Origin of the sequence: Enterobacter sp. T1-1, assembly GCF_000710795.1 — a bacterium.
Classification (GTDB): Bacteria; Pseudomonadota; Gammaproteobacteria; order Enterobacterales; family Enterobacteriaceae; genus Enterobacter; species Enterobacter cloacae.
In genome coordinates this window covers 57,672-114,520 of the sequence record NZ_JALW01000013.1, presented here as the reverse complement: position 1 = coordinate 114,520, position 56,849 = coordinate 57,672, and the positions used below count along the sequence as shown (strand labels likewise).

Here is a 56,849-nt window from a genome sequence, read left to right as displayed (position 1 = left end):
TTCCGCGAGCTGATTAAAACCAACGGCGTCGGGCCGAAGCTGGCGCTGGCCATTCTCTCCGGTATGTCCGCCCAGCAATTCGTGAATGCCGTTGAGCGCGAAGATCCTGCCGCGCTGATTAAGCTTCCGGGCATTGGTAAGAAAACGGCAGAGCGCCTGATTGTTGAGATGAAAGACCGCTTTAAAGGTCTGCATGGCGATCTCTTTACCCCTGCTGCCGATCTGGTGCTGACTTCGCCGGGTGCGCCTGTGTCGGATGATGATGCCGAGCAGGAAGCGGTTGCCGCGCTGGTGGCGCTGGGCTATAAACCTCAGGAGGCCAGCCGAATGGTGAGCAAAATTGCCAAACCGGATGCCAGCAGTGAAACTCTGATTCGTGAAGCGCTGCGCGCTGCATTGTGAGGTAAAGGATGATTGAAGCAGATCGCCTGGTATCGGCAGGCACTATTCAGGCAGACGACGTGGTGGATCGTGCGATCCGTCCGAAGTTGCTTGATGAGTATATTGGCCAGCCGCAGGTGCGTTCCCAGATGGAGATCTTCATCCAGGCGGCAAAGCTGCGCGGCGATGCGCTCGATCACCTGCTGATATTCGGTCCTCCGGGTTTGGGGAAAACCACCCTGGCGAATATCGTTGCTAATGAAATGGGCGTGAACCTGCGTACCACGTCTGGCCCGGTGCTGGAAAAAGCAGGCGATCTGGCGGCGATGCTGACCAATCTTGAACCGCACGACGTGCTGTTTATCGATGAGATCCACCGCCTGTCGCCGGTGGTGGAAGAGGTTCTCTATCCGGCAATGGAAGACTACCAGCTGGATATCATGATCGGCGAAGGCCCTGCCGCGCGTTCGATCAAAATCGATCTGCCGCCGTTTACCCTGATTGGCGCCACCACCCGCGCCGGGTCGTTAACCTCTCCACTGCGCGACCGCTTTGGTATTGTGCAGCGCCTCGAGTTCTATCAGGTCGCCGACCTCCAGCATATCGTGGGCCGCAGTGCCCGCTATATGGGGCTGGATATGAGCGAAGAGGGGGCATTTGAAGTGGCGAAGCGTTCGCGCGGAACACCGCGTATCGCTAACCGCCTGTTGCGCCGCGTCCGTGACTTTGCAGAAGTGAAGCACGATGGTTCTATTTCTGCCGAAATTGCTGCTCAGGCGCTGGATATGCTGAATGTCGATGCTGAGGGTTTTGACTACATGGACCGCAAGCTGCTGCTGGCGGTGCTGGACAAATTCTTTGGCGGGCCGGTCGGGCTGGATAACCTGGCGGCGGCAATCGGGGAAGAGCGCGAGACAATTGAAGATGTACTCGAACCGTATCTGATCCAGCAGGGCTTCCTGCAACGTACCCCGCGTGGACGTATGGCCACGGTGCGGGCGTGGAATCATTTTGGTATCACGCCACCGGCAATGCCGTAATGCTTAATTCCCTCTCCCACAGGGAGAGGGGTTAGGGTGAGGGCATCAGCGCCCTCGATATCAACTAGCGGTCTTCTTCATCATACTGAAAATAAACAGCACCGCCGCACACAGCACCACTGACGGCCCCGCAGGCGTGTCATAGAACGCCGAGAAGGTTAACCCGCCCGTGACCGCAATCATCCCGATAATCACCGCCACGCCTGCCATCTGCTCCGGCGTACGGGCAAAACGACGCGCGGTGGCCGCAGGAATAATCAGCAGCGACGTAATAATCAGCGCACCGACGAACTTCATCGCCACGCCGATGGTTAACGCCGTCACCAGCATTAGCAGCAGCTTCACCCGCTGCAATTTCACGCCGTCTACAAACGCCAGATCCGGGCTGACGGTCATCGCCAGCAAATTACGCCACTGCCACAGCAGAATACCCAGCACCACCACCACGCCAATGGCAATAGCAATGAGATCTTCAGGCGTCACGGCGAGCAGATCGCCAAACAGGTAGGCCATCAGGTCAACGCGGATATTGGACATCAGGCTCACTACCACCAGGCCCAGCGACAGCGCGCTGTGCGCCATAATGCCGAGCAGGGTATCAATGGCGAGGTGAGGGCGTTTTTCCAGCCAGACCAGACCGGCGGCGAGGAGCAGCGTAACGACAATCACCGCATAGAACGGGTTGACGTCCAGCAGTAAACCAAAGGCCACGCCCAGCAGTGAAGCATGGGCCAGGGTATCGCCGAAATAGGACATTCTGCGCCAGACCACAAACGAGCCAAGCGGACCCGCGGCGCAGGCGAGCATAATCCCGGCCAGCCAGCCGGGCAGTAACAGTTCAATCATGAGTGTCCATTTCCCCGGCGCAGGACAATTCGTCCCTGTAAATCATGGCGGTGGTTATGATGATGGCGATAAATACCCAGTTGTTCAGCCCCGCGAGGGCCAAACATAGAGATAAATTCGGGGTGCATTGACACCACTTCAGGCGTGCCGGAACAGCAGATATGATGGTTCAGACAGAGCACTTCGTCGGTTTTCGCCATCACCAGATGCAGGTCGTGGGAGACCATCAGCACCGCGCAGTTCAGTTCGTGGCGCAGCTGGTCAATTAAATCGTAAAGCGCGACCTGACCATTGACGTCCACACCCTGCGTTGGCTCATCCAGTACCAGCAGCTGGGGGCTGCTGAGCAGCGCCCGGGCAAGTAACACGCGCTGGGTTTCCCCGCCGGACAGTTTTTGCAGTGGCGCGTCCACCAGGTGCCCCGCCTGGACACGTTTCAGCGCCGGAAGGATATCGGCTTTACGCGTACCAGGGCGCAGGCGCAGGAAGCGGCTGACGGTCAGCGGCAGCGTGGCATCAAGATGTAATTTTTGCGGCACGTAGCCGATACGCAATTTTTCTTCACGCTTGATGACACCTTCATCAGGGGCTACCAGACCCAGCACCACGCGCACAAGGGTGGATTTACCCGCGCCGTTCGGACCGAGCAGCGTCAGAATTTTACCGGGCTTCAGATCCAGCGAGACGTCAGAAAGGACGCGGCGCTGACCGAACGAGACCGAAACATTTTCAAGAGAAACCAAAGTTGTCATGTCAATTTAAGCTTGCAGAAGTCAACGAATGTTATAATATCACATTCCACGCATTCATTACGATGATTAGTCGCATTATGTTACATAAAAATACGCTTCTTTTCGCAGCATTATCCGCTGCCCTTTGGGGCACAACAGCACAAGATGTTAACGCTGCCGTTGTCGCTTCGCTCAAACCGCTGGGATTCATTGCATCGGCCATTGCAGATGGGGTGACGGAAACCCAGGTTCTGCTGCCCGATGGGGCCTCTGAGCATGATTATTCCCTGCGTCCATCTGATGTAAAACGCTTACAAAACGCGGACTTAGTTGTCTGGATTGGGCCGGAGATGGAAGCCTTCATGCAGAAGTCTGCGAACCAGATCGCGGACACGAAAAAGGTCACCATTGCCGAACTTTCTGGCGTGAAACCGTTGCTCATGAAGGGGAGTGATGACGACGGTGACGAACACGAAGGTCATCATGCTCATGATGAAAAAGGTGACGGGGATCACCATCACGGCGAGTACAATATGCATCTTTGGCTCTCCCCAGAGATAGCGCGGCTTTCGGCGGTTGCAATCCATGACAAATTAGTGGAACTTATGCCGCAAAGTCGAGCCAAACTAGACGCCAACCTGAAAGATTTTGAGGCACAATTAGCCGCAACCGATAAGCAGGTGGGTAACGAGCTGGCACCGCTGAAAGGAAAAGGGTATTTCGTTTTTCATGACGCCTATGGCTATTACGAAAAACACTACGGCCTGACCCCGCGTGGGCATTTTACCGTCAACCCTGAAATTCAGCCTGGTGCGCAGCGTTTACATGAGATCAGAACACAGTTGGTTGAGCAAAAAGCGTCCTGCGTTTTTGCTGAGCCACAGTTCAGGCCAGCGGTCGTAGAAGCCGTGGCCAGGGGAACATCCGTGCGCATGGGAACCCTTGACCCGCTAGGAACGAACATCCAGTTGAGTAAAGCGAGCTATTCGCAGTTCCTCACTCAACTGGCGAACCAGTATGCGAGCTGCCTGAAAGGAGATTAACGAGGAAGTGAATACGTGCAACAGATAGCCCGCTCTGTCGCCCTGGCATTTAACAATCTGCCCCGACCCCATCGCGTTATGCTGGGGTCGCTTACAGTTCTCACCTTAGCGGTCGCCGTCTGGCGGCCCTATGTTTACCACCCGAGTTCTGCCCCTATCATCAAAACCATCGAGCTTGAGAAGAACGAAATCCGTTCTCTGCTGCCGGAGGCCAGTGAGCCTATCGACCAGGCGGCTCAGGAAGATGAAGCCATTCCGCAGGATGAGCTGGACGATAAAACCGAGAATGAAGCCGGGATCCATGAATATGTGGTCTCCACTGGCGATACGCTGAGCAGCGTACTGAACCAGTACGGCATTGACATGGGGAATATCAGCCAGCTGGCTGCCGCAGATAAAGACCTGCGTAACCTGAAAATTGGCCAGCAACTCTCGTGGACGTTAACGCCAGAGGGCGATCTGCAGCGCCTGACCTGGGAAATGTCCCGTCGCGAAACGCGCACCTACGACCGCACTGCAAACGGTTTCAAGATGACCAGCGAGTTGCAGAAGGGTGACTGGGTTAACAGCGTGATGAAAGGGACCGTAGGCGCAAGCTTTGTCTCCAGCGCGCGCGATGCGGGCCTGACCAGCGCTGAAATCAGCTCGGTTATCAAAGCCATGCAGTGGCAGATGGATTTCCGTAAGCTGAAAAAAGGTGATGAGTTCTCCGTACTGATGTCCCGCGAAATGCTGGACGGCAAGCGTGAGCAGAGCCAACTGGTGGGTGTACGTTTGCGCTCTGATGGCAAAGATTACTACGCCATTCGCGCTGAAGACGGCAAATTCTATGACCGCAGCGGTACCGGGCTTGCGAAAGGCTTCCTGCGCTTCCCAACGGCGAAACAGTTCCGCATCTCATCCAACTTCAACCCGCGTCGTCTGAACCCGGTCACCGGGCGCGTGGCGCCGCACCGTGGTGTGGACTTCGCCATGCCGCAGGGCACACCGGTGCTGGCGGTGGGAGATGGTGAAGTGGTTGTCGCCAAACGCAGCGGGGCGGCCGGGTACTATGTTGCGGTCCGTCATGGTCGAACTTATACCACCCGCTATATGCACCTGCGTAAGCTGCTGGTGAAACCAGGCCAGAAAGTGAAACGTGGCGACCGTATCGCCCTCTCAGGCAATACCGGACGTTCTACGGGGCCACACCTGCATTATGAAGTGTGGATCAACCAGCAGGCGGTAAACCCGCTGACGGCGAAACTGCCGCGCACCGAAGGGCTGACGGGTAAAGATCGTAAAGATTACCTGGCGCAGGTGAAAGAGGTTGTGCCGCAACTGCGTTTCGACTAAACCCTTCCGTTTTGTCTAAAGCCGGCGTCAGTAAGCGCCGGCTTTTTCTTTTGTGCGTGGGGCGCTGCCTCGCTACACTATCGTCATTATATTTTGCGTCACCAGACCCTGGAACCAGCATGGAAACCAAAAAAAACAATATTGAGTTCATTCCTGAGTTTGAAAAATCCTTTCGCCACCCGCGTAACTGGGGCGCCTGGCTTGGCGTTTACGCGTTTGCTGGCATTGCCATGTTACCTGCCTCTGTGCGCGATCCCGTTCTGGGGAAAATTGGCCGTCTTGCAGGACGAATGGGCAAAAGTGCCCGCCGTCGCGCGCAAATCAATCTCTACTACTGCTTCCCGGAAAAGAGCGATGCCGAGCGCGAAGCGATTATTGATGACATGTATACCACCGCGCCACAGGCCATGGCGATGATGGCAGAGCTGGCGCTAAAAGGGCCAGAAAAGATCCTTAAGCGTGTTGACTGGAAAGGGCTGGAGATCATTGACGAGATGCGCCGCAACGATGAAAAAGTGATTTTTCTCGTTCCGCACGGCTGGGGAGTGGATATCCCGGCCATGCTGATGGCATCTCAGGGCCAGAAGATGGCGGCCATGTTCCATAACCAGGGTAATAAAGTCTTTGATTTCGTCTGGAACACCGTGCGTCGTCGTTTTGGTGGACGCCTGCACGCCCGTAACGATGGTATCAAGCCGTTTATTCAGTCCGTGCGACAGGGGTACTGGGGATACTATCTGCCGGATCAGGATCACGGCCCTGAGCACAGCGAGTTTGTCGATTTCTTTGCCACCTACAAGGCGACGCTTCCGGCGATTGGCCGTCTGATGAAAGTCTGCCGCGCCCGGGTTATTCCGCTGTTCCCGGTCTACGATGGCAACACGCACCGTCTGAGCATTGAGGTTCGCCCGCCGATGGACGACTTACTGACCGCGGACGATAACACCATCGCGCGTCGCATGAACGAAGAGGTGGAGGTGCTGGTGGGGCCGCATCTTGAGCAATACACGTGGATCCTGAAGCTGCTCAAAACGCGTAAGCCTGGCGAGAAAGAGCCGTATCAGCGCAAAGAACTTTACCCAAAGAAATAAAACCCCTCACGCTGACCCTCTCCCCGTGGGGGAGAGGGAAACATCTGTTTATTATTCGACGGTTAATACGCGGGTGGTGTTGGTTGAGCCGATGGTGCTCATGACATCACCCTGGGTCACGATGACAATATCACCGGATACCAGGTAGCCTTTGTCGCGCAGCAGATTAACGGCATCGTGCGCCGCTGCCACACCGTCATTGGTGCTGTCGAAGTAAACCGGGGTTACGCCGCGGTACAGCGCCGTCAGGTTCAGCGTGCGCTCGTGGCGGGACATCGCGAAGATCGGCAGACCGGAGCTGATACGGGACGTCATTAGCGCGGTACGGCCTGATTCGGTCATGGTGATGATCGCCGTGACGCCCTTCAGATGGTTAGCCGCATACATGGCGGACATCGCAATCGCTTCTTCCACGTTGTCGAACTGCACGTCCAGACGGTGTTTAGAGACGTTAATGCTTGGGATCTTCTCCGCGCCCAGACAGACGCGCGCCATCGCGGCAACGGTCTCTGCCGGGTACTGACCGGCTGCGGTTTCAGCGGAAAGCATGACCGCATCGGTACCGTCCAGCACGGCGTTAGCCACGTCCATCACCTCTGCACGGGTCGGCATTGGGTTGGTGATCATGGATTCCATCATCTGGGTTGCGGTGATCACCGCGCGGTTCAACTGACGCGCGCGACGGATCAGCGCTTTCTGGATGCCGACCAGTTCAGGGTCGCCAATTTCCACACCCAGATCGCCACGGGCAACCATCACCACGTCAGACGCCAGAATCACGTCGTCCATGGCATCCTGATCGCAAACGGCTTCCGCACGTTCAACTTTTGCCACAATTTTCGCGTCGCAGCCGGCATCACGCGCCAGACGACGGGCATAGTTCAGGTCTTCGCCGCAGCGCGGGAAGGAGACGGCCAGATAGTCCACGCCGATCAGCGCCGCGGTAACGATATCCGCTTTGTCTTTATCGGTCAGCGCTTCGGCAGACAGGCCACCGCCGAGCTTGTTAATGCCTTTGTTGTTAGAGAGTGGGCCGCCGACGGTGACTTCGGTGAACACCTTCATCCCCTGAACTTCCAGCACTTTCAGCTGAACACGACCGTCGTCGAGCAGCAGGATATCGCCAGGCACAACGTCAGCCGGCAGACCTTTATAGTCGATACCCACTTTCTCTTTATCGCCTTCACCTTTACCCAGGTTGGCATCAAGCAGGAATTTATCGCCGATATTGAGGAAAACTTTGCCTTCTTTGAAGGTCGAGACACGAATTTTTGGACCCTGCAGGTCACCGAGGATAGCAACATGGCGGCCCAGTTTAGCCGCGATCTCACGCACTTTGTCGGCACGTAATTTATGGTCTTCTGGCGTACCGTGAGAGAAGTTCATACGCACCACGTTGGCACCCGCGGCGATAATCTTTTCGAGGTTATTATCGCGATCGGTGGCCGGGCCTAAGGTGGTGACGATCTTGGTTCTGCGAAGCCTTCTGGACATGTAATACTCCGTTGACTGAAACAACTTTGGTGTTGCGTGAAGATTGAATCGGCCTTCATCTGCTGCAAAGCAACCGCGAGGGGACCGAATGCCGTAAATCGTTACATCGTAATTTTTCGTTACGTCTTAGTTATCTACTATCAAGGAACATCGCTCTTTATAAGCAATTCTTTATCAAAACGCGATTCCTTGAGCGCTTCCTTGACACGCTTCAAGTTATCTCTGAATTTAGCGCCGCGGCGTAAGGTAAAACCGGTTGCCAGGACGTCAATCACCGTCAGCTGCGCCAGACGGGAGACCATTGGCATATAGATATCCGTATCTTCCGGAACGTCCAGAGTGATGGCGAGCGTGGCTTCTCTTGCCAGCGGCGTGCCTGCCGTCGTGAGGGCGATAACCATGGCATCGTTTTCACGCGCCAGCTGCGCCAGCTCAACCTGACTTTTAGTGCGCCCGGTATGGGAAATCAGGACCACCACGTCATCCTCGCTACAATTCATACAGCTCATGCGTTGCAACACGATGTCATCGGAATAAATGACCGGGACGTTAAAGCGGAAGAATTTATTCATGGCGTCATGCGCCACGGCCGCCGACGAACCGAGTCCGAAGAATGCAATTCGCTTGGCCTGGGTCAGTAAATCGACCGCCCGGTTAACGGAACTCATATCCAGCGACTGACGCACGTGGTCAAGCGTGGCCATGGCCGATTCAAATATTTTCGCCGTGTATGCATCTACGCTGTCGTCTTCATCCACATTGCGATTAACATAGGGCGTACCATTTGCCAGACTTTGTGCCAGATGCAGTTTAAAATCAGGAAAGCCACGCGTTTCCAGGCTCCGGCAGAACCGATTCACCGTCGGCTCGCTGACGCCTGCATCCTGTGCCAGAGCGGCGATGCTTGAATGAATCGCCTGAGCAGGCGAGGCGAGAATAACTTCAGCCACTTTTCGCTCGGATTTGCTAAGGTGTTCCAGTTGAAACTGGATTTTTTCCAGCATGTTCATGTTAACAGGACGCTCATGGGTGTAAACGATTTCATCCATAGATGAAATTGAGATTCGATTTAGCCGATATTACCCTCGTGGCTTCCATAAAGGGTAACAGTCGACAAGATAATGTTGTTGTTTTTTTTCATTACTTGATCGGTGTCGGGTTTTACTGTGACCGTGTTGCGCAAAGAATCGACGCTTGTTGCGTCATCAGGCCAGCGTAATCCTCTTAAGGGGTGAAAAATCGCCGTATCGCACGCGACGTTAAGCGCTAATGGTTTCGGGAATGACGTAAAAGCAGTACAGTGCATTGTAATAAAATTACAACGATACCTGGCAGAAGCACCAGGTGATCCAACTGAGGAGAATGACATGGCGGTAACGCAAACAGCCCAGGCATGTGACCTGGTCATTTTCGGCGCGAAAGGCGATCTTGCACGCCGAAAATTGCTGCCTTCCCTGTATCAACTGGAGAAAGCGGGCCAACTTCATCCGGATACCCGTATCCTGGGTGTAGGGCGCGCCGACTGGGACAAGGACGCATACACCAAAGTCGTGCGTGAAGCGCTCGAAACTTTCATGAAAGAGAAAATTGATGAAAGTTTGTGGGATACCCTGAGCGGACGTCTCGATTTCTGCAATCTGGATGTGAACGACGTGAGCGCGTTTACCCGTCTGGGTGAGATGCTGGATCAGAAAAACCGGGTCACCATCAACTATTTCGCCATGCCACCAAGCACCTTCGGTGCCATCTGTAAAGGTCTGGGCGAAGCGAATCTGAACGCCAAACCTGCGCGTGTGGTAATGGAAAAACCGCTGGGTACCTCACTGTCTACCTCCCGCGAAATCAACGACCAGGTGGGCGAATACTTCGAAGAGTGCCAGGTCTACCGCATCGACCACTATCTGGGCAAAGAGACGGTACTGAACCTGCTGGCGCTGCGTTTTGCCAACTCCCTGTTTGTGAACAACTGGGACAACCGTACCATCGACCACGTGGAAATCACCGTGGCCGAAGAGGTGGGTATCGAAGGCCGCTGGGGTTACTTTGACCAGGCCGGTCAGATGCGTGACATGATCCAGAACCACCTGCTGCAGGTACTCTGCATGATTGCCATGTCTCCGCCATCAGACCTGACCGCTGACAGCATCCGCGACGCGAAGGTGAAAGTGCTGAAGTCACTGCGTCGCATCGACCGTTCTAACGTGCGCGAGAAGACGGTGCGTGGTCAGTACACATCCGGCTTTGCGCAGGGCAAAAAAGTCCCTGGTTATCTGGAAGAAGAGGGCGCGAACAAGTCCAGCAACACTGAGACGTTCGTGGCGATCCGCGTGGATATCGATGACTGGCGTTGGGCGGGGGTGCCGTTCTACCTGCGTACCGGTAAACGTCTGCCAGCCAAATGCTCTGAAGTTGTTGTTTACTTCAAAAACCCTGAGCTGAACCTGTTCAAAGAGTCGTGGCAGGAGCTGCCGCAGAACAAACTGACTATCCGTCTGCAGCCGGATGAAGGTGTGGATATCCAGATCCTGAACAAAGTGCCGGGGCTGGATCACAAACATAACCTGCAGACCACCAAACTGGATCTGAGCTACTCCGAGACCTTCAATCAAACGCACCTGGCGGATGCTTACGAGCGCCTGCTGCTGGAAACCATGCGCGGTATCCAGGCGCTGTTTGTGCGTCGCGACGAAGTGGAAGAGGCGTGGAAATGGGTCGACTCCATCACCGAAGCCTGGGCTGCCGATCAGGATCCGCCAAAACCGTATCAGGCGGGCACCTGGGGACCTGTCGCCTCCGTGGCGATGATCACCCGTGATGGCCGCTCCTGGAACGAGTTTGAGTAAGATAATCCTCTAGCCCGAAGGTGTTATTTTACCGGTAACATGATCTAACACAGCTAGTGGCACAATTTTTATACTTTTAAGCTCCGCGTGGATTCACCCGCGGGGCTTTTTTTATTACACTGCCGGAAGCGATTTTGCCCCTGAGCTCCGGACAGCAAGCGTTTCAGCGTTGTTAACAACTGCCAGCGACTTTGTAAACTCCCGAGCCCGGACAGATAAATTAGAGGAGCTTTTATGAATCCGACATTGTTACGCGTAACACAACGCATTATCGAGCGCTCGAAAGAGACCCGTTCGGCCTACCTCGCCCGCATTGAACAGGCTAAGACCAATACCGTACATCGCTCGCAGCTGGCCTGCGGTAATCTGGCGCACGGTTTCGCCGCCTGTCAGCCTGAAGACAAAGCCTCATTAAAGAGCATGCTGCGTAACAATATCGCCATCATTACCTCCTATAACGACATGCTCTCCGCGCATCAGCCGTACGAAGTGTACCCGGACATCATCCGTAAAGCGCTGCACAGCGTGAATGCGGTGGGCCAGGTGGCGGGGGGCGTGCCGGCCATGTGTGACGGTGTGACCCAGGGACAGGACGGGATGGAGCTGTCGCTGCTGAGCCGCGAAGTCATTGCCATGTCTGCAGCGGTCGGTCTGTCTCACAATATGTTTGATGGCGCGCTGTACCTCGGTGTGTGCGACAAGATTGTCCCGGGGCTCGCCATGGCGGCGCTGTCGTTTGGTCATCTTCCGGCCATTTTTGTGCCGTCAGGTCCGATGGCCAGCGGTTTGCCAAACAAAGAAAAAGTGCGTATCCGCCAGCTGTATGCCGAAGGTAAAGCAGACCGCCAGGCGCTGCTGGAAGCGGAAGCCGCCTCTTACCATGCGCCGGGTACCTGTACCTTCTACGGTACGGCCAACACCAACCAGATGGTGGTGGAATTTATGGGGATGCAGCTTCCGGGCTCCTCCTTCATTCAACCCGATGCGCCGCTGCGCAAGGCTCTGACCGAAGCCGCCGCCCGTCAGGTGACGCGTCTGACCGGGAACGGCAACGAGTGGATGCCGCTGGGTAAAATGGTCGACGAGAAAGTGATCGTCAACGGCATCGTGGCCCTGCTGGCAACGGGGGGCTCAACCAACCACACCATGCACCTTGTGGCAATGGCACGTGCGGCTGGCATCCTGATCAACTGGGATGATTTCTCCGACATCTCTTCCGTGGTGCCGCTGATGGCGCGCCTGTATCCGAACGGTCCGGCAGACATTAACCACTTCCAGGCCGCCGGTGGCGTACCGGTGTTGATGCGTGAGCTGCTCAAGGGCGGTCTGCTGCACGAAGACGTGAACACGGTGGCGGGTTATGGTCTGCATCGCTATACCCTTGAGCCGTGGCTGAACAACGGTGAGCTGGACTGGCGTGATGGGGCGAGCGCCTCTCTTGATCCGCAGGTCATTGCTACCTTCGAACAGCCGTTCTCACGCCACGGCGGCACGAAAGTGCTGAGCGGCAACCTGGGACGCGCGGTGATGAAAACCTCTGCCGTGCCGGAAGAGAACCAGGTGATTGAAGCCCCGGCAGTGGTCTTTGAGAGCCAGCATGATGTTTTACCTGCCTTTGATGCGGGCCTTCTCGACAAGGATTGCGTGGTGGTGGTGCGTCATCAGGGACCCAAAGCGAACGGGATGCCAGAATTACATAAACTTATGCCACCACTTGGTGTATTATTGGACCGCCGTTTCAAAATTGCACTGGTCACCGATGGACGCCTCTCGGGTGCCTCAGGTAAAGTGCCTTCAGCCATTCACGTAACGCCTGAAGCGTATGATGGTGGTTTGCTGGCTAAGGTGCGTGACGGCGACATCATCCGCGTCAATGGCCAGACAGGTGAGTTAACCCTGCTGGTGGACGAAGCCGAGCTGGCGGCCCGTCAGCCGCATATTCCAGACCTGAGCGCATCGCGCGTGGGAACCGGACGCGAAATGTTTGGCGCGCTGCGTGAGAAACTCTCCGGGGCGGAGCAGGGCGCAACCTGTATTACGTTTTAAGACGACTTGATTTTATCGATCTGGCGAGAGAAAACTCTGATGAAAAACTGGAAAACAAGTGCAGAAGCAATCCTGACCACTGGCCCCGTTGTGCCGGTTATCGTGGTGAACAAACTGGAGCACGCGGTACCGATGGCGAAAGCGCTGGTTGCGGGTGGCGTTCGCGTTCTGGAAGTGACCCTGCGTACCGCCTGCGCGATGGACGCGATTCGCGCAATCGCTAAAGAAGTGCCGGATGCCATCATTGGTGCGGGTACCGTTACGAACGCAAAACAGCTGGCTGAAGTGACCGAAGCGGGCGCGCAGTTTGCCATCAGCCCGGGTCTGACCGAGCCGCTGTTAAAAGCGGCAACCGAGGGCACCATCCCGCTGATCCCCGGGATCAGCACCGTTTCTGAACTGATGCTGGGCATGGACTACGGTCTGAAAGAGTTCAAATTCTTCCCGGCAGAAGCCAACGGCGGCACCAAAGCGCTGCAGGCGATTGCGGGTCCCTTCTCTCAGGTGCGTTTCTGCCCGACGGGCGGCATCTCTCCGGCCAACTACCGTGATTACCTGGCGCTGAAGAGCGTGCTGTGCATCGGCGGCTCCTGGCTGGTACCGGCGGATGCCCTGGAAGCAGGCGACTGGGATCGCATCACCAGACTGGCTCGCGAAGCGGTTGAAGGCGCGAAGCAGTAAGCACCTCGCATCATGAAAAACGGGCCATCAGGCCCGTTTTTTTTATCCGTTAACGCTAACCGCGGCAGCGGCAGCTTTCGCCCTTGCCACGGCATCATCCACGCTATCGCCAGTGGCTAATGCCACGCCCAGTCGACGCGTACCGTCGATCTCCGGTTTCCCGAACAGGCGAACCTGCAGACCTGCCCCAACCGCGCCTTCAATGTTGTCAAAGGTGACGTTCTGGCTGGTCAGTTGCGGGAGGATCACCGCCGAGGCGGCCGGACCATACTGGCGAATACCACCAACCGGCAGGCCGAGGAACGCGCGCACGTGCAGGGCGAACTCGGAGAGATCCTGGGAAATCAGGGTCACCATCCCGGTATCGTGCGGGCGAGGGGACACTTCGCTGAAAATCACCTCATCACCGCAGACAAACAGTTCCACGCCGAACAGGCCGTAACCGCCCAGCGCCAGCACCGTTTTACGGGCGATCTCCTGCGCGCGCGCCAGCGCCAGGGCACTCATCTGCTGCGGCTGCCAGGATTCACGGTAATCGCCATCCTCCTGACGATGCCCAATCGGATCGCAGAAATGGACGCCATCAACGGCACTGACGGTCAGGAGGGTAATTTCGAAATCAAACTTCACCACGCCTTCAACAATCACGCGACCGGCTCCGGCGCGACCGCCCTGTTGGGCATAATCCCACGCCTTGTCCAGCGTGCTGCTGTCGCGAATAAAGCTCTGCCCTTTACCGGAGGAGCTCATCACCGGCTTAATGATGCACGGATAGCCAATCTCCTCAACGGCCTGCAGGAAAGCAGCTTTATCGCCGGCAAAACGATAGCCAGAGGTGGGTAATCCCAGCTCTTCCGCCGCCAGGCGACGAATGCCTTCGCGATTCATGGTCAGCTTCGCGGCCTTTGCACAGGGCACCACGCGCTGGCCTTCCTGTTCAAGGGCAAGCAGCGTATCGGTGGCGATGGCTTCGATTTCCGGTACGACAAAATCCGGTTTCTCACGCGTAATCAGCTCGCGCAGGGCATCGCCATCCAGCATGTTAATCACATAAGAACGGTGGGCAACGTGCATGGCGGGTGCATCGGCGTACCGGTCTACGGCAATGACTTCCACGCCTAAACGCTGACACTCAATGGCGACCTCTTTGCCCAGTTCACCCGATCCCAACAGCATTACACGCGTCGCCGCAGGTCGCAGCGCGGTTCCTAAACGAGTCATAACAATCCCCCTGAAAAAGTTGCGCGCAGTATAAACGAAAACGTTTGCGTGTGTCTTGATCGGGGCCCGTGCGCGGGGAAGAAATTTGCGCTTCTTTAGCCCCGCCAGACATTTCCTGACGCCTGCTCGCTTACGCTGTGGAACATGTACACCGTTAAGTGAGGGAAACCATGTCTGGCTGGTTAAATCAATTGCAATCACTGTTAGGGCAGAAAACGTCGCCATCCGGCGAGCAGGGGCTGAGCAAACTGGTCCCCGGGGCGCTCGGCGGGCTGGCAGGCCTGCTGGTGGCGAATAAATCCTCGCGCAAGTTGCTGGCAAAATATGGCACCGGCGCGTTACTGGCCGGTGGCGGAGCCATTGCGGGCACGGTTCTGTGGAACAAATACAAGGACAGAGTGCGAACCGCACATAGCGATGAACCCGATTATGGTCAACACACGTCACCGTTGGATCTGCGCACTGAACGGCTGATCCTTGCGCTGGTTTTTGCCGCGAAAAGTGACGGGCATATCGACGATAAAGAACGGTCGGCGATTGAGCAGCAGCTGCGGGAGGCCGGTGTGGAAGAGCAGGGCAGAACGCTGGTGGCTCAGGCCATCGAACAGCCGCTGGATCCGCAGCGCCTTGCGCAAAGCGTAAAGAATGAGGAGGAGGCGCTTGAACTCTATTTCTTAAGCTGTGCCGCCATTGATATTGACCACTTTATGGAGCGCAGCTACCTCAATGCCCTCGGCGACGCGTTGAAGATCCCTCAGGACGTGCGCGACGGCATTGAGAAGGATATCAGGGAGCAAAAACAGGCGTTAGCGGGTTAACTGTCACCGTCGCGGTCATGTTTCGCTTGCATCATGCGCGTGTTTTGCCAACCTTATAGGGTGTAAAACTCAAAAGAAACATGACATGCCACCAAAAGCCCGACGTACTCCTTATGCGATCACCACGCATGGCGATACGCGCATTGACAATTATTACTGGCTCCGGGACGATTCGCGTTCCCGGCCAGAGGTGCTCGACTATTTGCACGCGGAAAATGACTATGGCCGCAAGGTCATGGCCAGCCAGCAGGCGCTTCAGGATCAGTTGCTGAATGAAATGGTGCAGCGTATTCCCCAGCGCGATGTCTCCGCACCCTGGACCAAAAACGGCTATCGTTATCGCCATATCTACGAGCCCGGTAACGAATATCCCATCTACCAGCGTCAGTCGGTGTTAAGCGCCGAGTGGGATGAATGGGATATTTTGCTGGATGCCAACCAGCGTGCTGCCCACAGCGAGTTTTATACGCTGGGCGGCATGTCGGTCTCGCCCGATAACGCCATTATGGCGCTGGCGGAAGATTACCTCTCCCGGCGTCAGTACGGCCTGCGTTTTCGCAATCTGGAAACCGGTAACTGGTACCCGGAGATGATTGCGAACGTTTCGCCGGATTTTGTCTGGGCGAATGATTCTGAAACCGTCTATTACGTGAAGAAACATGCCTCCACGCTGCTGCCTTATCAGGTATGGCGTCATACCGTTGGCACCAGTGCGGATGATGACGAGCTGGTCTACGAAGAGAAAGATGAAACGTTCTATGTCAGTCTGCATAAAACGTCGTCACGCCACTATGTGATTATCTTCCTCGCCAGCGCAACCACCTCTGAAGTTCTGCTCCTGGATGCCGAGCTGCCTGATGCGCAGCCGCTCTGCTTCCTGCCGCGTCGTAAAGATCATGAGTACAGCCTGGATCACTTCCAGCACAGCTTTTACCTGCGCTCTAACCGCGAGGGCAAAAACTTTGGCCTCTATAAAACCAAAGTACGCGATGAACGGAAATGGGAAGTGCTCATTCCTGCGCGGGAACAGGTGATGCTCGAAGGATTTACCCTCTTTACCGACTGGCTGGTGGTGGAAGAGCGCCAGCGGGGGCTGACCAGCCTGCGGCAAATTAACCGCAAAACGCGGGAGGTCATCGGGATTGCGTTTGACGATCCGGCCTATGTTACGTGGATTGGGTTTAATCCCGAGCCGGAATCGTCCCGCTTGCGCTATGGCTACTCGTCAATGACCACGCCGGATACGCTGTTTGAGCTGGACATGGAGACCGGACAACGTCAGGTGCTTAAGCAGTCTGAGGTGAAAGGGTTTGATTCCGATAACTACCGAAGCGAACACCTGTGGGTCACCGCCCGGGATGGCGTTGAGGTGCCCGTCTCGCTCGTCTATCACAAGGCGCATTTCCAGAAAGGGAAAAACCCGATCCTGGTCTACGGGTATGGATCCTACGGCTCAAGCATGGATGCTGATTTCAGCAGCAGCAGATTAAGCCTGCTCGATCGTGGCTTTGTTTTCGCCATCGCTCATGTGCGCGGTGGCGGCGAGCTGGGCCAGCACTGGTACGAAGACGGGAAATTCCTGAAGAAGAAAAACACCTTTAACGACTACCTCGACGTCTGCGATGCGCTAATAGAGCAGGGCTATGGCGATCCGCAGCTCTGCTTTGGCATGGGCGGCAGTGCGGGAGGGCTGCTGATGGGAGCGGCCATTAACCAGCGTCCTGACCGCTTCAAAGGGGTCATCGCGCAGGTTCCGTTTGTCGACGTGGTGACCACAATGCTGGATGAGTCTATTCCGCTGACGACCGGTGAGTTTGAAGAATGGGGGAATCCTCAGGACGAGATCTATTACCGCTACATGAAAGAGTACAGCCCGTACGATAACGTGGAAGCCAAAGCCTATCCGCACATGCTGGTGACCACCGGTCTGCACGATTCACAGGTGCAATACTGGGAGCCCGCAAAGTGGGTGGCGAAGCTGCGGGAGCTGAAAACCGATAATAACCTGCTGCTACTCTGTACCGACATGGACTCCGGACACGGCGGGAAATCGGGACGATTCAAATCGTATGAAGGGGTCGCGCTGGAGTATGCCTTTTTGATTGGCCTGGCGCAGGAAACGCTGCCAGGCCGTGCCGGAAGTTAAGCTTCACCCAGATAGTGCTTGAGCGTTAAGCGAAGCTCCGGGCTCATTTTGTCGAGGTTGTTATACAGCCAGCGCAGGTAGCCCGGATCTTTATCGGCGATATCGGACACCGCTTTGCCGCGGTATTTGCCAAAGGTGAAGGTGGTCATAAGCGCCGGTCGCCCGGTGATCGTTGCCATATCATCCGGCGTCCAGCCAGAGGTATTCATAATATCTATGAGTAGCGCCGCGGTAATATAGCAGTCGTACAGGGCGCGGTGATGATGCAGCCCCTCGGGCGTTCTGACGCTGAGCTTACGCGATTTATACAGCGCCATATTGCTGTATTTGATCCCCGGCCACAGACGACGCGCCAGCTTCATGGTGCAAATCCATTCGCCGGGCATCTCGGGCAGTACCCGGCGGTCAAAGCTGGCGTTGTGCGCGACATACCACGGGCTACCGTAATAGTGCGGAATGACCTCTTCAATCCAGGGTTTATCCGCCACCATCGATTCTGTAATGCGATGAATGGCCATCGCCTGCGGGCTAATCGGGCGGTCGGGACGCACCAGATGGCTCATGGGATTGACGATTTTACCGTCAATGACGTCAACAGACGCCACTTCCACTATTCCGCCCTGAAGATCGCAAGTTTCGGTATCGATGACGCGCAGCATTGAATGCTCCTGAGCTAAAACGCTTAGCCTAAAGGAATGATATCGCCTTGCCAACCCTGTCGGCCCAGAGATCCGGTCAATAATAGTTCGCCCTTATCCGCACGGACAATCAGCTGGCCTTTTTCATCCCAAAGCGCGCTACCGCCACGGGCGTTTGCCATTAACACGGCAATGGCATACCTGTGCGCGAAGCGCTGCAACGTGTTGATGGACTGGCGCCAGCGGGCATCGCCCACCGACTGACAGCTGGTAAACAGCGTCGCCTGCGGATCCAGATTGGGGGAATCGGCATGCGTATCAACAATCGTCAGCTGTTTATCACCCGGCACCAGGCTGGCTCCGCTTCCCTGGGGATAGCGCAGGATGCTGTGCCGGGACGGCGAAAACAGGGCGAGGCCCTTTACGCGCTGACCATTCAGATCAAGGGGCAGACCGGCAATGATGGTGATCCGGTAACGCTTTGCGGCGGCCAGCAAGGGGGCCAGCTGTGCGTCATCGGGTGGGGGAGGTAGGTCCGTCTTTCCCGGTCCTGTTAACGAGAGTTCAGGAAAGACCAGGAGATCGCACCGCTGTTGTGCCGCTTCCGCAACGAAACGGAGATGGTGCGCTACGTGGTCATTTACACTGTGATGCTGCCCGGCATACTGGGCGGCGGCAATATTCCATTGTGACATCGTGACTTCCTTATACACAGAGTCGCAGGATTTAAGAATACACCTAAACTATTCAGGGTTTTCTTATCCTGGCATATTCCGCGTAAGGAAGTGTAACGAGTCGTTAAGCTTATTTAACTTTAGGTTCGTACGGCAAACGAGAGAGATTGACCGACGCGAGTCGGTGCGCAATCAAACGTTCGCGGAACCAGTCACGCAGATGGGCGGGTTGTTCACGTTCCACCACCTCAGCCACGATTGGCATGTTGTAACGCTCTTTAAACGCAACACCTGCGGCAGCGAGATCGACATTCACTTTATCCATCTCGTCCTGAGGAAGGGCAGCCAGATTGATCTTCATTACCTTCTCCTTTTTATGCGGCGGCAACGTTACCGCGATTGCACGATGATGACAAGCGGAGGTGGGATGATCCTCGACTCGATTATTATACAGCGTTATTCTTTAGCATACAGGCATAACAAAAAGGAATGATTGCGATGGGTTTATCCGCTTCCCGCGCGGTATGCGCGCTGGCTTTTCTCTTCTCTTCCGTGACAGCGACCCCGGTGCTGGCGCATGCGCACCTCCAGCAACAAATCCCGGCAGCCGATAGCCAGGTAACGGCTCCTCAGGCGCTTACCCTGAATTTTTCCGAAGGCATTGAACCCGGATTCAGCGGTGTCGTGGTGAAGGATGCACAGGGGAACGTGGTTAAAACCGGTGATATACAGCGTGACGAGCAGAATAAGGCCCAGTTCCATGTTCCGCTGGAGCAGACGCTGGTGACCGGCACGTACCAGGTTGACTGGCATGTGGTCTCGGTAGATGGTCACAAAACCAAAGGCAGCTATCGCTTCAGCGTGAAATAATATGCTGGCCTTCATCTACATGGGGTTGCGCTTTATCCATTTCGGCGCGCTGATGCTGATTTTTGGTAATGCGCTGTATAGCGTCTGGTTCGCGCCGTCTTCTTTGTACCGTCTGATGTCCTGTCGTTTTCAGGCGCAGCAACAGATTGCGGCGCTGGTCAGTCTGACGTCAGCCATGCTGATGTTCATGATCCAGGCGGGGCTCATGGGCAACGGCTGGGGAGACGTGTTTAACCCGAACGTCTGGCAGAGCGTGCTGGCAACGCAGTTTGGTAGCGTGTGGCTGTGGCAAATTATCCTGGGTGCAATTGCGGCCTGTGTCGCCTGGCTTGCGCCCCAGAAAGGATCGCGACTCTTGCTGCTCGCCATGGGGCAATTTGTCCTGCTGGCAGGCGTAGGGCATGCGGCAATGAACGACGGTGCAGCGGGGGCGTTGCAGCGTATCAATCACGCTCTACATCTGCTCTGTGCCGCCACCTGGGTTGGCGGCCTCCTGCCGCTGCTGTATTGCATGCATCTGGCGAAAGGGCGCTGGCGGGTTGCGGCAATTTACACCATGATGCGCTTCTCTCGCGTGGGGCATTATGCCGTAGCGGGGGTCGTGCTTACCGGCGCGATCAATGGGCTCTTTATTCTGGGCATTACGCTGCCCTGGCAGACGGGCTACGTGCAACTTTTGTTGTTCAAATGTGCGCTGGTGGCATTGATGGTGGTAATTGCGCTGGTGAATCGGTATTTTCTGGTGCCACGGTTTGGTGCCCACATCGGGCGCGAACAACAGATTTTTATCAGGATGACACAGGCAGAGGTGGTGCTGGGGGCGTTGGTGCTGGCAACGGTCAGCCTGTTCGCGACCTGGGAACCCTTTTGACAAGGTTAAAAAGCATATGAAAAAGACAGTACTTTCTCTCTTATTGTTGGCCTGCACGGGTAGCGCGCTGGCGGCACCGCAGGTTATTACCGTCAGCCGTTTTGAAGTGGGTAAGGATAAATGGGCGTTCAATCGTGAAGAGGTGATGCTGACCTGCCGTCCGGGTCATGCGCTGTATGCCATCAACCCAAGCACGCTGGTGCAATACCCGTTAAACGACGCGGCCGAACAGCAGGTCGCCAGCGGTAAGAGCAGCGGACAGCCCATCAGCGTTATCCAGATTGACGACCCGTCCAGCCCGGGGCAGAAAATGAGCCTGGCGCCGTTTATCGAACGCGCTGACAAGCTCTGCTAGCTTTCGGTTTCCAGTAAAAAAAAACCGCAGTGGCTTGCGAAAGCACTGCGGTTTTTCATATTTATTGATGTTTTGACGCTTTTTTTCCGGCCGCTTTAGCTGTGGACTGGAAAACCTGGCGTCGTCATCTATTCTTAAAAGGCAAGGCGACTTAGCCTGCATTAATGCCAACTTTTAGCGCACGGCTCTCTCCCAAGAGCCATTTCCCTGGACCGAATACAGGAATCGTATTCGGTCTCTTTTTATCTGATTGAAAGTAACGACAAAATCCACTTATCGACTCTCTCAGAAGGGACAGTTCCAGTGAACCGCCTTCAACCATACCACACTACGGCAGGCGGAAGTCCAGCCCTTTTTGACGGTTTTGTTAAATTTTTGTATGTGGTTGGCAAAAGCAAGACGCAGGGTTAAAAGCGGGCGTTAATGGCCGTTTTAATTTCATCAAGCAGCTCAAAGCGGCGGCGATATTCTGCCCGTTTCTTACTGGCAATCTCGTCCAGGGATTTGCGCGCCATCTCAAGTGGCAACTGCCAGCAGAAGGTCGAGCGTTTCTTACCGTCCAGGGTTTCCCAAAACTCATCGTAGCTGGCGTGGAAATGACGGCCTTTGCTCAGGCGATAACGCAACGCGCGGAAAACATGGCCCTCATCACTGACGGCATAGATGGCGCGGATGTTTGACTGTGCGACCAGCTGGAAAATCACTTCCATCAGTACGCGTTTTGGGAACAGACCGTGGCAGGCGCGGGTAGCCTGTTTGATCACATCGCGCGTGACGCCACGGCGAGGCCCCTGAAGACCGCCGATCACCAGTACCCGTTGTCCCGCGCTGTGCGCAACAGTGAAGGTCAGGCTTGCGAGCAAGGTATTCTCGTCATCGCGCAGCCACAGTGTGCTTTCACCTTCGCGCTCGGCTTTGTGAGCGGAGGAGGCGTTGACGGTATAGAGCACCTCATTTTTAGCCCTGAACTGCACGACAGGTTGCTCCTGAGAGCTGGTCAGCGCATGGGCGAGTAGGGGGTCTTTCAGACCATCAATCCAGTGGTAGTGGCTGACGACCGCGTCAGCACGGTCGCCGGCATTCAGGCCGCGCATCAAGTACTGGCGGTGGGTTTTACTGGGTAACGTGATTTGCGCGGCCAGCAGTCGATCAAAGTCATCCCGGCCAGAGAGTGCCTCAAGCATGCGTCGGGTAGAAGACCAGAACAGAAGCGAGCGTAACAGGAATTTCAGCCGATACTCACGCTTTTTCCAGATGGGGCCCGGAACGCATCTTCCGTTGACCAGGTCGGAAATAATATGTGTACGATGCGGATAGAGCACATCGTTATGCAGGTGAGTATTGGACACGTTGAAACCTCTCTTTTATTTAGCGCTTATTTTAAAGGCCCGATAAAAAGGGATTAATAGCGCGGGAAGGTTTATTTCCGTTTGGTTTAGCGTTTGTTTGGCTTTGTGATGCCCGGCGCTGATATTTGCATTTTCTGATGCGGCTATACTTATTCAGGGAGGCCTTATGTATCAGCGAATCGATGGTGGAAAGTGGCGTCACGTCTGGGTTGTGAGCGATATACACGGTTGCTATCAGTGGCTGTTGGACGAACTGAAACGCCGCCGTTTTAATCCTTATGAGGATTTGCTGATCTCCGTTGGGGATTTGATTGATCGTGGCCCTGACAGCGTTAAGTGCCTGCAACTGATCAATGAAAAATGGTTTCGCGCAGTCCGGGGGAACCATGAGCAAATGGCAATCGACAGCGTGGAAAATAACGACTTTGCGCTCTGGTTGATGAATGGTGGAAGCTGGTTTTCGCAGCTTGGTGATTCGCAACAGCAGCAGGCGCTGACCCTGTTAGAAGCGTGCCGACAGTTGCCGCTGATTATTGAGATAACCTGCACAAACGGCCTGAATGTTATTGCTCATGCTGACTATCCGGCAGCGGAATATCGCTGGCAGCAGCCGGTGAGCGCTGAGCGGGTGCTGTGGGATCGGGATCGGCTAATGGGGTTTATGGCAGGAAAAGGGCAGGGAATTCGCGGAGCGGATCACTTCTGGTTTGGTCATACGCCGCTGGATAAGCGATATGATTTTGACAACCTGCACTACATTGATACCGGCGCGGTGTTTGACGGCTATTTCACGCTGGCGCAGCTGCAGTAATAAATAACCCGCCTTCGGGCGGGTTCTCTCTGGTCAGGCAAGACGCATGACCCAGGCATCGGTTTTACTATCGTAATGCTCGCGGTAAAGGACGGAATGTTCGCCATCAAGGATTGCCGGAACGCTGGTGTCGGCATCCCAGGCATCCAGTTGCATACACAAATCCGGGTCGGATTTGCAGGGAATACTTAACGTTCGTTCGCCCTGGGTTTCGCCGCGCAATTCTGCGTCGTCGATTTCAAAAGCGCCAATTCGCACGCTGGTTTTCGTCATAATGCTCTCCGGGTGTGTTGTCAAAATCTGGTATGACCAGTACAGCCATCCATTTTTGATCGTAGACAAGGAGAGCAAAATCGCCAGTAAAAAAGTGCGTTTTTTTTAGTCGGCGCGATCGTTACCGGTAAACAGGCGACCATCGCGCACCAGTTCGCGTGGATAGCTGTTTTTCAGACGCGAACCCACTTTCTTTGCCAGTCCCAGCGGGTATCCCTGGTACGTCACCACAACGTCATCCTGAGAAGGGGCCGTTTCCGGATACACATCGCGCCCCCGGTACCACTCTTCAGCTTCCTGATGCGTCAACGCGAAGGTGTTAGCCGTGCCGGCAAGGGCAATGACCGCCTCGTGCTGCCAGCGATAGCCCTTGTTATGCACTTCCGCCAGGCGGATCCCGATTCGGGAAAAACGAACTTTGCCGATAAGTGGTTCGATGTTCGCCGGGAAAAGCCAAATCTCTTTATCACGCTGCCAGAGGTGGAGATCGTCGTTCCAGTTCAGTCCGGCTTTGCGGGCTGCGGTGGTGACCTGCTCTGCTTCACGGCTCTTCAACGGTGTGAAGGGGAAATTACCGACCTTAAATGTTGGCGCGGGCAGTGGTGCGATGGCGGCAGTTTTACGCAGACGGGCGACAAAAAATCCTTCGCAGTCATAAATCTGCGGGAATACGTGGAGGAAACCTTCCGGGGTGATGGCGTCTTCAGCAGAGGCAAATAAGTCATTCAGTGGCAGAAACTCAACCGCATCGGGGTATTGCGCTTTCAGCCACAGGCAGACCTCTTCGTTTTCATCACGGTTTAACGTGCAGGTGGAATAAACCAGCGTACCGCCTGGACGAAGGGCATGAAACGCGCTGTCGATCAGTTCGCGCTGCGTTGAGGCAATGTCGAGGTTGCTTTCAACTGACCAGTTTTTTAGCGCATCGGGATCTTTGCGTACCACGCCTTCACCGGAGCAGGGAGCGTCCAGCAGGATGGCGTCAAACGCTTCCGGCAGGGCGGCGCCAAATACGCGTCCGTCGAAATGCGTCAGGGCAACATTCTGAATGCCGCAGCGGCTGATGTTGGCATGCAGCACCTTCACGCGGCTGGCTGAAAACTCATTGGCGAGAATGGCCCCGCGGTTAGCCATGCGGGCGGCAATCTGCGTGGTTTTTGAACCGGGGGCGGCAGCCACATCCATGACCCGTTCAGGCGCGTTGCCATCGGCAAACAGCGCAGCAACCGGCAGCATTGAGCTGGCTTCCTGAATATAAAACAGACCGCTCAAATGCTCGGCGGTACTGCCCAGCGGCAGTGACGCCTCGTCCTCCCGGTCGATCCAGAAACCCTCTTCACACCACGGAACGGGCGTGAGCTGCCAGTGGTAAGGTGATACCAGCGCAAGGAAATCCGCGACGCTGATTTTCAGCGTGTTGACGCGAATACTCCGGCGTAACGGTCGCTGACAGGCGGCGATAAAATCGTCTAACGAGAGGTGAGAAGGAAGCGCCTCGCGCATCTGCGCCAGGAATTGTTCAGGAAGATATACGGAATTTTGAGCCACGGGCACACCACAGGGAAAAGTTCAGGTGCGCAGTGTAACATAAAGGCTCCGGCGCGTTGACACCGGAGCCCTGAGATTAACGCGGCAGGGCGGTTCCCCACTCACGCCACTCTTTAGGTTCGCTTTCGAGCAGCAGGAAGTGTTTGCCCGGCTGTGCTTTCGGCGCCAGCGGTGTACCCGGCGGCGTGGCGAAAGCAATACCGCCGCGAATAAACTGGTTGAACGTACCGGTTTTCACCACGCCGCCCGTCAGGCCGAAGTCCAGCGAATAGCCGGAGGCCAGCCAGAACACCGAGTTATTCCGCACCAGATGCTGGTAACGATCGCTGATGCGTAACGCCACCATCACGCGGTCGGAGAGCGTCCCGAGCGTCAGGCCGGTCACCGTTCCCACTTCAATACCGCGGAACAGGACTGGCGTGCCGATGCTAAGTGAGCCGGCTTCCGGTACCTCCACCACAATGCTCAGACCATCAAGATAGCGCGAGTCGGTGATGGTGGCTTCCTGCAGCTCAAAATCACGACGCGCGTTGCCACGGCCAGGCTCGACGTTGATATACGGCTGCAGGATGGTGTCGAGATGCTCGACGCCCGCGGCCGAGATCTGCGGCGTCACCACGGAGAAACGCGTGCCTGAACGGGCGAACGTCTGCACATATTCCGGATAAAGCACCGCGGTGGCCTGCACTTCATTGCGGGCGGTGATCAGCGTCAGCTTCTGGATCTGTCCGATATCAATGCCCAGGTAGCGGATAGGCATTCCTTCCGCCAGCTTCCCGGCATCGAAGGCGTGCAGGGTAATCTGCCCGCCAACCGCACGTGCAGCGGTTTCAGACGGGAAGAGGATACGCTTGTCACCCTTGCGCATATTGCCGCCCGCGCCGGGCAGATTATCGAAGCTGATCGCCCCGCGCAGCGCGCGAGAGAGCGGGGAGGCCTGCACGGTCAGCCCGCTACCGTTGAGCTGAACTTTTGCGCCACCTTCTGCCCAGAAGACGCTGTTCGGGGTAAGCAGTTTGCGATACTCCGGCTTGATGTGCAGTTCAATATCAAAGGCGTCTGCACGAGGGCGAACGGTGATGACCTCCCCAACTTCAAACTTGCGATACAGCACGACTGAGCCTGCCTGAACGTCCGGCAGCGTTTCCGCACTCAGCGTCAGCGTGGTGGTCGGCAGATCGCTCATGCTGTTTTCAATCGCTTTATCCAGATTGGCATACAGCGGATAGCTGTCGCGAACGGGACCTTTGCTGCCCGGCAGAATGCGGATCCCACCGTTCACCCACTCGCTCGCACTGGCTCCGAGGAATTCAACGCCGTCCAGCCCGACCTTCACGTCTACGCGGCTGTTAACCACGAATTTGCTGTCGCCATGCACCAGATTGCTGTATTGCGGATCGATTGCAGCGGAGAAGCTCACACCGTTTTCCGACAACGACCGCTCCAGCACCTGACCTACCTGTACACCGTGTAAGATCAGCGGCTGACCGGCTTCGATACCGTAACTTTCCGGCGCGTTCAACGTTATTGTCACCACGCCGGGTTTTTGCAGCAGGGCTTTATCCGCCGGGGCAACCACAAAGGTGTTGCTGGGCTGGCCTTCGCCGGGGATCAACTCGAAGGTACTACCTGTCAGGAGGCTGCTGATGCTGGCATCACTCAGGGACAGTTTCGGGCTGCGCATTTCGATACGCGTTTTCTCGCGCAGAAGATCTACCACGCTTGGGTCAACCGTCATCTCCCCGGTTACGGAACCGCCCGGATTGAGCGTCATTTTGGTGAGCTGACCGACCTCCAGCCCCTGATACATCAGTGGCGTAGAACCGGCTTTTAACCCTTTGGCATCGGGCAGGGTAAGTTTGACGATCACGCCACGCTGGCTGTGCGCCAGGTCGGCATACAGGCCGAACGTGTCATCTGCGGCGGCAGGGCTGGAATTTTCCGGGGAGTCAAAGGCAATGGCACCATTGACCAGCGCGGCCAGACTTTCAAGCTTCACTTTCGCACCGCTGAGACTTAGGTCAGCATCCACGCCGGAAACGTTCCAGAAACGGCTGCCTTTTTTCACCAGATTGGTAAAGCGGCGCTCGATTAACACATCGATAGTCACCCCCTGCTTGTTGGGGTTGATGGCGTAATCGTACACCCGGCCCACCGGGATTTTACGGAAGTACACCAGCGAGCCGCTGTTGAGTGACCCTAAGTCCGGCGCCTGCAGGTGGATCATCAGATCCCCGTTATTGAGACGATATTTGGGCTGCGTATCAAGCGCCACAAAGTGATCCTGTGGCTCACCTTTACCCGGCATCATACCGATATAGTTCCCGCCAACCAGCGCATCCAGACCGGACACCCCGGCCAGAGAGGCCTTTGGCGTGACCAGCCAGAACTGTGTTTCGCTGCGCAGCGCATCCTGCATATCGGATTTGATGCTGGCCCGCACCTGAATCTTATTCAGCCCTTTTCCAAGGGAGATATCCTGGACGGTACCGACTTCCACCCCCTGGAAACGCACCGGGGTACGTCCGGCCACAATGCCGTCGGCAGACTGGAAATCAATGGTGATGGTACTTCCGCGATCTTCATAGCTCGTCCAGATAAGCCAGCCTGCAATCATCAGGGCGATGACAGGCAGCAACCAGAATGGCGAAATGCGGCGTTTTGTTTTAATTCTCGCTTCAGTCGGCGAAGCGGGGGTTTCCTGACTCATGTGCATCCCAAAGTAAGCGGCTATCCAGCCATTCCACAGCAAGAATAGTCAATATCACCGCAGAGCCGAAATAAAAAGCTGCGGGTCCCATTGTAAAAGCAAGTAGCTGGTCGCGGTTAATCAGCGACATCATCAACGAAATCACGAACAGATCCAACATCGACCAGCGGCCAATCCAGGTAACGAAGCGCAGGAGCAGGATACGGGTACGTAAGCCTTGCTCACATTTAAAGTGAATGCTGATGAGCAGGGTAAACATCACCACCACTTTGGTAAACGGCACCAGAATACTGGCGATAAACACAATTGCCGCCACGCCAATATTACTGTGCGCAAGAGAGATAATGCCCGAGAGGATGGTATCCTCCTGCCGCCCGCCATTCACGTAAATAATGGATATCGGCAACATGTTGGCAGGAAGCAGGAATATCAACGAGGCAATGAGGGCGGCCCAGCATTTTTGCAGGCTATTGTTGCGCCGCAGTCGCAAGGGAATATGGCAGCGTGGGCAGCGGCCGCGCGCATCGGGCAGCCCGGTGTAGTGGCAGCCCAGACAGACCCGGAGATTCTCGTCCGGGCGCGTGGCGGGGCGCTGCGGGTAAAATCGCTCCCAGAGCTGCTCAACGTTAAGATGGATCAGCGTCAGGATACTGAGCAATACCAGACAGATAAAAGCAAAGAGGCCGACGCCCGGTTGCAGAAACGCGTAGTCCTGCACTTTTATGGAGGCCACGCCAACGCCCACCAGATAGATATCCAGCATCACCCACTCTTTGAGTTTTTCGAGCATCAGCAACACCGGGCGCAGGTTCATGCCGAGGATATTACCGAACCAGAGATACGCAATGGCGGCGACCAGCACCAGCGGTGCACCAACGGTGCAGAAAAGCACCATGGCTGCGGTCACCGGATCGCCCTGGCGCGTCATCTGCCAGATCCCCTGCAGCACGTTGGCATCAATGCGCACGCCGAGCAGGTAGAGCTTCAGCAGCGGCTCGCTCCAGGCAAAGGGCATCAACAGCAGCATGGTGACCGCCATGGCGGCGAGACGGGTTAATGACCAGTCGCGGCCGTCACGAATTTTGGCGTTGCAGCGGGGACAAAAGGCGCTTTGGTGCGATTTCATCTTCGGCAACATAAAAAGCGTATCGCACTGGGGGCAACGCTGATAATGTGCACGAGGCAAAGCTGCGCTTACCGTATGGACAGTTATCTTTTTTGTCGGCGTGATTTTGGTTGTTTTTAAGGCCATCAGTTGCGCACAAATAGGTATTGTTGAAAGTTATAATAACTCATGAATGGATTCATCTTGAGCATGAGCGCATTTAATGCTTATTTTAATAGGCTATGCGGTAATTTTGTAAGACAACTAAGTGATTGAAGAATGAACAAAACAGAATTCTACGCGGATCTGAACCGCGATTTTAAGGCATTGATGGCGGGTGAGACCAGCTTCTTAGCCACTCTGGCAAATACTAGCGCATTGCTGTTTGAACGTCTCTCTGACGTGAACTGGGCCGGTTTTTATCTTCTGGAAGGTGAAACGCTGGTGCTGGGGCCGTTTCAGGGCAAACTGGCCTGCGTGCGCATTCCGGTCGGCCGGGGAGTCTGCGGCACGGCAGTCGCCGAGAATCAGGTACAGCGTGTGGAAGATGTGCATGCGTTTGACGGGCACATTGCCTGTGATGCCGCCAGTAATTCTGAAATCGTGCTGCCGCTGGTGGTAAAAAATCAGATTATTGGCGTTCTGGACATCGACAGTACGGTCTTCAGTCGCTTTACAATCGAGGACGAACAGGGGCTGCGCGAGCTGGTGGCGAACCTGGAAAACGTTCTTGCAGCAACCGATTATCAAAAATTCTTTGCGAGCGTCGCAGGATAATCAACGGATAACGTAGCATTTACTGATAGCGTCATTATAATGACGCCTGTTCATGCCTGCGCTTGTTGGCAACGTCCGTTGTAATCAGGAAATTTCATGGAAAATCAACCTAAGTTGAATAGCAGTAAAGAAGTTATCGCATTTCTGGCCGAGCGTTTCCCACAGTGCTTCAGCGCTGAAGGCGAAGCTCGTCCCCTGAAAGTCGGTATTTTTCAGGATCTGGTAGCACGCGTTGAGGGGGAAATGAACCTCAGCAAAACTCAGCTGCGTTCCGCCTTACGTCTTTATACTTCGAGCTGGCGTTACCTGTACGGTATCAAACCGGGTGCGACTCGCGTGGATCTTGACGGCAACCCCTGTGGTGAGCTGGACGAGCAGCACGTCGAGCATGCGCGTAAGCAGCTTGAAGAAGCCAAAGCACGCGTTCAGGCACAACGTGCAGAACAGCAGGCGAAAAAACGTGAAGCCGCTGCGGCAAACGGCCAGGAAGAAGCGCCTCGCCGTGAGCGTAAACCGCGTCCTGCACCGCGTCGCAACGAAAATAACGATCGCAAACCGCGTGCTGACAAACCAGCAGCTAAAGCCCCGCGCGCGCCTCGTGAAGAGCAGCGCCACACTCCGGTTTCAGACATCAACGCCCTGAGCGTCGGTCAGGCACTGAAGGTAAAAGCGGGTAACAATGCAATGGACGCCACCGTTATGGAAATCACCAAAGATGGCGTTCGTGTACAGCTGACTTCTGGTATGTCAATGATTGTACGCGCAGAACACTTGTTGTTCTGAAACGGAGGCCAAGCCTGGCATGAACACTTTTTTTAAGCTCACCGCGCTGGCCGGCCTGTTTGCCATAACAGGCCATGCTTTCGCAGTGGACGATATTACGCGTGTTGATCAAATTCCGGTTCTCAAGGAAGAGACGCAGCACGCGACGGTGAGCGAGCGTGTGACGTCACGCTTCACCCGTTCGCACTATCGTCAGTTCGATCTCGATCAGGCCTTTTCGGCCAAAATCTTCGACCGCTATCTGAACTTGCTGGATTACAGCCATAACGTACTGCTCGCCAGCGATGTCGAGCAGTTCGCCAAACGTAAATCCGACGTCGGTGATGAGCTGCGTTCCGGCAAGCTGGATCTGTTCTACGATCTATATAACCTGGCACAAAAGCGCCGCTTTGAACGTTATCAATATGCGCTGAAAGTGCTGGAACGTCCGATGGACTTCACCGGCAACGACACCTTTAATCTGGACCGCAGCAAAGCGCCCTGGCCGAAAGACGAAGCCGAGTTGAACGCCCTGTGGGACAGCAAAGTGAAGTACGACGAACTGAGTCTCAAGCTCACTGGCAAAGATGAGAAAGAGATCCGTGACACGCTGACGCGTCGTTACAAGTTTGCCATTCGTCGTCTGGCACAAACCAACAGCGAAGATGTTTTCTCGCTGGCAATGACTGCCTTTGCCCACGAAATCGACCCGCATACGAACTATCTCTCCCCGCGTAACACCGAACAGTTCAATACCGAAATGAGCTTGTCTCTGGAAGGTATCGGCGCGGTGCTGCAGATGGACGACGATTACACGGTGATCAACTCCATGGTGGCGGGTGGCCCGGCATCAAAAAGCAAAGCGATAAGCGTAGGCGATCGCATTGTCGGTGTAGGCCAAACTGGGCAGAACATGGTTGATGTCATCGGCTGGCGTCTGGACGATGTGGTTGCGCTGATCAAAGGTCCGAAAGGCAGCAAAGTTCGTCTTGAAATTCTGCCTGCCGGGAAAGGCACCAAAACCCGTATCGTAACCCTGACCCGCGAGCGTATTCGTCTTGAAGACCGCGCGGTGAAAATGTCGGTGAAAACCGTCGGTAAAGAGAAGGTGGGGGTACTTGATATCCCTGGCTTCTACGTAGGGCTGACCGATGACGTAAAAGTGCAGCTGCAGAAGCTTGAGAAGCAGAACGTCAGCAGCGTGATCATCGATCTGCGCAGCAACGGCGGTGGGGCGCTGACAGAAGCTGTCTCTCTGTCAGGCCTGTTTATCCCGTCTGGCCCGGTCGTGCAGGTGCGCGATAACAACGGTAAAGTGCGTGAAGATGCCGACAATGATGGCGTGGTTTACTACAAAGGCCCGCTGGTGGTGCTGGTCGATCGCTTCAGTGCGTCAGCGTCAGAAATCTTTGCCGCTGCAATGCAGGACTATGGTCGCGCGCTGATCGTGGGTGAGCCGACGTTCGGTAAAGGTACCGTCCAGCAGTATCGTTCCCTGAATCGTATTTACGATCAGATGCTGCGTCCGGAATGGCCTGCGCTGGGATCTGTTCAGTACACCATTCAGAAATTCTATCGTGTGAACGGCGGCAGTACGCAGCGTAAGGGCGTGACGCCAGACATCATGATGCCGACAGGCACGGAAGAGACGGAAACCGGTGAGAAGTTTGAAGATAACGCGTTGCCGTGGGATAGCATCAATGCCGCGACCTACGTGAAAGCCGGTGATATGACCCAGTTTGGTCCGGAGCTACTGAAAGATCACAACGAACGCATCGCGAAAGATCCTGAATTCCAGTACATCATGAAGGACATTGCCCGCTTTAATGCCCTGAAAGAAAAACGGAATATTGTTTCTCTGAACTACGCTCAGCGTGAGAAAGAGAACAATGAGGACGACGCAACGCGTCTGGCGCGTATCAACGATCGCTTCAAACGTGAAGGTAAACCGTTGCTCAAGAAACTGGACGATCTGCCAAAAGATTACCAGGAGCCGGATCCGTACCTGGACGAGACGGTACATATCGCTCTTGACCTGGCGAAACTCGAAAAAGCCAGGCCCGCCGAGCAACCCGCTCCGGCAAAATAATCCCCAACAGGCACAAGAAATTGTGCCTGTTTCTTTTTGTTCTGCATCCTTCCGTCAGGCAGATTTCCAATTGTGTAAAGTTGTGTCTTTCTGGTGACTTACGCCCTTCGGATGCTTGAAAATAGCCACAATACCCATACGATGTGGGTAATCGCATAGTGCGTTTTGTTAAACTGAGGTTAAAAGAAAATTATGATGCGAATCGCGCTCTTCCTGCTCACCAACCTGGCGGTAATGGTGGTATTCGGGCTGGTGCTAAGCCTGACAGGAATTCAGTCGAGTAGCGTTCAGGGTCTGTTGATTATGGCGCTGCTGTTTGGTTTTGGTGGCTCTTTTATTTCACTTCTGATGTCGAAATGGATGGCGCTGAAATCGGTAGGTGGTGAGGTCATTGAACAGCCGCGCAACGATATGGAGCAGTGGCTGATGAATACGGTGGCGCAGCAAGCTAAGCAGGCGGGGATCGCCATGCCACAGGTTGCCATTTACCATGCGCCGGACATCAATGCCTTTGCTACGGGTGCCCGTCGCGATGCGTCGCTGGTTGCCGTAAGTACCGGGCTGCTGCAGAACATGAGCCGTGACGAAGCCGAAGCGGTTATCGCGCACGAAATCAGCCACATCGCGAACGGTGACATGGTAACCATGACGCTGATTCAGGGCGTGGTGAACACCTTCGTGATCTTTATTTCCCGTATTCTGGCGCAGATCGCCGCTGGCTTTATGGGTGGAAACCGCGATGAAGGTGAAGAGAGCAACGGTAACCCGCTGATCTACTTCGCGGTATCGATGGTTCTGGAACTGGTGTTCGGCATTCTGGCCAGCATCATCACCATGTGGTTCTCCCGTCACCGCGAATTCCATGCGGATGCCGGCTCTGCGAAACTGGTTGGTCGTGAGAAGATGATTGCTGCCCTGCAGCGTCTGAAAACCAGCTACGAGCCGCAGGAAGCTAACAGCATGATGGCATTCTGCATCAACGGTAAATCAAAATCGTTGAGCGAGCTGTTTATGTCTCACCCGCCACTGGATAAACGTATTGAAGCGCTGCGCAGCGGGGAATACCTGAAGTAACGCTGAAGATGCAGTTTGAGCCGGGCGGAGGTAACTCCGCCCGGCTTTTTTATGCCTGTACGCTGGGCTGCGTGACGCGCAGGCCGCTGACGATCGCGGCAAGGGTGGCAAGTGCACCTGCGGTGAGGAGCGCAAGGTGATTACCATTCTGCCCGGCGAGGTTGAACATCAGGGCGACCAGTGCCGCACCGGTGCTTTGCCCCAGCAGGCGCGCGGTACCCAACATGCCACTGGCTCCTCCACTGCGATGGCGCGGTGCGGAGGTGATAATGGTGTGGTTGTTCGGCGACTGGAACAGGCCAAAACCGGCACCGCAGAGGATCATGCGCCAGATAATATCCAGATCCGTAGGTTGCGAGGGAAGCAGCGCCAGCGCAAACAGACCCGCCGCCATGACCGCCAGCCCCAGCGCGCCCAGTAATCCGGCATGCACGCGCTCTATGAGATAACCTGCCAGCGGTGCCATCACCATCGTTGCCAGCGGCCATGGGGTCAGCAGCAGTCCGGTCTCTACTTCCGAACGTCCTATTACGCTCTGCAGGAAAAAGGGCAGAGAGACGAGGGCGAGCATCTGGGCGCAGAACGAACAGATGGAGGTGCATATTGAGAGCGAAAAAAGCGGAATACGCAGCAGATCCACCGGCAGTAACGGCACAGGCAAAGCGAGCTGACGGCGAACAAAGAAGTAGCCAATGATCAGCAGAGCAGCAACCTCTGCGACGGTCAGCAGGAGTGATTGACCCTGCGCAAAGCCGCTCAGGGCCGTAATCAGCAGGCCAAAGGTCAGCGCATTCATCACCGCACTGGCGATATCAAAACGAGGCATGGTGCTTTTGGGGCCGTTCCCCGGCAGATAGCGCAGGGCAAAGAAAATGGCCACCATACCCAGCGGCACATTGATGGCGAACAACCATTGCCATGAGGCGACAGACAGTATAGCCGCCGCAATGGTGGGCCCGGCGGCCGAGGATACCGCCACAATAAAGGAGTTTATTCCCATTCCGCGCCCCAAATGGCGCTGAGGATAAATTAAGCGAATCAACGCGGTATTAACGCTCATCAACGCCGCGCCGCCAAAACCCTGCGCAATGCGGGCCAGCGTCAACATATGTAGCGAATCAGAGAGGGCGCAGAACAGTGAGGTTAAGGTAAACACAGCCAGACCGCACTGATACACCCGTCGGTAGCCGAACATATCGCCCAGAAACGAGAACGAGAGCAGTGAGATCACGATCGCTATCTGATAAGCGTTAACTATCCAGATTGAGCTGGCGGGTGAGGCATGCAGATCGCTGGCAATGGTGGGCAGGGCAACATTGGCAATCGCGCCGTCGAGCACGGCCATTGAAATACCGATGATAATCGTAGCGATAGCGCCATACCGCTGGGGTAAAGGCAGGCCATCGGACAGTTTTTTTTCCATGTGGGATGAATAGCTCAGTGTGAAATTATTCTCAGGATAACTATTTTAGCACTGTTACAACCGCTTTATGTCGCAGATTTGTAACGAAGTAAACGGGGATTGATTGCAGCAGGCATGACGGGAATTTATAATAAAAACCGGTTCTGATTTTTATAAAACACTCTCTATGAGGTGATGAATGGCAATTGCAGATTTGGATAAACAACCCGATTCTGTTTCTTCCGTGCTGAAGGTGTTTGGCATCCTGCAGGCGCTCGGAGAAGAGCGTGAAATTGGTATTACAGAATTGTCGCAGCGTGTGATGATGTCGAAAAGCACCGTTTATCGCTTTTTGCAAACCATGAAGTCACTGGGGTATGTCGCGCAGGAAGGCGAGTCTGAAAAATATTCTCTGACGCTGAAACTGTTCGAATTAGGTGCCCGTGCGCTGCAAAACGTTGACCTGGTGCGTAGTGCAGATATCCAGATGCGTGAGCTCTCTCGTCTGACCAAAGAAACCATTCACCTGGGTGCTCTGGATGAAGACAGCATTGTTTACATCCATAAAATTGACTCAATGTATAACCTGCGCATGTACTCTCGCATTGGGCGTCGCAATCCGTTATACAGCACGGCTATCGGCAAAGTTCTGCTGGCCTGGCGCGACCGTGAAGAAGTGAAGCAGATTCTGGATGGGGTGGAGTACAAACGCAGTACCCAGCGTACCATCACCAGCACGGACGAACTGCTGACGGTGCTTGATAAGGTACGTGAGCAGGGCTATGGCGAAGATAACGAAGAGCAGGAAGAAGGGCTGCGCTGCATTGGTGTGCCGGTATTTGACCGCTTTGGTGTGGTGATTGCGGGCTTGAGTATCTCCTTCCCGACGCTGCGCTTCTCAGAAGAGCGTCTGCATGAGTATGTTGCTATTCTTCATACCGCCGCGCGTAAGATTTCTGAGCAGATGGGCTATAACGCGTATCCGTTTTAACCCCTCTCAGCATAAAAAAACGCCGCAGACATTGCGGCGTTTTTTATCGGTCGTAAAAAAGGGTAATTAACCGTTATCAATGACGACAGAAGTTTTACGCAGAACCGGGCAGTTGGTTAACCCGATGATCCCGCTATCAGAATGCAGGTACTGGGCGGTGCTCATTCCCTGGGCGGTCAGGTATTTACACTGGATACCTAATCCAGCTGCGTTTTCGGTGCTCCCCACAAGCACGCCATATCCGGTTAATAAAAGGCCAATCCATACTACGGCCAGTGCAATAATTGTTCGAATGATTAAATGCATCATTGCCTCTTTATCTTTGTTGTCATGCCTCAAGACTAAACGGTTTACTCTATGAAACAAGTGCATGATTCTGAAAAGGGCTTACAGGCGTTACAGTTAGTCCTTGTTTAAGATAACCGTGATAACCTGTATGCAACAGGTGTTAAGACGGAGTGTGGAGTGAAAAAAATACGCTGGGTAATTCTGGTTATCGTGCTGATTGCATGCGTGGTGTTGTGGACGCAGACGATCAATGTGATGTGCGATCAGGATGTACAGTTTTTTAGCGGCGTTTGCGCAATCAATAAGTTTATTCCGTGGTAACAGGCATTTTTTCTTAAGGTGATTTCCTTCCTTCGCGCCAGTGGTAAAATGCGTGTTTTTATTGAGGTGGTGAAATGGGTGAGTTACTGAATTCAGGGCTACTGAATATGGCATCCCTGATGGTTTCTGTCGTTGTTTTGCTGGTGGGACTTGTCATCTGGTTTTTCGTAAACCGTGCGAGCTCCCGGACGAACGAGCAGATCGAACTGCTGGAAGCGCTGCTCGATCAGCAAAAGCGTCAGAATGCGCTGTTACGCCGTCTGTGTGAGGCTAACGAACCGGAAGAGAAAGAAACGGCGAAAGAGGCTGCTGAAGAGAACGACGACAAAGACGAATTTATCCGTCTGGTGGCAGAGCGTTAATCTTTCTGGCCTGGGAGGTGGTTGTGGTCTGGAAAAATCCCTGGTATGACGCCTCCCTGAAGCATCACACGCCGAACGGTTTTCAGAATACCTGTCCCGTTGGGCATCAGCCCGGCGACCTTGAGCGCTGGCGTAAAGCGCGTAAAGAAGCCGGTTTGCCCAAACCTCCTGCGCTCGGTTATGACGACTTTATCCGCCAGTGGTGGCAGCCCGTGTCGCTTAATCAACCTCATGAAGATGGGGTATGGTGGCTGGGGCATGCGAGTATGCTGCTGCAAATGGACGGCAATACTCTTCTCACCGACCCGGTGTTTTCCCGACGCGCCTCTCCCGTACCGTTCCTGGGGCCCCTGCGCAGAACGCCTCCCGCTCTCTCTGTGGAACAACTCACGCAGCTTGATGCAGTGGTTATCTCTCACAATCATTACGATCACCTTGATGACGCGACCATTCGCCGTATCCTGAAGCGCTTTCCCGATGTCAGTTTCTTCGTGCCGTTAGGACTTGCACAGTGGTTTCGCCGCCGGGGAGCAAGGCGCATCGTTGAGCTCGACTGGTGGCAGAGTATCACCTGGCAGGGGATAACCCTGACCGCCGTTCCGGCACAGCACTGGAGCATGCGAACATTCTGGAACCGCAATCGCTCTCTGTGGTGTGGCTGGGTCTTTGAGGGGCGACACCGCCGTTTCTGGTTTAGCGGCGATACGGGCTACTCTCCGGAGCTGCTTTTGATCCCGGAACGATTGGGCAAAATCGACGCCGCCGCGTTGCCCATTGGCGCCTATGCACCAAGATGGTTCATGGCGGTACACCATATGGATCCGCAATCTGCCGTCGCACTGTGGCAGCAGCTGGGGAGTCCCTTAGCCTTTCCCATTCACTGGGGGGTGTTTGAACTGGCGGATGAATCACTGGATGAACCTGTCAGAGAGTTAACTGACGCGCTTGTTAATTTAGCACCGGTTAATAATTCCTTCAGGATACTGAAAATTGGTGAATATTTATCCTTGTAAGCGAAGCGATGATTTGTTGCATATATTCTGCTATTAAAGCCACTATCTAATGTTTTATTTTTATCGAAACGTTTTGCTTGCCTTCTTTTGAGGCAGAGTCATAAAAATTTCATTATTTTGGTGCATAACGTTTTTATTATCTGGTGATTTTTAACACAGTTTGGCCGGGCTTATTAGCTGTGTATTTTCTTTGTAACAATACAGTTGCGTTACAATGATTTGAGCATAACTTTTCACAAAATGTTCTAAATCAATCACTGTTTCCGGCTTTCTTTCGTAGGTTGCTGGACGCATTGTAATGATTGAGCTATGTTAAAAAAGTCTTTGATTACAGCGGGTGTGAAAGCAACGTTGAGTCTGTATAAGGACGAGGACTGGTTTGTATGCGGTAAGCATAAATGTGCAAATCCTTACAGGCTGTGTTCGAATTTGTGCGGCGGATCGAGACATGTTTAAAAATGGCTTGCCATATTAAACATAGTGTGTGATAACACGTTTTGGGTCAAACGAGGTACAGTTCTGTTTATGTGTGGCATTTTCAGTAAAGAAGTCCTGAGTAAACACGTTGTCGTTGAATACCGCTTCTCTGCCGAACCTTATATTAGTGCCTCAAGCAGTAATGTCTCAGTTTTATCTCAGTCAATGCCTGCGGGCTAAGAAAACACTCTAAGGAATTTTGCAAATGGCAAAGATTAAAGGTCAAGTTAAGTGGTTCAACGAGTCTAAAGGTTTTGGTTTCATTACTCCTGCTGACGGCAGCAAAGATGTGTTCGTACACTTCTCTGCAATCCAGGGTAACGGCTTCAAAACTCTGGCTGAAGGCCAGAACGTTGAGTTCGAAATTCAGGACGGCCAGAAAGGCCCAGCTGCAGTTAACGTAACTGCTATCTGATCGAACCGCTGCTGACTGAAGCGCGTAGCACTTCAATCTCAGACATAAAGCCTCGCAAACGCGGGGCTTTTTTATATGCCTTATCTTTCAAAATATTACCATCCCTGTCTCTGTTAGTACCTTGTTGCAAAGCTACGAGATTATTAGCACTGTTTTCCCCCCTCCACAGCGGCTTTTCCCGTTAAATCAGGGCGTTGTTCAACAGCCCTGGGGTTCAGGTGAAGAAGAAAATGATACCGACTGCCGGCAGTTTCACCCCGGCACGTTTTGCTCTGCTCTGTTTTGCTATTTTTTGCAGCCTGGCATTTTTACTGGGACGCGTTGCCTGGCTGCAGATTATTAAACCTGACAATCTGGTAAAACAGGAAGATATGCGATCGCTGCGTGAGGTGGCGATTGATGCACCGCGTGGCATGATCATGGACCGTGAAGGTCGTCCGCTGGCGGTGAGTGTGCCCGTCAGGGCCGTGTGGGCCGACCCCAAAACGGTGCTGGCAAAAGGTGGGGTAGGGTTTGATGACCGCTGGCAGGCGCTGGCCAGCGCGCTGCATCTCTCCCTCAGCACGCTGGCATCGCGTATTAACAGCAATCCACAGGGGCGCTTCATTTACCTTGCCCGTCAGGTGGATCCTGCTCAGGCGCAGTGGATCGATAAACTCAATTTGCCAGGCATCAACCTGCGCGATGAGTCCCGGCGTTTTTATCCGGCAGGCCATGTGGCCGCAAACCTTATCGGTTTTACCAATATTGATGGTCAGGGGATTGAAGGCGTAGAGAAGAGCTTCAACGCGCAGCTTATGGGGAAGGCCGGGGTCCGGCAGGTGAGGGAGGACCGCTATGGACGCGTGGTGGAAAACCTGACCGAAGTGGCGCCCGTTCCTGCGCATAATATCCAGTTGAGCATTGACGAGCGGCTGCAAACCATCACCGAGGACGCGCTTGATAATGCGGTGGCCTGGAATAAAGCCGAGTCGGGTGCATCGGTCCTGATCAATATCCCCACAGGGGAAATACTCGCCATGGCGAGCTATCCCGATTTCAACCCAAACAACCGTGAAGGTGCAACGTTAAACGATTTTCGTAATCGTGCCATTAGCGATACCTTCGAACCCGGCTCCACCGTTAAGCCACTGGTTCTGATGACGGCATTGCAGCAGGGGCTGGTGCAACCGGACAGCGTCATTGATACCCATCCGTATACCCTTGACGGTCACCGTATCCGTGATGTGGGTTACTATCCGGAACTGACGATGACCGGGATCCTGCAAAAATCGAGCGACACCGGTGTTTCCCGTCTCTCTCTGGCGATGCCCATCCAGCATCTTATCGATACCTACCGGAACTTTGGCTTTGGCACCAATACCGGGCTGGGCTTAACGGGCGAAAGCTCAGGATTACTGCCGCAGCGTAAATTCTGGAGTCAACTCGACAGGGCAACCTTTGCCTTCGGCTACGGCCTGATGGTGACGCCCCTTCAGCTGGCCCATGTCTACGCCACCATTGGCGGGTATGGGCTTGAGCGTCCGCTCTCGATCACCCGTATCGATCCGCCGGTGATAGGCCACAGAGTCATGCCAGAAGAGATTGCCCATGAAGTGGAACACATGATGGAAAGCGTGGCGCTTCCGGGCGGTGGAGGAGTGAAGGCCGCCGTACGGGATTACCGGGTGGCGGTCAAAACCGGTACGGCGAAAAAGATTGATGACAGTGGCAAGTACGTCGATAAGTATGTCGCCTATACCGCAGGCGTTGCGCCTGCCAGCGACCCGCGTTTTGCGCTGGTGGTAGTCATAAACGATCCGCAGAACGGTGCCTATTATGGTGGTGCCGTTTCAGCGCCCGTTTTCAGTGAGATCATGGGGAATGTGCTGCGCCTGGAGAACGTGAAACCGGATGGCTTGCCGGCTGATTCCGGCCACCTTATCGTCATGCGTTAACCCTGGCGTTTTATAACGGGGCGAATAGCGGTACACTTCGCCCTTTGATTTATGCCCCGGAGTTGTCATGCCCTTCAGTTGCCCCCTTTGTCACGCGCGCCTGACGCGTTCTGAGAAAAGTTATGCGTGTCCGCAGGGACATCAGTTTGATATGGCGAAAGAGGGGTATGTGAATCTTCTGCCGGTACAGCATAAACGCTCCCGCGATCCGGGCGACAGCGCAGAGATGATGCAGGCGCGACGTGCATTTCTGGATGCCGGACATTACAAGCCGCTAAGAGAGAGTGTCGCTCAGCTGCTGGACCACACGCTGACGCAGAGTGCCTCCGCTCTGCTGGATATCGGCTGTGGTGAAGGGTATTACACCGCAAGGTTTGCCGAGATTGCCGCCGGGAAGGGCGCGCAGACGACGGGTCTGGACGTGTCGAAAGCGGCGATTCGCGCAGCGGCAAAACGCTACGCGGGGGTGATGTTCTGCGTGGCCTCAAGCCACCGGCTGCCGTTTGAAGATGCCAGCATGGATGCCGTTGTGCGTATTTATGCTCCCTGTAAGGCAGAAGAGCTGGCCCGGGTGGTAAAACCCGGCGGGTGGGTGATAACCGTCACGCCTGGACCACGTCATCTGATGGAGCTGAAAGGGCTGATTTATGACGAGGTTCGCCTGCATGCTCCCCATTCAGAACAACTGGCTGGTTTTGTGCTCAGGCAGGAAGAAACCGTAGCGTATGAGATGGATCTGAAAGGGGATGAAGCCGTGGCGTTACTGCAAATGACGCCGTTTGCCTGGCGGGCAAAACCGTCTGTCCGGGAGACGCTGGCTGCACAGGCCACGTTTCGCTGCCAGACGGATTTCAGCATCCACTGCTGGCAGCGCGAAGGTTAACCCGCGAAGTGTGCCCAGAGTATCTGGGCACCAATACCGATTAACACGATCCCGCCCAGGATCTCGGCTCGCTTACCCAGCAGGGGGCCGATAAAGCGGCCAACCATCATGCCCAGGGTGGACATAATCAATGTGGCGCAACCAATGGCCAGCGCGGTGGCAATGATATTCACCTGCAGGAAGGCCAGACCAACACCGACGGCCATCGCGTCAAGGCTGGTGGCAATTGCGGTGGTGACCAGCAGCCAGAAACCGTGGCGGTGCTGAGGCTCTTCATCTTCATCGCTGTTGCCACGGAATCCTTCAATCACCATTCGTCCGCCGAGAAACACCAGTAGCACAAACGCAATCCAGTGGTTCCACTCCAGTACAAACTGGCTGGCCAGCATACCCAGGCCCCAGCCGATAAGCGGCGTCAGGGTTTCGATAGCACCGAAAATCAGACCTGTGCGCAGCGCTTCAGAAAATTTTGGTTTATGGAGTGTGGCACCTTTTCCGATGGAAGCAGCAAAAGCATCCATGGACATGCCGAAAGCGAGAAGAATGGTGGCGGAGATGTTCATACAAGCGTCCAGACCGGGAGATATCCATATGACACATCACTGCCCCCAGTAAACAGCAGTTGATGTATCTATGGTCTCGCCTGACCGTCACACAATGATGTGCAGAAAACGATCCGTACGCGCCACGTTTTTCAACGAGTATGTTGACACGTACATTTCCTGAGTACAGGAAATTAGCTACTCCCCAACGACGGGCGCAACCTTAACATATTTTGAGAATATAAAACAACAACAGCGGGGGTATTATTTTATTATCTTGTTGATAACGATTTTCATTTAGATTTATTCGTAAAAATAGCGTTAAAAAATAGGAAGGATAAAAAGAATGGAATATAGCTATGGCTATATTTCGTGAGCAACGTTAACACGGAATATAGCCGATGCTATAAATATAACTTATTGAGTTTTAATGAGTAATTTGTATATCTTTTCCAGGTCATCTATATTTTTGACCCGAATGAGCAGGCGGCGCTGTTCTAATTGCATCACCAGCACCCCGTCTTCAGATAAATTCATCTCTTTAATGCGGTTATATTCTATCCAGACATTGGCAAAGAAGAACCCGTGTTTTTTAAAAATGAGTTTTGGCGAACGGATCCAGAACAGGTAAATCGCCATTAATGCCAGCGCACATAATAACCATGTGGTTAATATTGCACCATGGCTGGTCACGTTATTGTAAATCAGGATGACCACCAGACCGGCGAAGATAAACGCATCAATGCGTCCACGGCGTAAGAGGGGAAGGGTCAGCAGCGTCTCGCCGTGGCGGCGAGGCATAATGAACTCGTCATAGATCGCGTAAGCCAGAAGGGCAACAATAAACAAAACCAGTACGGTGTCCGTGACAGTCATTCATCCTCCAGATAAAAAAACCGGGGGCAAGCCCCCGGCGTATAACATAAAGCTTTACAGGCCCAACAGACCGACAGCGTAGCCCGCGATACCGATGACGAAGAAGCCAACGATGATCCACAGCGGGTTCACTTTCTTACGCAGCAGCCACATACAGGCGAAGGTCAACAGCAGCGGCACCAGGCCAGGCATCAGCTGGTCAAGGATGGTCTGCACGGTAGTCACACGGGTTTGCCCATCCTGTCCGGTGATGGTTGAAACCACCAGCGGGATGTTCACGTGCGTCCACTTGTTAACCAGCGCCCCCATCACAAACAGGCCGAGGATTGACGCCCCCTCTGTCAGTTTTTGCAGGAAGCCGCCGCCCATATCTTTAACGATATCCACCCCTTTACGGTAACCGTACGCCACGCCGTAGTAACGGGTCAGCAGACGCACCGCATTGAACAGGATGAAAAACAGCAGTGGACCGAGCAGGCTGCCGCTCATCGCGATACCCGCGCCCAGCGCTGCAAAGACCGGACGAACGGTACCCCAGAAGATCGGGTCACCTACGCCTGCCAGCGGACCCATCAGACCGACTTTAATACCGTTGATGGCACCATCGTCGATCTCTGCGCCGTTTGCACGCTGCTCTTCCATCGCCAGGGTAACGCCCAGTACCGGTGCCGCTACGTAAGGATGGGTGTTAAAGAATTCCAGGTGACGCTTAATCGCCTGGCGACGTGCTTCGTTGTTCTCCGGGTAGAGGCGTTTGATCGCCGGTACCATGGAGAAGCAGAAGCCCAGGGCCTGCATACGTTCGAAGTTCCATGAACCCTGAAACAGGTTAGAACGGATGAACACGCCACGAATATCACCCGGAGTGAGTTTCTTCTCAGGGGTAGTTTTAGTCATATCAACCATTTCGCTCACCTGTTAGTCCAGTTCGTTATCGAGATCGTTATTACCAGCAGCCTGCGCTGGGGCACCCGCAACGCGGTTATATTTCGGGCTGAGCTGGATGTAGAGAATTGCCATTACCGCACCAATCACACCGAGAGCAACCAGGTTGAAGTTGGTGAACGCCGCGGTTACGAAGCCCAGGTAGAAGAATGGCATCAGGTAGCCTGCGCGCATCATGTTGATGACCATCGCATAACCAACCACCACGATCATACCACCGGCGATGTTCAGACCGCTGGTGACCACTTCAGGGATGGCGTTGAGCATGCCCTGAACTTCGCTGGTGCCTACGGAGATAGCGACGATAACGGCAGGAATAGCGATACGCATCGCCTGCAGGAACAGGGACGAGACGTGGATCCAGGAGAGCGCCGTGAGGTTGCCGTTTTCGGCCGCCTTATCAGCCGCGTGCTGGAAAGCCACGGTGATAGTACGAACGATAATGGTCAGTACCTGGCCTGCGGCGGCCAGCGGAATTGCCAGAGCGATACCGGCACCGATGCTTTGATGACCGGCAATAACCAACACGGTTGAAATAATGGACGCCAGCGCGGCATCGGGCGCAACCGCCGCACCGATGTTCATCCAGCCAAGGGCGATCATTTCCAGGGTACCACCGATGATGATACCGGTTTTCATATCACCGAGAACGGCGCCAATCAACGTACAGGCCACCAGAGGGCGGTGGAACTGAAATTCATCAAGTACGGATTCCATACCCGCAATACACGCGACGATGAACACCAGCACAATCTGAAGAGTGGTAATCTCCATTGTACTTCTCCTATTGCATAATCTTTATGTGAAAAACCGGCGCGGGCTTATTTCCCAACTTTGCCGATCAAATCCATCATTTTCAGTTTCGGGTCCGTGGAAACCTTACGGGCTTCCAGTTCAATACCGCGTGCATTCAACTTGTTAAATGCCTCGATATCTTTCGCATCGACTGAAATCGCGTTGTTGACCTGCGTTTTGCCCTGACGGAAAGCCATACCACCAATGTTCACGGAGGTGATTTTCACGCCGCCTTCAACAATGCGCTCGACGTCTGTCGGGTTAGTGAACAGAAGCATCACACGTTCACCGGCATATTTCGGGTTGTTATAGACGCGGATCATCTTGGCGACATCCACCACGTGCGCGGTAACGCCCGGAGGAGCAACCTGGGTGAGGAGGGTTTTACGCACCGTGTCGGCGGCCACTTCGTCGCTGACCACGATAATACGTTGAACGTTGGTCTCTTTGGTCCAGCGCGTTGCCACCTGGCCGTGAATTAAACGGTCATCGATGCGCGCAAGGCCAATCACCATATAATCGTTCGGGCCCATCGGTTTTGCGGGGGCAGCGGCTTTCGGTGCCGCGGCAGCCGCCGGTACGGGTTTCTCAACCGGCTGTGCCTTCAGCGCTTTCACGCCTTCGCGACCGGTTTCGACCGCCAGGGCAACCAGCTCATCAAAAGCCGGATTGTCGTCGCGTGCCATGAAGGTTTCCACCAGCATCGGGATATTGACCCCGGCGACAACTTCATAGTGCTCTTTATCGACGACAATGCGGCTGGCAGCGTTGAATGGACTGCCGCCCCATGTATCAACGAGAAACAGCACGCCTTTGCTGGTATCCAGCTTCGACAGTTGAGCCGTGTATTTCTCAATCAGCGTCTCGGCGTTTTCACCGGGAACGAAATCGATCCAGCCGACGTTTTCCTGCTCGCCCAACAGCATCTCTGCTGTTTTGAGTAGCTGCTCTGCAGCCCAACCATGTGTGCCTATGACAATAGCAATGGTCACTTGCTACCTCCTTTTATTATCATTAATACCTCTGCCAGGCAGACGTACTGAGAATCGTATTGGCGAACCGAATCGATTCAGATAAGGGTTAGAGTTAAAAAAGCTCAGACTTACGCGAATTATTTTAGATAGTGAAAAAATAATTTATGTGATGAAGATCCGTAATTTAGGTTTCGAAAATCAGAAATTACTCAACACAAATTCTGCCTTTTCACGTTTTTGCAAAGGAACGTAAATCTTTGCTAAAAACGTAATGTCTCTGATATGTTTAGCCTCCGTTTAATTGATCAGGAGTATAGGGCTACAGCCCACTATATGGACCGTCACCGACGTCAGTCATCTATCAGGCCACTTCGCGCCTTTTTCACCGGCGATCCTCGCCACGTATCGACTCTGTTTACCGCTGTTTTGCCCACATTGAGTGGGGCACCGTTTCGTCATTCCTTTAGCAGGAGCTTGTCATGGAATTCTTAATGGACCCGTCAATCTGGGTGGGATTGCTCACGCTGGTGGTGCTGGAGATCGTTCTCGGCATTGATAACCTGGTGTTTATTGCCATCCTCGCGGACAAACTGCCGCCAAAACAGCGTGATAAAGCGCGTCTGATCGGCCTCTCGCTGGCGCTGGTTATGCGTCTGGCGCTGCTGTCCGTGATCTCGTGGATGGTCACCCTGACAAAACCGCTCTTTACCGTCATGGATTTCACCTTCTCTGGCCGCGATTTGATCATGCTGCTCGGGGGGATATTCCTGCTCTTTAAAGCAACGACAGAACTGCACGAGCGGCTGGAGAACCGTCAGCACGACGATGGTCATGGCAAAGGCTATGCCAGCTTCTGGGTTGTGGTGCTGCAGATCGTGGTGCTGGATGCTGTCTTCTCGCTTGATGCGGTGATCACAGCGGTGGGTATGGTGAACCATCTCCCGGTGATGATGGCGGCTGTGGTTATCGCCATGGCGGTTATGCTGCTGGCGTCTAAACCGCTGACCCGCTTTGTGAACCAACATCCGACGGTCGTGGTGCTGTGTTTGAGCTTCCTGCTGATGATCGGTCTGAGCCTCGTTGCGGAAGGTTTCGGTTTCCATATTCCGAAAGGTTATCTGTATGCCGCGATTGGCTTCTCGATCCTGATCGAACTGTTTAACCAGATTGCACGCCGTAACTTTATTAAGCAGCAGTCCAATCAGCCGCTGCGTGCCCGCACCGCGGATGCCATCCTGCGCCTGATGGGCGGTCGCCGTCAGGTGAATGTGCAGAGTGACACCGAGAACCGTAACCCGGTTCCGGTGCCGGAAGGGGCATTTGTGGAAGAAGAGCGTTATATGATTAACGGCGTTCTCTCCCTGGCCTCCCGTTCACTGCGCGGCATCATGACCCCGCGCGGCGAGATCAGCTGGGTAGATTCCCGGTTGAGCGTTGATGAAATTCGTCAGCAGCTGCTCTCTTCACCGCACAGCCTGTTCCCGGTGTGTCGTGGTGAGTTGGATGAGATCATCGGTGTCGTGCGTGCCAAAGAGATGCTGGTCGCGCTGGAAGAGGGCGTTGACGTCGAAGCCATCGCCGCCGCCTCACCGGCTATCGTGGTACCGGAAACGCTGGACCCCATCAACCTGCTTGGCGTTCTGCGCCGTGCCCGCGGCAGCTTCGTGATTGTCACCAACGAGTTCGGTGTGGTGCAGGGGCTGGTCACGCCGCTGGACGTGCTTGAAGCCATTGCCGGTGAGTTCCCGGATGAGGACGAAACACCGGAAATCGTGGCTGATGGTGAAGGCTGGCTGGTGAAAGGTACCACTGACCTGCACGCGCTTTCGCATACGCTGGGGCTGGAAAACGTGGTCAACGATGAAGAAGACATTGCCACTGTGGCCGGTCTGGTCATCGCCGTGAACGGGCAGATCCCGCGCGTGGGGGATGTGATCGAACTGCCCCCGTTGAGCATTACCATCGTTGAAGCCAACGACTATCGCGTTGATATGGTGCGTATTGTTAAAGAGCAATCCGTGCACGACGAAGATGAGTAACGCTTCTTAACGCAACGGCATTAAGGGCACGATGTGCCCGTTATGATGCGCTGGCGGAGGTGAACTCTCCGCCAGCCATTGTGGAAAATCCCGCAGCGGCATCGGCCGCGCATAGAAATACCCCTGCAGAGTATGAACACCGTGTCGGCGTAAGTAGCGCGCCTGCTCCTCCGTTTCGACCCCTTCCGCAACCAGCTCGATATTCAGCCGCTGACCCAGCGCAATAATGATATCTGTCACCGTTGAGTTCACGGCATCGGTCCCAATGGCGGTAGTAAAGGACTGGTCGATTTTCAGTACGTCAGGATGAAGCTTTTCAAGCCAGGAGAGCGAACTGTTGCCGGTACCAAAATCGTCGATAGCCAGTTTGACCCCTTTGCGATGCAGCTCGCGCACGATGCGATAATCTGCATCGACCAGCGCGTCACGCTCGGTGAGTTCGATAACCAGCCTCTGGCTCGGGTTTGCGCTGAACCAGTAGCGGTTCAGATCCTGAAGTAGCACGGCGTGACGGAAGTGGCTGGCCGCCACGTTAATACCGATGTGAAAGCCCGGGTGGGAAGGGAAGTAGCCTATCTGGCGTACCGTCTCGGCAATCACGTAGCGCGTCAGGGGAACAATCAGGTTATGTTCTTCTGCCAGGGGGATGAACACTTCCGGGGAGATCCAACCCTGACGCGGGTTGTTCCAGCGCAGAAGAATTTCCACGCCGATACACTCCTGCGTACGGGCATTCACCAGCGGCTGACAGAACAGCTCAAATTCCCGCGCCGCAATCCCCATATCGATTTCCCACGTGAAGCTCATCCGGTTTGCTGTGGCCAGCCAGGCCAGATACCCCAGAACCAGGCTCAGCATTAACCCCAGCGGCAGCTGTGCCGGCAGGCTTTTAAGTGCCAGCGCGCCAGGACCCGGCCCACTGACCGTGATGGTAAATGGAAAGCGTGTAGAGACTTCCTCTATTCGCGAGTCAGCCTCATTAAACTTCAGCGCGTCGGTAATACCTTGACCGTAGCGTAAAGAGCGATCTCCCACGGTTAACGCCACGTCAGTGATAAGCGGGCGGGGCGGCTCAAGGATCATTCTGGTGATGAGATCGATATTGATCACCTCCATCACCCCCTCTTCACCGCGTTGTGACGTCGGGTGCCACTGGATAAGAATAGGGCTGCCTTTAAGCAGCCACTTATCGGTCGATAAAATCAGTTTTGGCAGACCTGACGGCAGTTCGGGAAATAATTCATGAACCGGGACGGCGCGACTGCCAAAAATACTGGAGCAGTAGAGGATCCCCTCTTTAATCAGGGTAATTGAGCGGACGGTCTGTAAAATGGCGGCCTGCTTACGCAGAGTCAGATGCGCCTGCGGGCACGGCTGGCCAACAAGACCCAACAACTCCGGTCGGCGGTTATCCAGAGAAAGCAGGACGTTTTCAAGTGAGCGAACGGTATGGCTGGCGAAATCGACAATGCGTTGTTGATTAACATTGCGCTGTGAAATAAATCGAATGCCCAACGTCAGGATGAGCGTAAGGAGCGCAACCGTCACGCAGACGATAACGCGTTTTCGGCGATAGTTTTTAATGATCGTTTGTGCGGTTTGCATGAACGGTCGCCTGATACACCTCCAGCCCCAAAAGCCAGACGCAACAGTGAAAGTGTAGTGGGGAAAGTGAAAGGCGACGAGAATCAGAAGGAAATTTCGCCCATCCGTTGCAGATGGGCGAGGGGAGGTATTAGTCGCACTGTACCTTAATGGCCAGACCACCACGGGAAGTCTCACGGTACTTCGCGTTCATGTCTTTACCGGTTTCGTACATGGTCTCAATAACTTTATCCAGCGACACGCGAGGCTCGCTGGTACGGCGCATTGCCATACGGGAGGCGTTAATCGCTTTCACCGACGCAATGGCGTTACGCTCAATGCACGGTACCTGCACCTGCCCGGCAACCGGGTCACAGGTCAGGCCCAGGTTATGTTCCATACCGATCTCCGCCGCCACGCAAACCTGCTCAGGGCTTGCGCCCAGCAGTTCAGCCAGACCAGCGGCCGCCATGGAACAGGCCACACCCACTTCACCCTGGCATCCTACTTCAGCGCCAGAGATAGAGGCGTTCATTTTGTACAGGGCACCGATGGCTCCTGCCGCCAGGAAGTAACGGATGTAGATATCTGGCGTAACAGGTTCAATAAAGTGATCGTAATAAGCCAGCACCGCCGGAACAATACCGCACGCACCGTTGGTGGGTGCCGTCACCACGCGGCCACCGGCAGCGTTTTCTTCGTTAACCGCCAGAGCGAACATATTCACCCAGTCGACCACGTTCATCGGGTCGTTGGAGAATTTATCGGTGGTCACCAGCATGCGGCGCAGGGCAGAGGCACGACGCGGTACGCGCAGCGGACCCGGCAGCACACCTTCGGTGTTCATCCCGCGATCGATACAGGCGCGCATGGTCTGCCATACGTTTGCAAAATAGTCTTCGATCTCTTTTTTGCTGTGCAGTGCCAGTTCGTTCTGCATCACCATGCCGGACAGCGACAGGCCGGTCTCTTTGCAATAACCCAACATCTCGGTGGCCGATTTGAACGGATACGGCACGTTGACGTCGCCTGTGCTCTCTTTACCGAAATGCTCTTCATCCACGATGAATCCACCGCCGATGGAGTAGTACGTTTTGCTGTAAATCTCTTTCTCGCCGTTCCAGGCATGGATGGTCATGCCGTTTTCATGCAGTGGCAGGTTGTCGCTACGAAAACGCATCCCGTCATCCTGCGGGAAATCCACTTCGTGCTTGCCGTTAGCCAGCAGCAGGCGACCGCGCGCTTCCACGTCACGGATGAATGCCGGGATGGCATCAATATCTACAGTGTCCGGCATATTGCCTGCCAGACCCATAATAATGGCGATATCGGTGTGGTGGCCTTTACCCGTTAATGACAGTGAGCCGTAGACATCCACGGCGACACGGGTAACGCTTTCCAGTAATCCTTTTTCGACCAGATCATCGACGAACTGTTTACCGGCCTTCATCGGCCCAACAGTATGGGAAGACGAAGGGCCAATTCCCACTTTGAACATGTCGAATATACTAATCACTTTCACACTCCTGACAGGGTTACCGGGGTTCCAGTAACGATGTTATAACTGCGCATAGTGTAAGAGGGAACATCGACCTCGGCTTAACTATTCACATGAATTAAACTAATGGTTAACGATGGTTTTGCTAATAGCGCGACGCCGATCGCAAACCTGACAAAAGAGGGTGGAATGTAAAGTATAGTCAAGGCTTCAGGCCGATTTGCAGAGCCAGTTCACGAATGATGCCCGCCGTCATGCCCCAGACAAAATAATGCTGATACCAGGACAACCAGACCCGATGATCGTGCCCACGGCGCTGAATATCCAGCGGGTGATAGCGGCTGAGGCGAAGGGCTTCTTCCAGTGGCATTTCAAACACCGCAGACACCTCATCAACACTGGCGTGATACTGCAGGCCGGGCGGGATAATGCCCACCACCGGCGTCACCTGGAAACCGGTCACGCTGTCCACCGGCGGGAGGACGCCGACAATCTCGACGGCCTCCGGTGGGATAGCCACCTCTTCCTGCGCTTCACGCAGCGCCGCGGCAATCAGCGAGGCATCGCTGCTGTCTACCGCGCCGCCGGGGAAAGCGACCTGACCGGCATGTTTGCGTAAATGAGGGGAGCGCTGGGTCAGCAGCAAACCGGGCTGCTCACGACGCACCACGGGGATCAGCACCGCCGCCTGACGCTGATTAAGCGCTTCGCGGCTCACCTGAGGCCGCAAAAGCTGAAAGCGCGACAGAAAATCATCCAGCGTCAGGTTCTCTCTCTCCACCCGTCAGTTCTCCAGTTGTTGCAGGATACGGTTAACTTTATCAAAGGTTTCCTGATATTCCGCCTCGACCTGGCTGTCAGCAACAATTCCGCCGCCTGCGGAACAGTAAAGCTGGCCGTCGCAGGCCGTCAGGGTGCGAATAGTGATGCTGGTATCCAGCGTACCGCAGACGCTAACGTAGCCAATGCTGCCGCACCAGGCGTTGCGACGGTGCGGTTCCAGCTCATCGATAATCTCCATCGCCCGCACTTTTGGCGCGCCGGTGATGGAGCCACCCGGGAACGCGGCGCGCAGAAGATCGCAGGGGGTACGCGAAGCCGGCAGCTGTGCAGTAATGGTGCTGACCAGATGGTGCACCGCCGGGAAAGGCTCGACGACGAACAGCTCCGGCACGCGAACGCTGCCCGGTACCGCCACCCGGCCAATGTCGTTGCGCATCAGGTCGACAATCATTAAATTTTCGGCGCGGTCCTTCGGTGACGCGGCGAGCTTTTCCGCCTGCTGGCGGTCGGCAGCCGGATCGCTCAGGCGCGGCAAGGTCCCTTTAATCGGGCGTGTCTGGATCTTGCCTTCCGCCAGATGAATAAACCGCTCAGGCGAAAGACTCAGGATCGCGCCCTGATCGAGACGGATAAACGCACTGAACGGTGCCCGGTTGCTGGCATTGAGGCGGGTAAAGGCCTGCCATTCATCGCCCTGATACGTCGCCTGGAAGCGCTGGGCAAGGTTAACCTGATAACAATCACCGCTTTGCAGATACGCCTGCACGCGTGCGAATTTTTCCGCATAGGTCTGCGGGGTCATGTTTGAACGCCACGCAGAGGTCAGACGGAAATCCGGCGCGGCTAAGGGCTGCTGTGCGTTCAGCCAGGCCAGGCGTGCCTCCACATCCGAATGGCTGAGCAGGGAGACCACCTCTTTATGGTGATCGACAATCAGCGCCCAGTCGTAAAGTCCCACCGCCATATCCGGCAGCGGAATATCTGCCTTCGCAACGGAAGGCAGCGTTTCAAAGCGGCGACCAAGGTCATAGCCAAATACGCCCAGCGCACCGCCCTGGAAGGGAAGATCCGGGTCAGGCGTGGCAGACAAACCCAGCTCGTCGATAGCCTCCTGAAGCTGGATCAACGGATCGTGCGTGGAGGGCTGGTTTTCGGATGTCACCGTGCGCACCGGGTCAGCAACCACAATGTCGAAGCGGCTGTAAGGATGGTCCGCATGGCCGGAATGCAGCAGCATCGCCCAGGGAAGATGGCTCAGACGAGCAAACCAGAATTCAGCGGCGTCAGTACGCCACGGCAGGGTAATAACAGTGGGGAAGCGCATGTTCATGTGTGGCATACTACCGGGCAGCGTGAAATAATTAGCGCGAATAATTTAGCAGGAGTTGACGATGTTTGCAGGTTTACCTTCTCTGAGCCACGAGCAGCAGCAAAAAGCGGTTGAGCGGATCCAGGAGCTGATGTCCCAGGGGATGAGCAGCGGGCAGGCCATTTCTCAGGTGGCGGAAGAACTTCGCGCCACCCATACCGGCGAGCGGATCGTGGCGCGTTTCGAGGATGAAGATGAAGAGTAACCGGCTTACACAGCCGCGATAATCTTAATCTCTACCTTGTATTCCGGCTTCATCAGCGTGGCCTGTACGGTACAACGTACAGGCGCGTGACCCGCCACCACCCACGCATCCCAGGCTTTGTTCATGGCCGCAAAATCGTCTTTATTCGCCAGGAAAATGGTGGCGTCCAGAATACGCGATTTGTCGCTGCCTTGCTTTTCCAGCACCGCATCAATCTGCGCCAGGGTGTCAGCTGTTTGTTCAAAGGCATCCGCATCCAGATTGGACGGCACGCCAGTGTAATAGAGCGTCTGGTTATGAATGACTACATCAGACCAGCGGGCTTCGGCATCAATGCGCACAATTGTCATAAACGTTTCCTCGTTACTTTCGTCATCAGGCGGCAAGACTGCCATATTGTTTCGTCGTCGTCACTATTTGGGGTGGCACAGGAGAGGATGGGCTGACATAATCCCTGTGCAAAAATACAGTGAGAGAACACCGTGGCAGACGATTTTTCCCCTGAAGGGAAGTTAGCACAGGCTATTCCCGGTTTTAAACCGCGTGAACCGCAGCGTCAGATGGCGCATGCCGTCGCTCGCGCCATCGATAAGGCACAGCCGCTGGTGGTCGAGGCCGGAACCGGCACGGGAAAAACCTACGCTTACCTTGCACCGGCGCTGCGCGCGAAAAAGAAGGTGATCATCTCTACCGGCTCGAAGGCGTTGCAGGATCAGCTCTACAGCCGTGATTTGCCGACGGTGGCAAAAGCGCTGAAATACAAAGGGCGGCTGGCATTGCTGAAAGGGCGCTCCAACTATCTCTGCCTGGAGCGTCTTGAACAGCAGGCGCTGGCGGGCGGCGACCTGCCGGTGCAGACCCTGAGTGATGTGATCATCCTTCGCGCCTGGGCTAACCAGACGGAAGAGGGGGATATCAGCACCTGCGCGAGCGTGGCGGAAGACTCTCCCGCCTGGCCGCTGGTGACCAGCACCAATGACAACTGCCTGGGCAGCGACTGCCCGCTGTATAAAGACTGTTTTGTGGTCAAAGCGCGTAAAACGGCGATGGATGCAGATGTGGTGGTGGTCAACCACCATCTGTTTCTCGCGGATATGGTGGTGAAAGACAGCGGTTTTGGCGAACTTATTCCTGAAGCGGAAGTGATGATCTTCGACGAAGCCCATCAGCTTCCGGATATCGCCAGCCAGTATTTCGGCCAGTCGCTCTCCAGCCGCCAGCTGCTGGATCTGGCGAAAGATTTCACCATTGCTTATCGCACTGAATTAAAAGATACCCAGCAGCTGCAAAAATGTGCCGATCGCCTCGCGCAAAGCGCGCAGGATTTTCGCCTGCAGCTTGGCGAGCCGGGCTACCGCGGCAATTTGCGCGAGCTGCTGGCGGACAATAATATCCAGCGCGCGCTACTGCTGCTGGATGACGCGCTGGAACTCTGTTACGACGTGGCGAAACTGTCGCTTGGCCGTTCTGCGCTGCTGGACGCCGCCTTCGAGCGCGCCACGCTCTATCGCGGGCGGCTGAAACGGCTGAAGGAGATCAACCAGCCGGGGTACAGCTACTGGTATGAATGCACCTCGCGTCATTTCACCCTGGCGCTTACGCCGCTGACGGTGGCAGACAAATTCAAAGAGGTGATGGCGCAAAAACCTGGGAGCTGGATATTTACCTCCGCGACCCTGTCGGTGAATGACGATCTGCACCACTTCACCGAGCGTCTCGGGATTGAACAGGCGGAGTCACTGCTGCTGCCGAGCCCGTTTGATTATGAAAGACAGGCGCTGCTCTGCGTGCCGCGTAATCTGCCGTTACCCAACCAGCCCGGTGCCGCACGCCTGCTGGCAGCCATGCTGAAGCCGATGATTGAGGCCAACAATGGCCGCTGCTTTATGCTCTGCACCTCTCACGCCATGATGCGCGACCTGGCAGAACAGTTCCGCGCCACCATGACCTTGCCGGTGCTGCTGCAGGGGGAAACCAGCAAAGGGCAACTGTTACAGCAGTTTGTCAGTGCCGGGAATGCGCTTCTGGTGGCAACCAGCAGCTTCTGGGAAGGTGTGGACGTGCGGGGCGATACCCTGTCGCTGGTGATTATCGATAAACTGCCTTTTACCTCGCCGGACGATCCGCTGCTCAAAGCGCGGATGGAAGACTGCCGTCTGCGCGGGGGCGATCCTTTCGACGAGGTACAGCTGCCGGACGCGGTGATCACCCTTAAGCAGGGGGTAGGACGCCTGATCCGCGACGTGGACGACCGCGGCGTGCTCGTAATCTGTGATAACCGGCTGGTGATGCGCCCCTACGGTGCGACCTTCCTCGCCAGCCTGCCGCCCGCGCCGCGTACGCGGGACATTAAACGCGCGGTTCGCTTCCTGGCCAACCCAACGGCGGAGTAATTTGCCCGGGAGTGTGCTAAGATGCGCGCCATTTTGTGACTGACCATTGCGAGAGCGCGACGACTGATGCGAATTCTGGCTATTGATACCGCTACAGAGGCGTGTTCCGTTGCTCTGTGGAACGACGGTGCTATTTCTGCTCATTTCGAAGAGTGCCCACGAGAACACACCCAACGTATTCTGCCCCTGGTGAAAGCGATTTTGACCCAGGGCAACACCACCTTAACCGACCTCGATGCGCTGGCCTTTGGCCGTGGCCCCGGCAGCTTTACGGGTGTACGCATTGGGATCGGTATTGCGCAGGGGCTGGCGCTGGGCGCTGACCTTCCGATGATCGGTGTTTCCACCCTGGCGACGATGGCGCAGGGCGCGTGGCGTATGACCGGTGCTACCCGTGTGCTGGCAGCGATTGATGCCCGCATGGGCGAAGTCTACTGGGCTGAATACACCCGCGACGAGCAGGGCGTGTGGCACGGCGAAGAGACGGAAGCGGTGCTCAAGCCGGAAGCGGTAACCGAACGGTTGCAGAACCTCTCCGGTGAATGGGCGACGGTAGGGACCGGTTGGGCGGCATGGCCTGACATGGCAAACGGTACCGGCGTAACGCTGGTGGACGGCAACATGCTTCTGCCTGCCGCAGAGGATATGCTTCCTCTGGCCTGCCAGCTGCTCGCAGCAGGAAAAACCGTGGCTGTTGAACATGCCGAGCCGGTTTATTTGCGAAACACCGTCGCGTGGAAGAAACTTCCAGGCCGCGAGTGAATCTCAGTAACAGGAACTGAGAAAAAGGAGTCGCATCATGGCGGTTCAGACTAAAGTAGTACGCCTAATTATGGCAGGCGCTGTGGCCATAGCACTGAGCGGATGCGTTTCCGTTCCTGATGCGATTAAGGGCAGTAGCCCTACGCCACAGCAGGATCTGGTTCGCGTGATGAATGCCCCTGAGCTTTACGTCGGTCAGGAAGCGCGCTTCGGCGGGAAGGTGATTGAGGTGCAAAACCAGCAGGGGAAAACCCGGCTGGAGATCGCCACCGTGCCACTGGATAGCGGCGCGCGGCCGATCCTCGGCGAAACCTCGCGCGGGCGCATTTTTGCCGATGTCAGCGGCTTCCTCGACCCGGTTGATTTCCGTGGA

At 55.1% G+C, this 56,849-nt stretch carries 56 protein-coding genes and 1 pseudogene (2 of these 57 cut by a window edge); 32 read left to right on the top strand and 25 right to left on the bottom strand.

The genetic code is table 11. From position 1 onward, the window contains the following. Both ruvA and ruvB read left to right on the top strand, forming a co-directional pair. Positions 1–402, top strand: the 3' portion of a protein-coding gene (ruvA, locus tag AK59_RS0106355; RefSeq protein WP_020687649.1) for a Holliday junction branch migration protein RuvA. 213 nt of this gene lie to the left of the window's left edge; the window shows 402 of its 615 coding nt (coding positions 214–615); its start codon lies beyond the left edge, outside the window; its stop codon occupies positions 400–402. 8 nt (positions 403–410) lie between these two features. Further along, positions 411–1,421: a Holliday junction branch migration DNA helicase RuvB gene (gene ruvB / locus AK59_RS0106350; RefSeq protein WP_013096086.1), complete on the top strand. Its 1,011-nt coding sequence runs from the start codon at positions 411–413 to the stop codon at positions 1,419–1,421. A gap of 60 nt (positions 1,422–1,481) precedes the next feature. On the opposite strand, the gene znuB is transcribed toward ruvB, so the two are convergent. Beyond that, the gene (gene znuB / locus AK59_RS0106345) at positions 1,482–2,267 is read right to left on the bottom strand and encodes a zinc ABC transporter permease subunit ZnuB (RefSeq protein WP_013096087.1); all 786 of its coding nucleotides are present in this window, start codon (positions 2,265–2,267) and stop codon (positions 1,482–1,484) included. Continuing rightward, complete coding sequence (gene znuC / locus AK59_RS0106340; RefSeq protein ID WP_014832401.1) at positions 2,264–3,019, bottom strand: zinc ABC transporter ATP-binding protein ZnuC; 756 nt, start codon at positions 3,017–3,019, stop codon at positions 2,264–2,266. Before znuC ends, znuB begins: the two co-directional genes overlap by 4 nt. Before the next feature lie 77 nt (positions 3,020–3,096). Between znuC and znuA the strand changes: the two genes are divergently transcribed. The 3 genes from znuA to lpxM all read left to right on the top strand — a co-directional run bounded on the left by znuA (position 3,097) and on the right by lpxM (position 6,467). Beyond that, the gene (znuA, locus tag AK59_RS0106335) at positions 3,097–4,041 is read left to right on the top strand and encodes a zinc ABC transporter substrate-binding protein ZnuA (RefSeq protein ID WP_013096089.1); all 945 of its coding nucleotides are present in this window, start codon (positions 3,097–3,099) and stop codon (positions 4,039–4,041) included. Between the two features lie 15 nt (positions 4,042–4,056). Continuing rightward, positions 4,057–5,376, top strand: coding sequence for a murein DD-endopeptidase MepM (gene mepM / locus AK59_RS0106330; protein WP_013096090.1), 1,320 nt, complete (start codon positions 4,057–4,059; stop codon positions 5,374–5,376). A 119-nt stretch (positions 5,377–5,495) separates the two neighbouring features. Further along, positions 5,496–6,467: a lauroyl-Kdo(2)-lipid IV(A) myristoyltransferase gene (gene lpxM / locus AK59_RS0106325; protein WP_023620452.1), complete on the top strand. Its 972-nt coding sequence runs from the start codon at positions 5,496–5,498 to the stop codon at positions 6,465–6,467. A gap of 51 nt (positions 6,468–6,518) precedes the next feature. Here lpxM and pyk read toward each other — a convergent pair whose 3' ends face one another. Together pyk and AK59_RS0106315 are read right to left on the bottom strand one after the other, a co-directional pair. Then, positions 6,519–7,961 carry a pyruvate kinase gene (gene pyk, locus AK59_RS0106320; protein ID WP_013096092.1) on the bottom strand — a complete coding sequence of 481 codons (1,443 nt, stop codon included), beginning with the start codon at positions 7,959–7,961 and terminating at the stop codon, positions 6,519–6,521. 140 nt (positions 7,962–8,101) lie between these two features. Then, positions 8,102–8,971 (bottom strand): MurR/RpiR family transcriptional regulator, encoded by an 870-nt coding sequence (locus AK59_RS0106315; RefSeq protein WP_029882312.1) that lies wholly within the window; start codon positions 8,969–8,971, stop codon positions 8,102–8,104. 357 nt (positions 8,972–9,328) lie between these two features. On the opposite strand from AK59_RS0106315, the gene zwf reads away from it, so the two are divergent. The 3 genes from zwf (at position 9,329) to kdgA (ending at position 13,531) form a co-directional block, all read left to right on the top strand. Then, positions 9,329–10,804: a glucose-6-phosphate dehydrogenase gene (gene zwf, locus AK59_RS0106310; protein ID WP_014832396.1), complete on the top strand. Its 1,476-nt coding sequence runs from the start codon at positions 9,329–9,331 to the stop codon at positions 10,802–10,804. A 234-nt stretch (positions 10,805–11,038) separates the two neighbouring features. Continuing rightward, entirely contained in the window at positions 11,039–12,850 is a 1,812-nt protein-coding gene (edd, locus tag AK59_RS0106305; RefSeq protein ID WP_029882311.1) for a phosphogluconate dehydratase, read from the top strand. A gap of 39 nt (positions 12,851–12,889) precedes the next feature. After that, positions 12,890–13,531, top strand: coding sequence for a bifunctional 4-hydroxy-2-oxoglutarate aldolase/2-dehydro-3-deoxy-phosphogluconate aldolase (kdgA, locus tag AK59_RS0106300; protein WP_029882310.1), 642 nt, complete (start codon positions 12,890–12,892; stop codon positions 13,529–13,531). Positions 13,532–13,573: 42 nt separating this feature from the next. Here kdgA and purT read toward each other — a convergent pair whose 3' ends face one another. Beyond that, complete coding sequence (gene purT, locus AK59_RS0106295; protein WP_029882309.1) at positions 13,574–14,752, bottom strand: formate-dependent phosphoribosylglycinamide formyltransferase; 1,179 nt, start codon at positions 14,750–14,752, stop codon at positions 13,574–13,576. A 170-nt stretch (positions 14,753–14,922) separates the two neighbouring features. On the opposite strand from purT, the gene AK59_RS0106290 reads away from it, so the two are divergent. Further along, entirely contained in the window at positions 14,923–15,570 is a 648-nt protein-coding gene (locus AK59_RS0106290; RefSeq protein WP_020690815.1) for a tellurite resistance TerB family protein, read from the top strand. 85 nt (positions 15,571–15,655) lie between these two features. Continuing rightward, on the top strand, positions 15,656–17,716 hold the full coding sequence (gene ptrB, locus AK59_RS0106285) for an oligopeptidase B (RefSeq protein WP_020690816.1): 2,061 nt from the start codon (positions 15,656–15,658) through the stop codon (positions 17,714–17,716). Here ptrB and exoX read toward each other — a convergent pair. The 3 genes from exoX to AK59_RS0106270 all read right to left on the bottom strand — a co-directional run bounded on the left by exoX (position 17,713) and on the right by AK59_RS0106270 (position 19,389). Further along, the gene (gene exoX / locus AK59_RS0106280; RefSeq protein WP_020690817.1) at positions 17,713–18,375 is read right to left on the bottom strand and encodes an exodeoxyribonuclease X; all 663 of its coding nucleotides are present in this window, start codon (positions 18,373–18,375) and stop codon (positions 17,713–17,715) included. The two genes, ptrB and exoX, sit on opposite strands and share 4 nt — an antisense overlap. 23 nt (positions 18,376–18,398) lie before the next feature. Then, positions 18,399–19,049, bottom strand: a complete 651-nt coding sequence (locus AK59_RS0106275; RefSeq protein WP_029882308.1) for a carbon-nitrogen hydrolase family protein — start codon at positions 19,047–19,049, stop codon at positions 18,399–18,401. A 109-nt stretch (positions 19,050–19,158) separates the two neighbouring features. Next, a complete protein-coding gene (locus tag AK59_RS0106270) occupies positions 19,159–19,389 on the bottom strand; it encodes a DNA polymerase III subunit theta (RefSeq protein ID WP_013096102.1) in 231 nt (76 codons plus the stop codon). A 137-nt stretch (positions 19,390–19,526) separates the two neighbouring features. Here AK59_RS0106270 and yobA point away from each other — a divergent pair, with 137 nt between their 5' ends. From yobA to AK59_RS0106255, 3 genes are read left to right on the top strand one after another with little or no spacing between them, the layout of a single operon-like run. Continuing rightward, a complete protein-coding gene (gene yobA, locus AK59_RS0106265; RefSeq protein WP_029882307.1) occupies positions 19,527–19,898 on the top strand; it encodes a CopC domain-containing protein YobA in 372 nt (123 codons plus the stop codon). A 1-nt stretch (position 19,899) separates the two neighbouring features. Beyond that, a complete protein-coding gene (copD, locus tag AK59_RS0106260; protein ID WP_029882306.1) occupies positions 19,900–20,769 on the top strand; it encodes a copper homeostasis membrane protein CopD in 870 nt (289 codons plus the stop codon). A gap of 16 nt (positions 20,770–20,785) precedes the next feature. Further along, positions 20,786–21,124: a YebY family protein gene (locus tag AK59_RS0106255; RefSeq protein WP_013096105.1), complete on the top strand. Its 339-nt coding sequence runs from the start codon at positions 20,786–20,788 to the stop codon at positions 21,122–21,124. Between the two features lie 407 nt (positions 21,125–21,531). Here the strand turns inward: AK59_RS0106255 and AK59_RS0106250 are convergent, their stop codons facing one another. Continuing rightward, positions 21,532–22,473 (bottom strand): VirK/YbjX family protein, encoded by a 942-nt coding sequence (locus tag AK59_RS0106250; RefSeq protein WP_029882305.1) that lies wholly within the window; start codon positions 22,471–22,473, stop codon positions 21,532–21,534. A gap of 166 nt (positions 22,474–22,639) precedes the next feature. Between AK59_RS0106250 and pphA the strand changes: the two genes are divergently transcribed. Beyond that, positions 22,640–23,284, top strand: coding sequence for a protein-serine/threonine phosphatase (gene pphA / locus AK59_RS0106245; protein ID WP_023620457.1), 645 nt, complete (start codon positions 22,640–22,642; stop codon positions 23,282–23,284). A gap of 33 nt (positions 23,285–23,317) precedes the next feature. On the opposite strand, the gene AK59_RS0106240 is transcribed toward pphA, so the two are convergent. From AK59_RS0106240 to yebS, 4 genes are all read right to left on the bottom strand, one after another. Then, complete coding sequence (locus AK59_RS0106240; protein WP_013096113.1) at positions 23,318–23,557, bottom strand: YebV family protein; 240 nt, start codon at positions 23,555–23,557, stop codon at positions 23,318–23,320. A gap of 105 nt (positions 23,558–23,662) precedes the next feature. Beyond that, a complete protein-coding gene (gene rsmF, locus AK59_RS0106230; RefSeq protein WP_029882304.1) occupies positions 23,663–25,105 on the bottom strand; it encodes a 16S rRNA (cytosine(1407)-C(5))-methyltransferase RsmF in 1,443 nt (480 codons plus the stop codon). 76 nt (positions 25,106–25,181) lie between these two features. Then, on the bottom strand, positions 25,182–27,815 hold the full coding sequence (locus AK59_RS0106225) for a PqiB family protein (RefSeq protein ID WP_029882303.1): 2,634 nt from the start codon (positions 27,813–27,815) through the stop codon (positions 25,182–25,184). Beyond that, positions 27,784–29,067 (bottom strand): membrane integrity lipid transport subunit YebS, encoded by a 1,284-nt coding sequence (yebS, locus tag AK59_RS0106220; protein ID WP_029882302.1) that lies wholly within the window; start codon positions 29,065–29,067, stop codon positions 27,784–27,786. The genes AK59_RS0106225 and yebS overlap by 32 nt, the downstream gene beginning before the upstream one ends. A 132-nt stretch (positions 29,068–29,199) precedes the next feature. Here yebS and AK59_RS0106215 point away from each other — a divergent pair, with 132 nt between their 5' ends. The 4 genes from AK59_RS0106215 to htpX all read left to right on the top strand — a co-directional run bounded on the left by AK59_RS0106215 (position 29,200) and on the right by htpX (position 33,622). Then, positions 29,200–29,697 (top strand): GAF domain-containing protein, encoded by a 498-nt coding sequence (locus tag AK59_RS0106215; protein WP_013096117.1) that lies wholly within the window; start codon positions 29,200–29,202, stop codon positions 29,695–29,697. 96 nt (positions 29,698–29,793) lie between these two features. Next, positions 29,794–30,480, top strand: coding sequence for an RNA chaperone ProQ (gene proQ / locus AK59_RS0106210; protein WP_023620460.1), 687 nt, complete (start codon positions 29,794–29,796; stop codon positions 30,478–30,480). Between the two features lie 19 nt (positions 30,481–30,499). After that, positions 30,500–32,548, top strand: coding sequence for a carboxy terminal-processing peptidase (gene prc, locus AK59_RS0106205; RefSeq protein ID WP_013096119.1), 2,049 nt, complete (start codon positions 30,500–30,502; stop codon positions 32,546–32,548). Between the two features lie 192 nt (positions 32,549–32,740). Then, entirely contained in the window at positions 32,741–33,622 is an 882-nt protein-coding gene (gene htpX, locus AK59_RS0106200) for a protease HtpX (protein ID WP_013096120.1), read from the top strand. A gap of 49 nt (positions 33,623–33,671) precedes the next feature. Here the strand turns inward: htpX and AK59_RS0106195 are convergent, their stop codons facing one another. Then, a complete protein-coding gene (locus AK59_RS0106195; protein ID WP_013096121.1) occupies positions 33,672–35,045 on the bottom strand; it encodes an MFS transporter in 1,374 nt (457 codons plus the stop codon). A 178-nt stretch (positions 35,046–35,223) separates the two neighbouring features. On the opposite strand from AK59_RS0106195, the gene kdgR reads away from it, so the two are divergent. Beyond that, complete coding sequence (gene kdgR / locus AK59_RS0106190; protein WP_013096122.1) at positions 35,224–36,015, top strand: DNA-binding transcriptional regulator KdgR; 792 nt, start codon at positions 35,224–35,226, stop codon at positions 36,013–36,015. A 66-nt stretch (positions 36,016–36,081) separates the two neighbouring features. Here the strand turns inward: kdgR and AK59_RS0106185 are convergent, their stop codons facing one another. Beyond that, positions 36,082–36,321 (bottom strand): YobH family protein, encoded by a 240-nt coding sequence (locus AK59_RS0106185; protein ID WP_013096123.1) that lies wholly within the window; start codon positions 36,319–36,321, stop codon positions 36,082–36,084. Positions 36,322–36,480: 159 nt separating this feature from the next. On the opposite strand from AK59_RS0106185, the gene mgrB reads away from it, so the two are divergent. The 7 genes and pseudogenes from mgrB to rlmA all read left to right on the top strand — a co-directional run bounded on the left by mgrB (position 36,481) and on the right by rlmA (position 41,711). Next, the gene (gene mgrB / locus AK59_RS0106180; protein WP_013096124.1) at positions 36,481–36,624 is read left to right on the top strand and encodes a PhoP/PhoQ regulator MgrB; all 144 of its coding nucleotides are present in this window, start codon (positions 36,481–36,483) and stop codon (positions 36,622–36,624) included. Between the two features lie 74 nt (positions 36,625–36,698). Next, positions 36,699–36,986 (top strand): YebO family protein, encoded by a 288-nt coding sequence (locus tag AK59_RS0106175; RefSeq protein ID WP_020690832.1) that lies wholly within the window; start codon positions 36,699–36,701, stop codon positions 36,984–36,986. Between the two features lie 23 nt (positions 36,987–37,009). Beyond that, entirely contained in the window at positions 37,010–37,999 is a 990-nt protein-coding gene (locus AK59_RS0106170) for an MBL fold metallo-hydrolase (protein WP_013096126.1), read from the top strand. A 525-nt stretch (positions 38,000–38,524) separates the two neighbouring features. Next, positions 38,525–38,669, top strand: a pseudogene (locus AK59_RS01000000123610) (DUF2627 domain-containing protein). A gap of 12 nt (positions 38,670–38,681) precedes the next feature. Beyond that, positions 38,682–38,891, top strand: coding sequence for a transcription antiterminator/RNA stability regulator CspE (gene cspE / locus AK59_RS0106165; protein ID WP_001062678.1), 210 nt, complete (start codon positions 38,682–38,684; stop codon positions 38,889–38,891). Between the two features lie 230 nt (positions 38,892–39,121). Continuing rightward, complete coding sequence (ftsI, locus tag AK59_RS0106160; RefSeq protein WP_156037791.1) at positions 39,122–40,828, top strand: peptidoglycan glycosyltransferase FtsI; 1,707 nt, start codon at positions 39,122–39,124, stop codon at positions 40,826–40,828. Positions 40,829–40,895: 67 nt separating this feature from the next. Beyond that, complete coding sequence (gene rlmA / locus AK59_RS0106155) at positions 40,896–41,711, top strand: 23S rRNA (guanine(745)-N(1))-methyltransferase (protein ID WP_029882300.1); 816 nt, start codon at positions 40,896–40,898, stop codon at positions 41,709–41,711. On the opposite strand, the gene mntP is transcribed toward rlmA, so the two are convergent. From mntP to manX, 5 genes are all read right to left on the bottom strand, one after another. Then, positions 41,708–42,274: a manganese efflux pump MntP gene (gene mntP / locus AK59_RS0106150; RefSeq protein ID WP_013096130.1), complete on the bottom strand. Its 567-nt coding sequence runs from the start codon at positions 42,272–42,274 to the stop codon at positions 41,708–41,710. The genes rlmA and mntP overlap by 4 nt on opposite strands. Positions 42,275–42,670: 396 nt before the next feature. Then, positions 42,671–43,129, bottom strand: a complete 459-nt coding sequence (locus AK59_RS0106145) for a DUF986 family protein (protein WP_013096131.1) — start codon at positions 43,127–43,129, stop codon at positions 42,671–42,673. A 54-nt stretch (positions 43,130–43,183) separates the two neighbouring features. Next, positions 43,184–44,035 carry a PTS mannose transporter subunit IID gene (locus AK59_RS0106140; protein WP_006175979.1) on the bottom strand — a complete coding sequence of 284 codons (852 nt, stop codon included), beginning with the start codon at positions 44,033–44,035 and terminating at the stop codon, positions 43,184–43,186. A 12-nt stretch (positions 44,036–44,047) separates the two neighbouring features. Further along, positions 44,048–44,848, bottom strand: coding sequence for a PTS mannose transporter subunit IIC (manY, locus tag AK59_RS0106135; RefSeq protein ID WP_003859914.1), 801 nt, complete (start codon positions 44,846–44,848; stop codon positions 44,048–44,050). Positions 44,849–44,895: 47 nt separating this feature from the next. Continuing rightward, positions 44,896–45,861, bottom strand: coding sequence for a PTS mannose transporter subunit IIAB (gene manX / locus AK59_RS0106130; RefSeq protein ID WP_029882299.1), 966 nt, complete (start codon positions 45,859–45,861; stop codon positions 44,896–44,898). A 264-nt stretch (positions 45,862–46,125) separates the two neighbouring features. Between manX and AK59_RS1000000125435 the strand changes: the two genes are divergently transcribed. Continuing rightward, positions 46,126–46,335, top strand: a complete 210-nt coding sequence (locus AK59_RS1000000125435; RefSeq protein ID WP_071843273.1) for a protein YoaL — start codon at positions 46,126–46,128, stop codon at positions 46,333–46,335. Further along, positions 46,323–47,882 carry a CNNM family cation transport protein YoaE gene (gene yoaE / locus AK59_RS0106125; protein WP_013096133.1) on the top strand — a complete coding sequence of 520 codons (1,560 nt, stop codon included), beginning with the start codon at positions 46,323–46,325 and terminating at the stop codon, positions 47,880–47,882. The genes AK59_RS1000000125435 and yoaE overlap by 13 nt, the downstream gene beginning before the upstream one ends. Positions 47,883–47,888: 6 nt before the next feature. Here the strand turns inward: yoaE and AK59_RS0106120 are convergent, their stop codons facing one another. From AK59_RS0106120 to pabB, 4 genes are all read right to left on the bottom strand, one after another. Beyond that, entirely contained in the window at positions 47,889–49,487 is a 1,599-nt protein-coding gene (locus AK59_RS0106120) for an EAL domain-containing protein (protein ID WP_020690838.1), read from the bottom strand. A 130-nt stretch (positions 49,488–49,617) separates the two neighbouring features. Next, entirely contained in the window at positions 49,618–50,982 is a 1,365-nt protein-coding gene (sdaA, locus tag AK59_RS0106115; RefSeq protein WP_028027867.1) for an L-serine ammonia-lyase, read from the bottom strand. A 184-nt stretch (positions 50,983–51,166) separates the two neighbouring features. Next, positions 51,167–51,745 carry a CoA pyrophosphatase gene (locus tag AK59_RS0106110; RefSeq protein ID WP_013096136.1) on the bottom strand — a complete coding sequence of 193 codons (579 nt, stop codon included), beginning with the start codon at positions 51,743–51,745 and terminating at the stop codon, positions 51,167–51,169. A 3-nt stretch (positions 51,746–51,748) separates the two neighbouring features. Then, on the bottom strand, positions 51,749–53,077 hold the full coding sequence (gene pabB / locus AK59_RS0106105; protein ID WP_029882298.1) for an aminodeoxychorismate synthase component 1: 1,329 nt from the start codon (positions 53,075–53,077) through the stop codon (positions 51,749–51,751). 61 nt (positions 53,078–53,138) lie between these two features. Here pabB and AK59_RS0106100 point away from each other — a divergent pair, with 61 nt between their 5' ends. Then, positions 53,139–53,321, top strand: a complete 183-nt coding sequence (locus AK59_RS0106100; RefSeq protein WP_008500497.1) for a YoaH family protein — start codon at positions 53,139–53,141, stop codon at positions 53,319–53,321. A 5-nt stretch (positions 53,322–53,326) separates the two neighbouring features. Here AK59_RS0106100 and AK59_RS0106095 read toward each other — a convergent pair whose 3' ends face one another. Continuing rightward, complete coding sequence (locus tag AK59_RS0106095; RefSeq protein WP_013096138.1) at positions 53,327–53,671, bottom strand: RidA family protein; 345 nt, start codon at positions 53,669–53,671, stop codon at positions 53,327–53,329. 132 nt (positions 53,672–53,803) lie between these two features. Here AK59_RS0106095 and AK59_RS0106090 point away from each other — a divergent pair, with 132 nt between their 5' ends. The 3 genes from AK59_RS0106090 to AK59_RS0106080 all read left to right on the top strand — a co-directional run. Then, positions 53,804–55,714, top strand: a complete 1,911-nt coding sequence (locus AK59_RS0106090; protein WP_029882297.1) for an ATP-dependent DNA helicase — start codon at positions 53,804–53,806, stop codon at positions 55,712–55,714. Positions 55,715–55,780: 66 nt separating this feature from the next. Further along, the gene (tsaB, locus tag AK59_RS0106085) at positions 55,781–56,476 is read left to right on the top strand and encodes a tRNA (adenosine(37)-N6)-threonylcarbamoyltransferase complex dimerization subunit type 1 TsaB (protein ID WP_013096140.1); all 696 of its coding nucleotides are present in this window, start codon (positions 55,781–55,783) and stop codon (positions 56,474–56,476) included. A gap of 37 nt (positions 56,477–56,513) precedes the next feature. After that, positions 56,514–56,849, top strand: partial view of a Slp family lipoprotein gene (locus AK59_RS0106080; RefSeq protein ID WP_013096141.1) — the 5' portion only. Its footprint extends 246 nt past the window's final position; 336 of the gene's 582 nt are visible here — the first part of the coding sequence; the start codon lies at positions 56,514–56,516; its stop codon lies off the right edge, out of view.

Bases quoted from the DNA above. Each gene is read 5' to 3' on its own strand.
- ruvB (WP_013096086.1), top strand. From the start codon at position 411: ATGATTGAAGCAGATCGCCTGGTATCGGCAGGCACTATTCAGGCAGAC.
- znuB (WP_013096087.1), bottom strand. From the start codon at position 2,267: ATGATTGAACTGTTACTGCCCGGCTGGCTGGCCGGGATTATGCTCGCC.
- znuC (WP_014832401.1), bottom strand. From the start codon at position 3,019: ATGACAACTTTGGTTTCTCTTGAAAATGTTTCGGTCTCGTTCGGTCAG.
- znuA (WP_013096089.1), top strand. From the start codon at position 3,097: ATGTTACATAAAAATACGCTTCTTTTCGCAGCATTATCCGCTGCCCTT.
- lpxM (WP_023620452.1), top strand. From the start codon at position 5,496: ATGGAAACCAAAAAAAACAATATTGAGTTCATTCCTGAGTTTGAAAAA.
- pyk (WP_013096092.1), bottom strand. From the start codon at position 7,961: ATGTCCAGAAGGCTTCGCAGAACCAAGATCGTCACCACCTTAGGCCCG.
- AK59_RS0106315 (WP_029882312.1), bottom strand. From the start codon at position 8,971: ATGAACATGCTGGAAAAAATCCAGTTTCAACTGGAACACCTTAGCAAA.
- zwf (WP_014832396.1), top strand. From the start codon at position 9,329: ATGGCGGTAACGCAAACAGCCCAGGCATGTGACCTGGTCATTTTCGGC.
- edd (WP_029882311.1), top strand. From the start codon at position 11,039: ATGAATCCGACATTGTTACGCGTAACACAACGCATTATCGAGCGCTCG.
- kdgA (WP_029882310.1), top strand. From the start codon at position 12,890: ATGAAAAACTGGAAAACAAGTGCAGAAGCAATCCTGACCACTGGCCCC.
- purT (WP_029882309.1), bottom strand. From the start codon at position 14,752: ATGACTCGTTTAGGAACCGCGCTGCGACCTGCGGCGACGCGTGTAATG.
- AK59_RS0106290 (WP_020690815.1), top strand. From the start codon at position 14,923: ATGTCTGGCTGGTTAAATCAATTGCAATCACTGTTAGGGCAGAAAACG.
- ptrB (WP_020690816.1), top strand. From the start codon at position 15,656: ATGCCACCAAAAGCCCGACGTACTCCTTATGCGATCACCACGCATGGC.
- exoX (WP_020690817.1), bottom strand. From the start codon at position 18,375: ATGCTGCGCGTCATCGATACCGAAACTTGCGATCTTCAGGGCGGAATA.
- AK59_RS0106275 (WP_029882308.1), bottom strand. From the start codon at position 19,049: ATGTCACAATGGAATATTGCCGCCGCCCAGTATGCCGGGCAGCATCAC.
- AK59_RS0106270 (WP_013096102.1), bottom strand. From the start codon at position 19,389: ATGAAGATCAATCTGGCTGCCCTTCCTCAGGACGAGATGGATAAAGTG.
- yobA (WP_029882307.1), top strand. From the start codon at position 19,527: ATGGGTTTATCCGCTTCCCGCGCGGTATGCGCGCTGGCTTTTCTCTTC.
- copD (WP_029882306.1), top strand. From the start codon at position 19,900: ATGCTGGCCTTCATCTACATGGGGTTGCGCTTTATCCATTTCGGCGCG.
- AK59_RS0106255 (WP_013096105.1), top strand. From the start codon at position 20,786: ATGAAAAAGACAGTACTTTCTCTCTTATTGTTGGCCTGCACGGGTAGC.
- pphA (WP_023620457.1), top strand. From the start codon at position 22,640: ATGTATCAGCGAATCGATGGTGGAAAGTGGCGTCACGTCTGGGTTGTG.
- AK59_RS0106240 (WP_013096113.1), bottom strand. From the start codon at position 23,557: ATGACGAAAACCAGCGTGCGAATTGGCGCTTTTGAAATCGACGACGCA.
- AK59_RS0106225 (WP_029882303.1), bottom strand. From the start codon at position 27,815: ATGAGTCAGGAAACCCCCGCTTCGCCGACTGAAGCGAGAATTAAAACA.
- yebS (WP_029882302.1), bottom strand. From the start codon at position 29,067: ATGGCCTTAAAAACAACCAAAATCACGCCGACAAAAAAGATAACTGTC.
- AK59_RS0106215 (WP_013096117.1), top strand. From the start codon at position 29,200: ATGAACAAAACAGAATTCTACGCGGATCTGAACCGCGATTTTAAGGCA.
- proQ (WP_023620460.1), top strand. From the start codon at position 29,794: ATGGAAAATCAACCTAAGTTGAATAGCAGTAAAGAAGTTATCGCATTT.
- prc (WP_013096119.1), top strand. From the start codon at position 30,500: ATGAACACTTTTTTTAAGCTCACCGCGCTGGCCGGCCTGTTTGCCATA.
- htpX (WP_013096120.1), top strand. From the start codon at position 32,741: ATGATGCGAATCGCGCTCTTCCTGCTCACCAACCTGGCGGTAATGGTG.
- AK59_RS0106195 (WP_013096121.1), bottom strand. From the start codon at position 35,045: ATGGAAAAAAAACTGTCCGATGGCCTGCCTTTACCCCAGCGGTATGGC.
- kdgR (WP_013096122.1), top strand. From the start codon at position 35,224: ATGGCAATTGCAGATTTGGATAAACAACCCGATTCTGTTTCTTCCGTG.
- AK59_RS0106185 (WP_013096123.1), bottom strand. From the start codon at position 36,321: ATGCATTTAATCATTCGAACAATTATTGCACTGGCCGTAGTATGGATT.
- AK59_RS0106175 (WP_020690832.1), top strand. From the start codon at position 36,699: ATGGGTGAGTTACTGAATTCAGGGCTACTGAATATGGCATCCCTGATG.
- cspE (WP_001062678.1), top strand. From the start codon at position 38,682: ATGGCAAAGATTAAAGGTCAAGTTAAGTGGTTCAACGAGTCTAAAGGT.
- ftsI (WP_156037791.1), top strand. From the start codon at position 39,122: ATGATACCGACTGCCGGCAGTTTCACCCCGGCACGTTTTGCTCTGCTC.
- rlmA (WP_029882300.1), top strand. From the start codon at position 40,896: ATGCCCTTCAGTTGCCCCCTTTGTCACGCGCGCCTGACGCGTTCTGAG.
- mntP (WP_013096130.1), bottom strand. From the start codon at position 42,274: ATGAACATCTCCGCCACCATTCTTCTCGCTTTCGGCATGTCCATGGAT.
- AK59_RS0106145 (WP_013096131.1), bottom strand. From the start codon at position 43,129: ATGACTGTCACGGACACCGTACTGGTTTTGTTTATTGTTGCCCTTCTG.
- AK59_RS0106140 (WP_006175979.1), bottom strand. From the start codon at position 44,035: ATGGTTGATATGACTAAAACTACCCCTGAGAAGAAACTCACTCCGGGT.
- manY (WP_003859914.1), bottom strand. From the start codon at position 44,848: ATGGAGATTACCACTCTTCAGATTGTGCTGGTGTTCATCGTCGCGTGT.
- AK59_RS1000000125435 (WP_071843273.1), top strand. From the start codon at position 46,126: ATGTTTAGCCTCCGTTTAATTGATCAGGAGTATAGGGCTACAGCCCAC.
- yoaE (WP_013096133.1), top strand. From the start codon at position 46,323: ATGGAATTCTTAATGGACCCGTCAATCTGGGTGGGATTGCTCACGCTG.
- AK59_RS0106120 (WP_020690838.1), bottom strand. From the start codon at position 49,487: ATGCAAACCGCACAAACGATCATTAAAAACTATCGCCGAAAACGCGTT.
- pabB (WP_029882298.1), bottom strand. From the start codon at position 53,077: ATGAACATGCGCTTCCCCACTGTTATTACCCTGCCGTGGCGTACTGAC.
- AK59_RS0106100 (WP_008500497.1), top strand. From the start codon at position 53,139: ATGTTTGCAGGTTTACCTTCTCTGAGCCACGAGCAGCAGCAAAAAGCG.
- AK59_RS0106095 (WP_013096138.1), bottom strand. From the start codon at position 53,671: ATGACAATTGTGCGCATTGATGCCGAAGCCCGCTGGTCTGATGTAGTC.
- tsaB (WP_013096140.1), top strand. From the start codon at position 55,781: ATGCGAATTCTGGCTATTGATACCGCTACAGAGGCGTGTTCCGTTGCT.